Below are 57,671 nucleotides of genomic sequence, written 5' to 3' on the forward strand. Positions count from 1 at the left end.
CAAGGAAGTTTTCTCGCGAGCACCCTGACAGATGTGAATGGACAATACACCCTCTCAGGCTTGCCGGAAGGCACATTGTCCGTTCAGGCAAGTGCGCAGAATTTTACTTCTGAACTAACGGTTATTACCTTAACACCAGGTGAGACGGAGACAGTCAATTTCGTACTGGAATCAAACCCAGCTTCTCTAACGGGAAGAGTGACCGATGCGCAAACAGGGGCACCTCTTCCAGGCGCTCTCGTCCAAGTATTTATCGCCGGAACGGATGTGCTGGTGAAATCCACCTTGACAGACCAGAATGGCCTGTATGCCATATATGGATTGAATGCAGGAGAATACCGGGTGGTAATATCTCATGGATAAGTATGTAGCGGCTATCTTCCGAATTATCTTAGAACCAGGAGAAGAACGTGTGCTGGATGTGGCGCTTCAAGCCAATCCGGCTACAATCCAAGGACAGGTAACGGACGCACAAATCGGAACTCCAATTGCAGGAGCCAGAGTGGTCATGGTGATCCAAGGCAGCGGGATTATTGTCGCTTCAACTCAAACGGACCAAACCGGGAACTATTTGCTGACAGGTATTGCCCCTAGAAACTATGATGTGGTCTTTTCAGCAGAGAATTTTACGAGCCAAACGGTGTCGGTGAACCTAACAGCGGGCGAAACCGAGATTGTGAACGCAATGTTACTGCCGAATGCAGCAGTCATTCAAGGACAGGTAAACGATACGCAAACGGGAGCAGGAATTGAAGGCGCAATAGTTACCGTAACGGATAGCACTGGTAACATCATTGCAAGGGTGGAGACAGATTCGAATGGCCGATTTACTGTTTCGAATCTTCATCCGGGACAATACACTTTAGTAGCATCAGTATTGGGCTACATTACTGGTAGCGAAATTGTAATAGTTTCAGGGGGAGAAGTAGTAAATGTTGTGATCCCATTACAAAAGAAAAAAGCTCTAAAAAAGGGATTCATATTGATTACCAAACAAACCGGTTGCCCAATTTGTTTAACAAAATCAGACTGTCCAACTGTCTTTAATCTCGTAGGTAAGAGCTGTTCAAACTGTGCCACACTCGCTTATGAAATCGAAATTGGTAACAAAATCATTCAAGGTTCATTAATAGTCGATTTACGCTATTTTATACTTGTTAGAGTTTAGAAGGGTATAAACGTATTATCATCCGATAAGAAACTTTCTTCACCAGGCTGTGTTGATTAACTTAGAAAAAACAAAAATTGCACAACAAGGCTGATTGTCTGTGAACCCTTATTATCTCATTTATCAGTACGTTTCTTGGTAATATTTTGACTACAGACTGACAAATCATAGTTGTTTTTGTGTTCGGAGAGATTCAATATCTCTTAGATGATAGGACAGTGGAGATACATCTCACCTGTCCTTTTCGTTTACACTTTAAGAAAGTATAAATTTCTAGCTAGAAGACAATTCGACGTAGTTGGAGATTTTAGGAATAAAGTACAAGGGTGACTACGCCTCTGTCTTCGCAATTGACCCTATGGCTAGGAAATGATACGTTATGTTTATATTCTCCTATTAATCTTACTGAAACAGGAATTTAAAACTCGCTGTAGGAAAAGATGATATGTATCATACAAATAGTAATAAAGGAGATTGGGATGAACGTATACAATCATGTAACAGAATTAATTGGAAAAACACCGCTTGTTCGGTTAAATCGGCTTGTGCCACCTGAGGCAGCTGACGTGTATGTAAAGCTGGAAATGTTCAATCCGTCCCGCAGCGTAAAGGATCGGGCTGCATATAACTTAATTGCACAAGCGGAAGAACAAGGCCTGATTCGTCCAGGGGATACAATTATTGAGCCGACGAGTGGCAATACGGGTATTGGATTGGCAATGAATGCAGCGGCGAAAGGATATAAAGCTATTTTAGTCATGCCTGATAATATGTCAAAAGAGCGTATTAATATTTTAAAAGCCTACGGAGCAGAAGTTGTGTTAACACGGGCTGCTGACCGCATGCCTGGCGCTATTCGGAAGGCGCTGGAGCTTCGGGAGCAAATTCCGGGGAGCTTTATTCCGCAGCAGTTTGAAAACAAAGCGAATCCGGATATTCATCGCATTACGACCGCGCTTGAAATTTATGAGCAAATGGAAGGAAAGTTGGATGCGTTTGTCGCAACTGCCGGAACAGGCGGTACGATTACAGGAACAGGTGAAGTGCTGAAGGAAAAAATACAAGGGTTGTATGTAGCGGTTGTTGAACCGAAGGGATCTCCAGTGTTATCTGGTGGACAACCAGGGCCGCATAAGCTTGTTGGTACAAGCCCTGGCTTCGTCCCTCCTATTTTAAATACAAGTATATATGATGAAATTATCCAAATTGCTGATGAAGAAGCGTTAGAAACAACAAGAAACCTTGCGAGACTGGAAGGCATTTTAGTCGGTCCTTCGTCAGGGGCAGCGGTCTATGCAGCTATAATGATAGCGAAACGGTTAGGTACGGGTAAACGTGTGGTATGCATTGCTCCTGATACTGGTGAGAGATATCTAAGCATGAATATTTTCGATGAATAACACTCTTGAAGGGCTTCTAGCAGTTAGGAAAGTATCTTTAGTAGAGGGGGAGCAAAATTGACCCAAAGGGCATACCCTTTTGGGTCAATTTTGCTATATACTATGCGTTTTTTAAATATATACTTTAATTTATCAAATCATATCCTTTAAGGTGATACTTGTACACTCAAATATATACAAATTTCAATAATCATTTACATTGGGAAAAACGAATGAATCCGGCGATTGCACAGGCTATGAAACATGATATCCGGTTTTAATGGAGTTTCAAATTGTAGAAAAGGAGGATGTACATCTAATGAGTTTTCCTAATTGTAGCAACAATGAAGCGATTTTATCACGTTAAAGGAATAGGCAGGCTGCTTGAGCCTGCCTGTCCGCTAATTAGGAACGCTGTAGGTCTTTTTGCTCTACATGTAATTCAATCAAATTTCCATCCGGGTCAGCACAGAAGATTTGTGCAAAGCCGCTCATGCTATTTGGTTTCTCAAGCACTTCCACATGATTTTGCTGTAACCAACGTAAAGTTTGCTCATAATCTTTCACCCTCAGCGCAAAATGCCCTTCTCTGCTATTTAACCCTTTATCAGATCGGATCGTTTGTGAATCTGGACGGACAAGTAAATGAAGCTGCTGCTGCCCAATTGCATACCAGGCTCCTTCAAAGTCAAAATTTGGACGTTCAATTTCCTGTAAACAGAGAATTGTACTATAAAAATGCTTTGCTTTTTCTAAATCAGTCACATTGATTCCAACATGATGAAGCTCCTCGTAATGAATCAAAATGATAATCCCCTTTCCTATACTTAGTCAAATATACCTCTATCTCAGATGTTACCACAGCTTAGATCATAGTCGCTATTTTTGTAGTGTTGACTCAGCTGTCAATCTATTTGGAGTCTTTACATACTTTTATAAAAGGCCTAGAAATTTGTGATCTAAAGCGGGTGATATTGTGAGTGAGTTCTTTAAAAAGTTAAAAGGAACATTTAAAAGCGTAGCGGTGGATAAGGCTGTTTCTATTCCGATTACTGCAGATCGCTTATTATGGATGTTTCGCAAAGGAATAAAGGAACAAGAGGAGGAGATTCGGAATTTGGATGTATCCTTTCACGGCGAGACAATATGCATTAGCGGTTTGACGACAAAACTTCTACTGCAGGTATATTTTGAATTTGATTTGAAGCCGTTGAAGGCGGAGTATAGAACCTTATACTTTACGGTTCCGTATATGAAGCCGTTCAATCAAGAGTGGATGAAAAGAAAAGTTTTAAATAAACCGCCATACACTGTGTATGAGGATCGGATGCTGAAGATGGACTTAGATGGAATTGATACAATCAAGTCCATCCCAGTTGGAAGCATTAAGCATTTTGACATTCGGGATGGAAAGCTATGGGTGAAGATAGGGATGTAATCCGAGATGCTAACGGTCATTGATTGTAAGAGATATTTTCAACAAGCAAAAGTGATACATGCAATTCCGTGCATTTTTCTTGCTCTTAAAGCAAGAAAAATGCACGGAGTTTATGTTTTTGCTTTTTCTCTTTTTCTTAGTCTTGTACGAATTAATTCTATCACCATAAGCAAGAGAGGGATGTAGAGAATAAAGGGAGGGAAAATGTATTTTAAAGCAAATCTTCCTTGTGCAAAGTGAGATTGTGAATTTGGAGCAATTGCTAGTGACATAAATAAAATTATCCCCCCAATGGGAAGTGCGAGTTTATGTTTTTGAATAGGAAACATATCTGTAAAAGCTAGGATAGCAGCATAGGCAAAAATGGACACCTTAAAAAAGTCATTTACAATTAAACCAATAAGAACAAATGCATCCATCCGCTGTATAAAGTCCCCAATGTTAATGTATTGCATAAGCCTTAAAAAAGGAAACAAGGCCGTGCTAGTCTTGTTTGCCCCTAGCACTGAAATTTCCAGAAACACGGTCACTGCTAGTATCGTTCCGCTTATAAGAATGCAAATTGTTCCAATTTTAAATCCGGATTGTGGATGAAGTAAAGAAGGCAGTACCATTGTGAAGCAAATCAGCTCACCAAATGGAAACATAATGGTTTGCCCATAGGCGGCAGTGAGAACGGGCTTCCAACCTTTTTCTAATAGGGGCAATACTTTTGTTTGATCTATTACGTCCGAAAAATATAAACATAACAGCGCTAGCACTCCCAAAAATAGAGAGAGCATAAAGCATACTTCCCCTACACGTGACAGTACCTCGAGTCCTGTATATAAGGAATAACAGACTAAACTTATGATGATAAAACCGATAACCAATAAGGGAGTTTCATCATAGGTAGGATACAGCAGCTCCATTCCGTCCCTCAAGTCCCTTGCGGCTCCGTAAATAAAAAACAGAGTATATAGCAGAGCTATCACAAATCCTATATCTTTACCGACGATTTGTTTTACATAACTTGTTAATGGTTGACGGGGAAAGTGCCGATGCAGATAAGCATAAATAGAGAAAATTAACAGACCGCCAAGCATGCCAACTAAAACTGCAATCCAAGCATCTTGTTTTGCATCTGCACCTAATGGGACCATAACAGCTGTCCCTAGCTCAAATAGTATAATTAAACAGCAAAACTGAAAAGAGCTGATTCTCTCGACCCCGATCATTACCAATCTTCCTTTCAAGCTTAAATACCTTGCAACGATGTTCGTGAGCTAGACAGTAGGTTCATTTGGATATTGTACCCAAAATGGGCCGTTCTACAAGTTGTTTAGGAGAAAAGCTATGGAGACAGGGAGGGATGCTGCGGTAGAATAGGAAATAGATTAGTGTCTTGCGCATTTGGAATGAAGGGGGCAGGTATATGAATGAGATTCAGTTTTATCCATTAGGGGATGCCGCTATTACAGTGCGGCTTGGCACATCAGCTGATATAGCAGTACATAACAAGGTGAGGGGACTTGTCAAATACTTAGAAGATCATCCGCTTCCTGGTATGATAGAGCTTGTTCCTGGTTTTACAACAGTAACAGTGTTTTATGATCCTATGGAGCTGTTGTGCCTTGGACAAGCTACCCAGCCATATGAACAAATTCGTGCCGCATTGGAGAGGATTTTGGTTAATTCTTACATGGTTTCAGAAGAGCCAAGCGTGATTACGATTCCAGTCTGTTATGGGGGAGAGTTTGGTCCTGATTTACAGGAAGTTGCAGAGTTCACGGGAATGACTCCTGAAGAAGTTATTGGACTTCACGCAAGGCGAAGCTATACGGTGTATATGATTGGATTTGCACCTGGCTTTCCATACTTGGGAGGGATGTCCGAGAAACTTGCAGTTCCGCGCCGTTCTTCCCCTCGTCTCGTGATTGCGGCAGGGAGTGTCGGGATTGGGGGAAAGCAAACAGGCATTTACCCTCTAGAAAGTCCAGGTGGTTGGCAAATTATTGGACGTACACCGCTGCGACTATTTAATCCTCATAGAGAACAGCCAAGCTTGCTGCAGGCAGGAGATATCATCCGTTTTCAGCCTATTCCACAAGAAGAATATGAGGCTTGGGGGAGGAGAGCAGAGTGATAATACAGGTAATACGTCCGGGTTTGTGTACGAGCGTGCAGGATTTAGGAAGGTACGGCTATCGAAAGCAAGGGGTGGTTGTAAGCGGCGCGATGGATACGACAGCTCTTAGAATCGGTAACAGGCTTGTCGGTAACGAAGAAGCTGCCGCTGCACTTGAGGTAACACTAGTTGGTCCAAAGCTTTTATTTGAGAAGGACACATTGATTTCGATATGTGGCGGCGATTTATCTCCTCATATAGATGGATGTATAGTGCCGTTATGGCGCCCTGTACTTGTGAAGTCAGGCAGTATTCTGCAGTTTGGGGCTCCAAAGCTTGGCTGCCGATCATATATTGCAGTTGCAGGAGGCATTGATGTTCCAACGGTCATGGGAAGCAGCAGTACATATATACGAGGAGAATTTGGGGGCTTGGAAGGTCGTAACGTCAAAGAAGGAGATCGACTGTTCATCGGAAAAGCGTCAGAGCTCGCATGCTGTTTCGTGAGGCAGTTGTCTGACGGAGAAAAAAAGAGCTTCTCGGCAGCAAAATGGGGATTTTCCTCAACATTACTGCCTGCTTATTCATCAAGGGCAATCGTTCGTATGATTCGCGGTCCACAGTTTGAGTGGTTTACAGAACGAGCACAAGAGGAGCTTTTTGCCCGTTCGTTTCACATTACAACAAATTCAGATCGAATGGGATATCGCCTAGGAGGGGGAAAGCTTGAATTACAAGGGGCTGCTGAGCTGTTTTCTGAAGCGGTATCAATTGGCACAATTCAAGTGCCGCCAGAGGGAAACCCAATTGTACTGATGGCAGATTGCCAAACAACTGGCGGATATCCGAATATCGGATACGTAGTGAGTGTAGATATTCCAATATTGGCTCAATTAAAGCCAGGAGATTTTGTGAATTTTCAAGAAATTCCCTTGGGGCAGGCACATATGCTCATGCTTGCGCAAGAAAAACTCTTAAAATCGGCAGCACGCGGAATACTATGGAAAGGAAAGGGATAAATCATGTTTCGAATCGATATCAATTGTGATATGGGGGAAGGCTTTGGGGCTTATGAGCTGGGAGCAGATGAAGAAATCCTTGAATTTGTTACGTCAGCAAATATTGCGTGCGGCTACCATGCAGGTGATCCTTCAGTAATGAGAAGGACTGTGCGGCTTGCGCTTGATAAGGGAGTAGCGATAGGCGCTCATCCTGGTTTACCTGACCTAGCCGGGTTTGGCAGACGAAACATGGCGCTTTCCCCGCAGGAAGCGTACGATATAACGGTATACCAAATTGGTGCTTTATACGGATTTATCCGTGCAGAAGGAGCTATTATGCAGCATGTAAAGCCGCATGGGGCATTATATAATATGGCGGCGCAAAGCAAGGGGCTTGCAGAGGCAATTGCAGAGGCAGTATATAAGGTGAATCCGGAGTTGGTTTTATTCGGACTATCAGGAAGCGAGCTGATCGCTGCTGGAGAGAAGATTGGATTGCAAACAGCGAGCGAGGTATTTGCTGATCGCACCTATCAGCAGGATAGATCGCTTACACCGCGAAGGCATGCGAACGCAGTGATTACAGATACGGAGACGGCTATGCAACAGGTAATCCGAATGATTAAAGAAGGGAAGGTGCGATCTCTGCAAGGGAAAGATATACTTTTGAAGGCTGACACAATTTGTATTCACGGGGACGGTGCACATGCGTTAGCTTTTGCGCAAAGCATTCGACATGTATTGCAAGATGAAGCTGTTCAGGTTAAACCGTTCAAATTGGGTTAGTCTCTAATACATGCCCAAGAGATATTTTTTGTTAAGTAAGTGAATAATTATATAGGTAAGTAACTGGAAAAGCGAAGTGGATAGGTATACAATAGATTGTATCTAAAATGTGAACAAAATGGGCTATAGAGTGAATTGTCCATTTGTTGGGGAGGAGAATATGCATTGCAAGCAGCAGCACCTAAACAAAGCGCTTTAAACACATCGACGATCTACCGCATTATTTTTGCTATTAGCTTAGGTCATTTGATGAATGATTCTATGCAAGCTGTCGTGCCGGCTATATTTCCGATTTTGGAACAGTCTATGAATCTATCTTATACACAGGTTGGCTGGATTGCGTTCGCTTTGAATATGACATCCTCGATTATGCAGCCTGTGTTTGGATTCTATACGGATAAGAAGCCCTCGCCGTTTCTGCTTCCGCTGGGAATGCTATCGAGCATGTTCGGTATGATTGGAATAGCTTTTGCACCCAACTTTTATCTTGTGCTTCTTTCTGTTTTATTTATCGGTCTTGGTTCAGCTGTGTTTCATCCAGAAGGAGCACGCGTTGCTTTTATGGCAGCAGGAACAAAACGAGGATTGGCACAATCAATTTATCAGGTTGGCGGTAATACAGGAAATGCACTTGCACCGATTTTCACTGCTTTAATTTTCGTCCCGCTTGGTCAGCCCGGCGCCGCTTGGTTTACGATTTCGGCGGCAATCGGCGTATTGCTGCTTTGGTATGTGTCCAGATGGTACCGCACAGAGCTTATGAGCGGTACGATGCGCGTGAAGAAGCGCGCGGCGGCTGGAAGTACGGAAGGCAAGCTGAGCAGGCAGGTAAAGCTTGCGGTTGTATTCCTCATTTTCTTAACATTTGCGCGATCCTGGTATAACGCCGGTATCGGTAACTTTTATCAGTTTTATTTAATCGAGCATTATGGCTTGTCTATCCGGGCTGCACAGTATTATGTATTTATCTTTATGATTGCCGGGGTGGCGGGAACGTTTTTTGGAGGACCGTTATCCGATCGTTTTGGAAAGCGAAATCTTATCCTGTTTTCCATGCTCGGTTCCGCGCCGCTTGCTTTGTTACTGCCGCATATTCCGCTCGTTTGGGTAGCGCCTTTATTTGCTGTTCTTGGATTTATTTTATTCAGCAACTTTAGTGTTATTGTCGTGTACACACAGGAGCTTATGCCTGGAAAAGTAGGTATGGCGTCCGGTTTAATTGTCGGTCTTGCGTTCGGTATGGGGGCACTCGGTGCAGTTGTACTTGGAAAGCTAGCTGACATGTACGGTTTAACCTTTACTATGATGTTTTGTAGCTTCCTGCCTCTTCTCGGGGTTGTTTCCTGGCTACTGCCAAATGATCGAAAAGCATAATAGTAAAAAAGAGAGGCGGATCTTAAATTAAGCAGTTCAGCTAACGTGGAGAAAATCCGAATTCACAGTAAATTTGGCACATAAAAACGCTTGGAGATCTCTCTAAGCGTTTTTCATCGTGTTTAATTTTTGTTCTTCAATTCAAGCAACCCGTTCGTTTAAGTAAATTAATTTACAAATTATATTGGTTTTTACAAAAGGATCACTTGGTAGGTCCTGGTTCACAAAACTTACTAAAAGTTACAATTCAGCATTGAACTTACAAGCTTTGCATCTCCTTTCGGAAACGTGTGCCTCACAGGATTCGCACACTAGAGGACCGCTCTCGCTCAGTCAATAAGGGATATTCTTGTTCCTTATTATAGGTGTAACCTATCTCTATAAAGATAACCGCAACCTTCTTCACGATGTTTCAGTTAAACGGTAATCTTATTCTACATCCTGTATCCACAAGCTATCAATGTTTTTGTATAATTCTTCCACTTTTAGCGTTGTGTTGTAACCTCCTCAACCGAAAATAGGCTCTTTATTTAGTAACAGCGACCTAAATGAAATCATAATTTGTTGAAGAGAGTACACAGCGTATCTAATGTTTTCATACACAAAACGGATTATTTACTTTTCAACTCTCTATTCAGGTTTAATATGATTAAACGTAAAGGGGGAGAAAACATGTACAATCAATTGCAAGGGTTGGGAATCGACCCTTATCATGTAGGAGAGTTAGTTCCAATCGATGCTCAGGCCCAGGATTTGCGTGTGTTTGGGCGTTGTGGAGGTTGCTTCCGTTGTGGAGGTTGCTTCCGTTGTGGAGGTTGCTTCCGTTGTGGCGGCTGCTTCGGTTGTTTCGGCTTTGGATTTAGTTGTTTCGGCTTTGGATTTAGTTGTTTTGGTATCGGTTTCGGTTTTATTTAATTGGTTTTGTAAACTCACAAAAAACATTAATTAATTTACGAAAGAAAGTGCCCCTGCATGAATCTGTGCTGCAGGGGCACTACTTTACTGTTTAACATATTGGACAAAAAATCGTACATAAACTAATAGTGCGCAAGTAGTAACGATTAGGAATAAGGAGGAGCTAAAATGGAAAATATTAACTCGTCCTCACGTCTGAAGGTCAAAAGGGATACATTTTTTCTCCCGGATCAGAAGGGGGGGGTCTATTTTAGAAATAACTTACATTCATTTCGAATGGAAGGCCAAACGATCTATCAGTGGATTGAAACATTGCTCCCGATGTTCAATGGGGAGCAAACATTGGGAGCTCTGACTCAAGGGTTAACGCCACCGTATCGTGACAGGGTATACGAGATCGGAGAAACGTTATATAAGAATGGATTTGTTCGCGATGTCAGCAAAGATATTCCTCATCAATTAAGTCGTCAAGTTCTTGAAAAATATGCTTCACAAATTGAATTCATCGAGAATTTTGCCGAGTCAGGCGCTTACCAATTTCAAGTATACCGTCAGGCTAAGGTTCTGACTGTCGGCTCTGGTCCCTTCATGGTATCTTTGATTGCTGCTTTAATCGAATCGGGACTGCCAAAATTAAACGTTATGATAACAGATACGGTTCCAACCAATAGGTTACGGCTGAATGACTTGGTGGAAAATGCCAGAAAAAAAGATTCCGAGGTTGAGATGAAGGAAGTACCCTTTCATAAAGGGGCGGGGGCAAATTTTTGGAAGGAAGCAATTCAGCCCTATGATTGGATTCTGTATGTCTCGCAGGATAGAAATGTAGATGAATTACGAAATCTGAATCAAATTTGCAAAGAAGAAATGAAGGCATTTCTCCCAGCCGTCTATTTAGACAAAGTCGGGCTCACCGGACCGTTAACTCATTCAGAATCAGAGGGATGCTTCGAGTCTGCCTGGCGCAGAATTCATCAATCTGCCGTGCAAGCCGATGGAGAGCCGCAGGTCTTCTCTTCCACATCAGGAGCGATTTTGGCGAATATCTCTGCATTCGAATTTTTCAAGAAGGCTACAGGAATTGCAGGTTCCGATCAAAGTAATCAAATTTACATGCTTAATCTCGAAACGCTGGAAGGAGACTGGCATTCCTTCCTCACACATCCATCCGTAACGTCTAAAAGTGGTATTCCCGAACTGGTTGAAGACCTTGATCTAAGACTGAAACATGAATCCGACAGGAATGAACAACAGGATTTGCTTTTGGAATATTTCAGTCGATTAACTTCAAAAGAAATAGGTATTTTCCATACCTGGGAAGAACGGGATTTGCCACAGCTTCCTCTTTCCCAGTGCTATGTTCAGGCTGTTTCCCCTTTGTCAGAGGGACCGGCAGAACTGCTGCCGGAAGTTGTCTGTTCGGAACTGACACATGAAGAAGCAAGCAGAGCTGCCGGTTTGAAGGGTATTGAAATGTATGTGTCAAAAATGATAGATCTTAGAGTCAAGAATCAGACAGATAGGGCTGGTGCGAATCTTCCAGAGGGTTTTATAGGCATTGGTTCAGGGGAAACAACCGCAGAGGCTGTTTGTCGAGGACTGCAAGCCTATCTGGATGAAGAATTGAAAAAAAGAAAGTCGGATCAGCTAAATACGGTTTATTGTGTGCCGATGGGAGCTATAGAAGATAAAAAATGCAGATTTTATTTAAATGCCCTTACTACCTTGAAGGGTTCACCGGCTATTGGTTTAGAAGAGGATGTAGCAGGCTTCCCAGTTGTATGGGTAAGGTCAAATGACCGTTTGTATACAGGGGTAGGTTTAAATGCAATATTGGCGTTGCGAAACACACTGCAGCAAGCACTTTTCGATGCTCAAAACGAGATAAATTCCTTAGAGAGGCAAGAGAAGGATTCTATGATTTATCTGGAAAAAAAGAATATCAAACTTGAAATCCCCTCTTGTGAGGAAATGACACAATTGGAACTATTACAATCTGCCATTGAGGTCTTGAACCGAAACAACAAACAGTTATTCGTCTATGATCTATCGATTGAGCCCTTTTTAAAACAAGGGCTGGCAGGGGTATATGGTGTGCAGGTACGAGAGGGGGATTCCAAATGACTGCACATATCCTCATTGACGGAGACGGTTTATTAGCAGAATATGTCTGTGATCAATTGTCCACTAGGTATCTAGTAAGACGTCAAAGCATTTTGGAAGAGATTCCCGAAAATACGGAATTAGGTCTGGTCCTCGACGATGCTTGGCATCCATCCCTTCATCAAAAAGCGGAACAGAGATTCAGGAACGCCGGTATCCCTTGGCTTCGAGGTTTCGTTTCATTTGGTGATGGTATCATTGGTCCATTGATACGCCACAACAAACCTGGATGTTCCCTCTGTGCCGATAAACGGCGCTTGATAGCCGGACCCGATCGCCGTGAAATGTGGGAGATTCAGATGAGGTTGACTGAAGGAGCGGGTGTGCCCCGTGATGCATGGGTTTCCCGAACGGGGTTAATGCAAATGGCAATCTTGATCAGTAACGAAGTGCAAAAAATTCTTCAGGGAGAACCCTCCTCCTTGGAAGAAAGGATGTTCATTACCAATCTGAGAATGTTAACGACCTCCAGTCACTTTTTCTTGCCTGATCCATTGTGCCCGATTTGCAGTCCAATACCTGACGACACGCCGGAGTTAGCACAAATTAACTTAGAAGCTAGTCCTAAATTAAATGGTGCCGGTTACCGCTGCCGTTCGATGGGTGAATTGAAAACAGTGTTAGTCGAAGACTATCTGGATGATCGTACTGGAATCATGAATGGAGAAATGGCGGATTTCAGGCTCCCATTTGCCGATGTTTTGGTTAACATGCCGTTGTTTGGAGTGGACGAGGGAGTAGCTGGCCGTTCTAATTCTTATGAAATGAGTAGGCTTACGGCCATTTTGGAGGGATTGGAGCGATATTGCGGAATCGAGCCTCAAGGCAAAAGGAAGAAAGTTCATGATAGTTATCATAATTTAAAGCATATCGCATTAAATCCTGCAACAGTAGGTTTACATGATCAGGAACAATATGCAAAGCCTCATTTTCCGTTTAAACCGTTTCACCCTGAGGTGCCAATGAATTGGGTTTGGGGTTATTCGTTTTTACAAGAACGTCCTATACTGGTTCCGGAGTTACTTGCCTATTACAGTTTGGGCAATGGGGAGGGCTTTGTTTATGAAACCTCCAACGGGTGTGCATTGGGAGGAAGCTTGGAGGAGGCCATTTTCCATGGGATTATGGAGGTCGTCGAGCGAGATTCCTTCTTGTTAACATGGTATGCCAAGCTGCCCCTTCCTCGTCTTGACCTTCGTTCTGCTAACGATAAAGAATTAGAACTGATGGTCGACCGTTTACGTGAGGTGGCGGGATATGACGTTTATTTTTACAATTCGACGATGGAACAGGAGATTCCCAGCGTATTTGCATTGGCAAAAAACAGAAGATCAAAGGGTGTAAACCTCATTTGTGCAGCAGGGGCTAGTCCTGATCCTGTTAGAGCTGTAAAAAGTTCGATTTACGAGCTTGCTGGAATGATGGTTAGGCATGACAAAATATTGGAGAAAAACCGGCAGAAGTATGAAAAAATGCTAAAAGATCCATTTGCAGTTCGTTCGATGGAGGACCATGGCCTGCTCTACGGTCTGCGGGAAGCAGAGGACCGGCTGAGCTTTTTATTGGATAATCATCGTCCATTACGAACATTTGCTGAGGAATTTAAACAGCCTCCCACGAATACCGATTTGAAGGATGATCTACAGGATATTCTTCAGAGGTTCCGCCAGTTGGAACTCGAGGTCATTGTGGTGGATCAGACGACACCTATAACCAAACGGAACGGATTATTCTGTGTAAAGGTATTGATTCCTGGCATGTTACCGATGACTTTCGGACATCACCTTACCCGTGTTAAAGGGCTGGAAAGGGTCCTCCAAGTACCGATGAAACTTGGATTTACCAAACAGCCGTTATCGTATGAGCAGCTTAATCCATATCCACACCCGTTCCCATAATTGAAAAGTAGGAGGTGTCTAAGATTGAAACTGGAAACATTTTTACACCACCTTCACTTTGACACGGAAAAACTCTATCCCCCAGATTGGCAAGTGGATTGGGACGATGCGCCACTACCATATAAACTGTACCGCGGCTTACCAGTGATTCCACTGACCGGAGATGTACCGTTAACTCTCGATAGACGAGAAGCCCATGGAGAGCCCGGACTAGAAGAACTTGGTCATTTCTTATGGTATGTATACGGCATAACACAATACGCTCAATCAGCTTTCCTTGAGGACCCCGAGGAAAGAACTGCTGTAAGCTATTCCCAGCTATTACGAAGGTTTGTTCCCTCTGGTGGGGCCTTGTATCCCAATGAATTATATGTGTATATAAAGCTGGAGGACGTACCAAAGGGAATCTACCATTACGATGTGGCCCATCATCGACTCCAATTGCTCAGAGAAGGAAATTACGATTCCTACTTGTCTAGAGGTCTTGGGAATTTTGATGTTTCTGATTGCTTCTGCACTGTTTTTGTCTCGACAGTTTTTTGGAAAAACTTCTACAAATATAATAATTTCTCCTACAGGCTTCAAGGGTTAGATGCCGGTGTGATAATTGGGCAAGCGATAGAAGTGGCTGATCGGATGGGATTCTCATCACGGGTATGTTACCAATTTCTTGATCGGTCTATTAATCATTTGCTTGGACTATCCGAACAGGACGAAAGTGTCTATGCAATGATCCCATTATCTATTTATCCATCTGCCCAATGGGTTGACAACATTAATAGAGAAGAACATGTTTCTGCCGCTGAATTGTCGAAGGAAGTGCCATTGCTAAAAGCTGAAACCTATAACCGTTCAAAGAGAATCCTTGATTACCCCATGCTCAAAGAGATGAATGAAGCATCGATGTTTGAAACAACGCAGTCATTTGTGAAGATAAAAAAAGATGATCGTGTTAAAAGGTCCCTTGGTACGGAATCCATCTTGCTCCCATTTACGGGGTCCTTTTCGTACGATCTTGCTTCCGTTTGCAGAGAGAGACATTCTCCTGATATTGATTTTATGATGGGGAAAGTCAGTCAAACCCAGCTAGCGACTTTGTTTAAAGAGTCTTTCTCCGTGATTTATCATAATGATCTTGACGGCACACATGGAAAATCTCATACTCGTGTTTCTTTGTACGGCTGTTTTTATAATGTGGAGGGAGTTCCAAATGGTGCTTACTTTTATGACAAAAGCGCTCATGGACTTTGCAGGATAACGCAAGGGGATTATCGGGAGTTTCTACAATATGGATTAACGATGCCCAATGTAAATCTGTTTCAAGTGCCGCTCTGCCTGCATGTTGTTGGTGACAAAGACCACCTTAAGGAGGAATTGGGATATAGAGGATACCGAATTCAACAGATGGAAGCGGGTATACTCGTGCAACGGCTGCTCTTGATATCGTGTGCCTTAGGTATGGGAGGGCACCCACTATTAGGTTTTAATACGAAGCAATGTGATGACCTTTACAGAGCCGATTCGAAACAAATAACGAGCCTCATCCAAATCCCTGTAGGTCCATACCGTCCTCGGGCCTGGTTAAAAGGAATTTTGAATAGTTAGGATAGACAAGAGTAAAGAATTGATGCAAGTGAATTTGAAGACTCCAATGATTGGACTAGTGATATAAGGGAATTACCATTCTTTATCTAAACAATAACATAAAAAAGTCCTGCAGTTGGTCGGTCTCTGCAGGACTTTTTTATGTTAAAGCTTTTAAACAACTATTTAGTACATGAAAATACTCGATAGTCCAAAACGCCTTGATACTTAATCATTAGATGAAAATGTTGAGTTATTATCTGATAAAGTTGAGGATCGATATGCGCTGAGTACGTAAATTCAGGTAGTGGATTGTTCTGGAAGTTAGGATGCTCTTGCACTCGAGTTTTTATATGTTTAAAACCGGTATGTTCAAATAAAGTGACCCAGTCCTTCTCCATAAGGACGGAATCTAATCCATAAAATTGCTTTATTTCCTCCTCGTTAGTTGTCTCAAGCTGTTTATTCATGGTAAGTTCATTTGCAATAAACCGACCGCCATTCTTCAATAATCGAAATATTTCTTTAAGTGCTCTAGGCTTATTTACAAAAGAAAGAACAGATTCGGAAATAATAAAATTAAATCTCCCATCCGCTAAAGGAAAGTTCTCTATTGAGCCTTGAATAATTTCAACTGGTAATTGGTATTTAGTCATTCTATTTTTGGCCTTTTCTATCATTATTGGATTGATGTCCATTGCTGTTACTTTTGCTCCGTATCGGGAAGCTAAATAGGCAGCTGTTTGACCTGTTCCGCACCCTACATCTAAAATGTAAGAGGTTTCGTTAATTTCCTCAGTCTTGAATATTTTTTTTGTTAGATTGATACCACCGGGGTGTGCGCCGCCAACCCCAAATTTGGACAAAGCATCCAAATAAATTGAATTTCTAATTAGAACCACCTCCCCTTCGCCTATCTTTTTTACATAATATGAAACTAAAAAAAGATGGTTCCTTCTTAAGGCGTATCTTATGATGATATAGCTAAGGGAATTAACGTTAGTAAACCAGCCCTAATTAAATGGAGGAGGGAATTGGAATCCGAAATCAGTAACCAATCGGCAAGTTTTCTTTATCGGGAAAAAAGATGGTACAATGAGGAAATCAAGAGAGATAATGAAAGAAAGTGGGCAAGAGATATGTGGCAGGAATTTAAGAAGTTTGCATTCAAAGGAAATGTTATGGATCTGGCTGTCGGGGTTATTATTGGTGCCGCATTCGGGAAAATCGTAACCTCCTTGGTCGCAGATATTATTACACCGCTCGTAGGGTTGTTGCTAGGCGGTATTAATATTACGCATTTGCAAATCCAAGTCGGCAACGCGGTTGTGAAATACGGCAGTTTTCTGCAAACTATTGTCGACTTTTTAATTGTTGCGTTCTCTATTTTTATGTTTATTCGCTTTTTTAACAAGTTAAAGAGGAAGCAGGAAACAGAGGAGAAGCAGGAGGAACCAAAGCCAAGCAGAGAAGAAGAATTGTTAACAGAAATTCGTGATGTTTTAAAGCAAGGTATACAAAGGGAAACCGATAAATAAGTTCTAAAGGAAAAGATGAAGCCGCCCAAAAGGCGGCTTTTTAGCTCTGCAAACCCGGGACTGTGACTGGTGTAAAGTCAAGGGAGGGCTCTGACGTATCGAGGTTGCTCATGGTACAAACGAAATAGTTTGGACTGTTGTTGCGGCTTGTGCTATTACCGCCGCATCCGGTAACAAGATAAGGAACTTGGTGAGTACCGCTGGGTGTTTGAAATGAAGCGGTGTACTCATATGAAAAATGCCGATGGTGGTTGAAAATGCCTTTAACGCTTGCGCTTATATGTTGAAAAAATGCTTGTGTTTCATTCGCTGATAAAGCGTAATGGTCATTGGCTGAATTTTGTTTAAAGGCCCCTACGCGTAAGTCGGCGTGAAAGTCGATTAGGTAATGATCGGATGGATGTGTAACGAGCTTCCTCTTCAGCCACTCTAGGTCTTCTTCATAAAAATAAGGTGAGCCTTTTAAGTCTTCGAAGTATGTTGGAAGATAGATGTAGGCTATATTTGAATCTGGAATCAATATCTCACCTTTAACAGGTCCAATATATGCTTCAAACAGTCGGGGAGATAGTTCATCATCTTCAAGGATGAAATCATGATTACCGATTGTGACGAAAATCGGCAGCTCCTTCGGAAATAATATTTCTTTTGTAATATCTACAAAGGCGCGAAAGTTTGCTTCCTTTTGTTTCGCTTTGCTAATGCCTTTAATTACACCGTCACCAATGGCGTCCCCTCCATGAATGACAAAAGCCGCGGAAGAACCGTGATGTTTTACAATATGCTGCAGAATCTTTTTGTAGCGTTCTCCATTTTTGTCTAGGTCATGCTGCATTGTATGACCGTTCCAACCATAAGAGTTTATATGGCTGTCACCAAGAATAATAAACTGTATTTCATCATCTGGAAATGACCTTTTTTGTAATAGATTTAACGACTCCTGATTTAACGTTGTCATGCGGTTATACTCCTTACAAAGTGATACCTTATCGTATGCATAAAGCAAGAGGGAGTTTCGTTTAGTGGGAAGAAAACCAATTATGATATAGTGAAGAAAAGCATGCTTTGGAAGGAAAGTGATAAACATGTGTTTAATTCTTTTTGCTTATAAAATGGATAATATCGACCTGATTGTAGCTGCAAATCGTGATGAGTTTTATCATAGACCGACAGCTCCCGCACATTTTTGGGACGACGCTCCAAATGTACTCGGGGGGCGGGATTTAGAGAAAATGGGGACTTGGATGGGGATTACGAGGCAGGGACGCTTTGCTGCTCTTACAAACTATCGAAATCCGGCAGAAAGCACAGAACATAAGCGTTCTCGCGGCGAGGTTGTGAGTCAGTTTTTAACGGGGCAGGATTCACCAGAATGCTATATGCGGTATATGCAGCAGCAACGTGATGCATACCCGGGTTATAACCTAATTGTCGGGGATATGCATTCATTATATTACTACTCTAATGTAGAAAATGAAATTCGGTTGCTGCCTCCAGGATTGTACGGATTAAGTAATCATTTGCTCGACACGCCATGGCCGAAGGTTCAAAAAGGGAAGGAAGGGCTGAAGAGCTGCCTAGAAGTTGCCAAGGGTAATCTATTTGATTGTTTATTTGCAACATTGCAGCAGGCAGAGCAAGCGCCAGATGAAGAGCTTCCGAGTACAGGGGTTTCGCTTGATTGGGAGCGGAAGCTGTCTCCGTTGTTCATTCAAACGCCAGATTACGGGACAAGATCATCTGCGGTACTGCTTCGAAAAAAGGAGGATATTTGCTTTACAGAGCGTGTGTATGCAGATGGAGTAGTGAAGGAAAGGGAATTTTCATTTTTTGTTACAGAAGGAAATTAGCGTGCTGGAAGAAGGCTCTACAGGAAAATGAGTATTAAACTTCCTCACATACAACGAATGAAAGCGGGACGAAAAATCCCGCTTTCATGTACCTTGTGAAGCTTATGCATTTTTATGGAGATATGCATACCGGACTCTTAGCATAGGTTATTGCCGAATTTGTCCAGTGCCATGCACGATATATTTTGTAGATGTAAGAGCAGGAAGCCCCATTGGTCCGCGTGCGTGCAGCTTTTGTGTACTAATGCCGATTTCAGCGCCAAAGCCGAATTCAAAGCCGTCTGTAAAGCGAGTGGAGGCATTATGATATAAGGCCGCTGCATCAACGGATGTAAAGAACTTTGCAATACTTTCATCGTTATTTGTTACAATTGCTTCTGAATGCTTTGTACCATATTGATTAATATGAGCAATCGCTTCTTCTGTGGTTGCGACAATTTTGATAGCTAGAATTAAGTCATTGTATTCTGTTTCCCAATCCTCTTCTGTTGCAGCATGCACGGCAGGAATGAGCTGACGTGTTGCTTCATCGCCGCGAAGCTCTACGCCTTTTTCTTGCAATGCTGCAGCAAGCTTAGCTAAATGACGGCTTGCCCAAGCTTCGTGAACGAGAATGGTTTCAATAGAGTTGCAGACAGAAGGACGTTGAACCTTCGCATTTACTACAATATCAGTTGCCATTTGCTCGTCCGCTGATTGATCGATAAAGACGTGGCAGTTACCGGCGCCAGTCTCCAATACAGGAACAGACGATTGCGCTACAACTGTTTGGATGAGCTGTTTGCCGCCGCGTGGGATTAGCACATCTAAGTAATCATTTAGTGTAAAGAGCTGGGAAGCTGTTTCACGGCTCGTATCTTCAATCAGCTGAACAGCATCGACTGGAATGTCCGTTTTCTCTAAAGCATGATGAATCACACGCACAAGAGCTTTGTTGGAGTGAGCTGCTGAGGAGCTTCCTCGTAAAATGACAGCATTTCCTGTTTTTAAACAAAGGGTTGCGGCATCGACAGTTACGTTTGGACGCGCTTCATAAATCATACCAACAACACCGAGGGGAACACGTACCTTTTCAATTTGCAAGCCGTTTGGACGCTCCCATGCTTCTAAACGTTCTCCAACAGGATCTGGCAGCTCAACAAGCTGTTTCATCGCATCGGCCATATCATGGATGCGTGCCTCATTTAAAGTAAGGCGGTCGATTAAAGATGTAGATGTTCCTTTTGCCTTCGCCTCTTCAATGTCTTTTTTATTTTCTGCAAGCAGATAATCCATCTCTTCTACAAGCTGTTTTCCAATTGCCGCTAAGGCTGCGTTTTTCTGCTCTGTTGATTTTGTTACGAGCTCGCTTGCTGCTTGCTTTGCCAACTTTGCTTTTGTCAATAATTCACTCATTGATAAAATCCCCCTTTTTAGTTGGTTAGGATAAGTATGGCCTAGAGCTAAGTGATTGTCTAGTACATGCCACCTGCTCACTTCTAGTGACAAATGCTTTAAACCAGCAACCAATCAGGCTTAAGGCTGATTTTCTTACATTTTAAAAAAAGTATAAATTTCCAGCTGGAGTAGTCGCGAATTTTCGAAATACAGAAATACAGTATAAGAACTATGCTTCTGCCCTTGCCAATCACGCAATCTTCTTTAGACAGTTACCCAGTTGTCCCGATGGATGACTTCATAATGCTTAGATGCGATTTCGTTGCTTTGCTTTCCTTTGATCCGCTCCAGCTCAGGTGCATCATAGTTAATTTGACCTTTTCCGATGACAATTCCTTTTTCATTTATAACTTCAACAACTTCACCTGCGTGGAAGCTGCCGCGCACTGATGTAACGCCTGCTGGCAGCAAGCTTTTTCCTTGCTGAAGGATAGCTGCTGCTGCACCTTGATCGATAATGACTTGTCCGCTTACAAACGAATGCAGCGCAATCCATTGCTTATTATTTTTTAAAAGACGCTGCGGTGCGTTGCCAATATAGGTTCCGTCGCCTTTTCCTTCTAAAATGTCTGTTAGCTTCTCCGCACCGGATCCTGTTCCGATAAAGACGCTGACGCCAAGCGATAAGGCAGTTCGTGCCGCATCAATTTTAGATTTCATGCCGCCTGTACCGACCTTGGAACCAGATGAGCCTGCAAATGCAGCAATTTCATCGGTAATAGCAGGAAGGAAAGCATATTTCTTAGCGGATGCATCTTGCCGTGGGTTTTTATCATATAGCCCATTGATATCTGTAAGAATAATAAGCGTATCTGCCTGAACGAGCCCGCTTACAAGAGCTGATAACATATCATTGTCTCCAAATGTTAACTCCTCGATAGAAACAGAATCATTTTCGTTAATAATCGGGAGCACAGAGCGGTCAAGCAGCTCCGATAAGGCTGCGAAGGCGTTGCTATATTGCTCTTTCCTTGAAAAATCGCCGCGTGTTAACAGAAGCTGTGCAGCTACAATGTGATGCTTCCGGAAGGCTTCTGTGTAGGCCTGCATTAACAGACCTTGTCCGACAGCAGCAGCTGCTTGCTTTCCGGTAATTGTTACGGGGCGCGATGGATAGCCAAGCTCTGTAAATCCAGCAGCAACCGCACCGGATGAGATAAGTACAACCTCGTGCCCAGCTTGCTTCAGCTTTGCTAAAGCGTCTACATGATCTGTTAGTTTTTCTATACAAATACCGCCGCCGTCAGACGTAAGCGAGCTGCTCCCGATTTTCACGACAATACGTTGCTTTTTCACATTTTCCCCTCCAATATAAAAAGACCCTTCCATCCTTTATAAAAAGGACGGAAGGGTCATGATTCCGCGGTACCACCTTTTTTGATATGCATAAAGCATATCCGCTCAACACCTGTAACGCAGGCGAACGTTCAGTTTATCACCGAAAGCTCCAGGGCAGGTTCAATAGCTTCTTCTCGAGGAATCTTCCAGCCTGTGGATTCCACTCTCTATCGAAAGAAGGGATATTTACTAGTCCCTTTCAATGCTCTTTGTATTTTAATTTTTAAAATATTATGCCGTAAATCATCGTCTGATGTCAAGCGGAAAGAGGTATTTCTTTCTAATTCGGAATTGTAATTTAGATATTCTAACAGCTGCATAGTCTTTTTCATTGTCTATCCATATTCAAACAGGATCTTTAACAAAAGTGCTAATCTGCCGAGGGAAGCATGCTCGTTTGGAAGAAAGAATGAACATGATATAATCACAACAGTACCATATTTTTCATAACGAGGTGAAAAGAATGAATGAACATACAAATGCGCAGCTGGCAACCTTTGCTGGAGGTTGTTTTTGGTGTATGGTTACACCGTTTGAAGAGATAGATGGTGTGCTTGGCATTGTATCAGGCTATACAGGAGGGCATACAGAAAACCCGACCTACAAAGAGGTTTGCTCAGAAACGACCGGGCATTACGAAGCTGTGCAAATTACATTTGATCCGAATCGTATGCCGTATGAAAGGCTGCTTGAACTATATTGGCAGCAAATCGACCCGACGGATCCCGGCGGGCAATTTTACGACCGTGGGCAATCCTATCAAACAGTCATTTTCTATCATACAGAGGAGCAGCGGCAGCAAGCGGAGGCATCCAAACGTGCATTAGCGGAAAGCGGCCATTTTCAAAAACCGATTGCGACCGCCATTTTACCGGCATCTACCTTCTACCCAGCGGAGGAATATCATCAGGATTATCACAAGAAAAACCCGTTCCGCTACAAAATGTATCGGCAAGGCTCAGGACGTGACGCTTTCATTAAGAAGCACTGGCCCTAAGGACACGTCTTATTTACAAGCCAAGCTAACAGCAATGCAATATTACGTTACGCAGGAAAATGGCATGGAACCTCCATTTCAAAATGAGTATTGGGATTGTGAGCTGGAAGGGTTATATGTAGACATCGTTTCTGGAGAGCCGCTATTCAGTTCCAAGGACAAAATTAACTCTGGCTACGGCAGACCCGTTTTTCGAAAACCGGTTATGTTCGCAAGTGTAAAGGAGCAGGAGAATGACGGCGAGATAGAGGTGCGTAGCAGGGAAGGAGACTCTTATCTAGGCCGCCGCCTTTCCTCCTACTATGAGGTGAATTCTGCAGCGCTGCGATTCATCCGAAAAGAGGATTTGGAAAGAGAAGGATATGGAGATTTTCTTATTTTGTTTCAAATGAAACGATAAAAGGTCTTGCCGATGAATTGGCAAGACCTTTTATCTTACACTGTAAGAACGTATAAATTTCCAGCTAGAAGCGAATTCGACGTAGAAGGAAATTTTAGGAACACAGTATAAGTAGGGCTACGCCTCTGTCTTCGCCCAAGGGCGGGGCTCGCCAATCGGCGAGTTTCCTTTAAGACGCATGATTTGTTTTGTGCGTAGATTGCTGTGAGCCAAAGCGGCTGATTATGCTTCCGACAATTGCCCCGACAATTGCTGGAACGACCCAGCCTAATCCGGCTGCGGAAAACGGAAGTGAATTTGTTACATTGTTTAGGATTGACGATTCTAAGCCGAACATTTTAAGTCCATCGTACAACGAAAACATCCCTGTAAATAGCATAGCACTCGCATATACCGCTCGTGAGCCTGCAAAGAAACGGTGCAAAAAGGCAAGAGCTACGAGCACGATAGTTAATGGATATGCCATAACAAGAAACGGCACAGAGACTGTAAGGATTTGATTTAAACCTAAATTTGCAAGTCCAAAGCTTACGAGCGTAACTATCAATGCCATTGTTTTATAGCTTGCCTTTGGCACAAGCTTTGCAAAATATTGTCCGCAGGCAGTTGTTAAGCCAACACATGTTGTAAAACATGCTAATGTAAAAATAAAACCAAGAAGCATATTGCCGCCCTGTCCGAACAACAGGCTTGCTGCGCTAGAAAGGATGGTTGTTCCATTCTCAAACGAACCTTGCGGCGCCATCTTTGCACCTAGTAGACCGAGCGCAATATAAACGGCTGCTAGAGCGATACCGGCAATGAAACCTGCTTTGGCTGTATAGCGCGTTAGCTTCTGTGAATCTGTGATTCCGCGCTGCTGCAACGCTGTTAAAATAACGATACCAAAGGCAAGAGAAGCTAGTGCATCCATCGTAGAATAGCCGTCAATAAAGCCTGCAAAGAAAGCAGATGCTTCATATTTTGCTTTTGGAGCTTGAAGCGGCTCATGGAGCTGCGTAAAGGCAGCGATGCATAGCACAGCCATCGCCAAAAGCAAAATAGGTGTAATCCATTTGCCCATATAGTCTACCATTTTTGATGGATTTAGACTTATCGCGTAGACGAGGGCGAAGAAAATAGCCGTAAAGATAAATAGCGTAAGCGGCGAGCTGTCGATAAATGGTTTGAATCCCATTTCATATGCGACATTTGCATTGCGCGGAATTGCTAGAAACGGTCCGATAGATAAGTATACGATAACGGTAAAGGCAGAGCTGAAGCGAGGATGGACACGATTGCCTAGCTCTTGCGCCCCTCCTTTTACAAGCGAAATTGCAATCAGTACAAATAAAGGCAGACCAACTGCAGTTACGATAAAGCCGAACAGAGCCAGCCAAAGGGATGTACCAGCTTGAGCTCCTAATAGCGGAGGAAACATCAGGTTTCCCGCTCCAAAAAACATAGAAAATAGCATTAGTCCAATAAGTAAAATGTCTCTCTGTTTCATAGATGTAGCTCCTTTCTCTTGATGAACAGCATAAAAAGCCCGCCCCATTTAAATAGGTACGAGCGTGCTCGCAATGAATCTTATTTCTGCAGAAAAACAGTACGATACGTCTCTTTTATACCCCGTTTAAATGATAGATGAACCATCATAGGCTTTTATGCATTTTGGAGATGACTTGCAGCAATGTCCTTCGTCTCACGCCGATTCCCTGTTATACAGGAAGCAACTATGATTCGTCTTGTCATCATTTTTTATTCTAAAATAAAGATTAGCAAGAGGAAAATGTTATGTCAATATTTTTGGGGTTTTGAATTTTAAGACTATTCTTCTCTTTGGATATTTGGAGAAGATAGCTTGATATAATCGTTTACAGCAAAAAACCTGCACCAAATATGAGGCTTGGTGCAGGTTTTCTTATATTATATTGTTTATTTGCGCATAGCTCATTTTTATTATATTTGAATATAGTTTTACTTGAAAGCTGGCAGCCAATCTCCATGAGCCTCAATTAGATCGTCACATAGTGAAACAATATCATCCATAGATAGCTCAGCTGCCGTATGTGGGTCAAGCATTGCTGCGTGGTAAATATGCTCTTTTTTACCAGTGATGGCAGCTTCAATTGTGAGCAGCTGTGTATTGATGTTTGTGCGGTTTAAAGCCGCCAATTGCTCCGGAAGCTCACCAACATACGTAGGAGTGATACCGCTCCGGTCAACAAGACAAGGCACTTCTACGACTGCTTTTTCAGGAAGGTTGCTGATGAGTCCGCCTGTATTCAAAACGTTGCCGCCAATTTTGAATGGTACATCTGTTTCCATCGCATCTAAAATATAGGAAGCATATTCATGTGTGCGCGTATGTGTTAAGTTTTTGTTATGAACAAGCTCTTCTCGCATTGTTTTCCAATCCTCAATTTGCTTCACGCAGCGGCGCGGGTATTCATCCAACGGGATATTGAAGCGCTCGATGAGCTCTGGATAGTTGCTTTTAATGAAATATGGATGATATTCAGCGTTATGCTCGGATGATTCCGTAACGTAACAGCCGAAGCGTTGCATAAGTTCAAAACGTACCATATCGTCATGCTTCGTTTTTTGTTTTTCTAAAGCGCGGCGCTTAATTTCTGGATACAAGTCCTCACCGTCACGTGTGATTTCAAGCAGCCATGCCATATGGTTAATCCCTGCGATTTTCCACTGAACGTTATCAAGCGGCATGCTGAGTGCTTGAAATAGATGAGGAACGCATACTTGCACACTATGGCATAATCCAACTGTTTTCACACCGCCGTAGCGAAGCATAGCGCCTGTTAACGCAGCCATCGGGTTCGTGTAGTTTAAAAACCAAGCGTCAGGACAAACCTCTTGCATATCACGGGCGAAATCAAGCATCACCGGTATGGTACGAAGATTTCGGAAAATGCCGCCGATTCCGACTGTATCAGCAATCGTTTGACGGAGACCGTATCGTTTTGGAATTTCAAAATCTGTAATTGTGCAAGGGTTATAGCCGCCAACTTGAATGGCGTTAATAACATATTTAGCATTGCGCAGTGCTTCTTTTCTATCTGTATACGCTTTCACTCGAACTGTACTGTTTGTGCTTTCTTTTAGGTTATTTAGCATATTTTCTGAGTCTCTCAGACGTTCTAAATCAATATCATATAAAGCAAATTCAAATCCTTGCAGACTTGGTGTTAGCATACAATCCCCTAGTACGTTTTTTGCAAAAACTGTGCTGCCTGCTCCAAGAAATGTGATTTTTCCCATTTTAACTCCCCCTAAAAGGTAAAATATTTCTGATACTTATTTGTAGCTTTTGAATCTTTTTTTGTAATGGGTCTGCTATAATATATGTTAAACCCACGAGCATATGGGAATCAACGGTAATAAAGTGTGATAGGAGGGTAAAATATTGTTATACCAAAAGGTGGGGTTTGGATCATATGGCCCTCGATTTCATGAGCAGAGTCAGGAGCATGTTGCAGGGATATGGTCCATCGGATGGGAGGAGCGAACGTCGAAGGAATACCGCTGGGACGGGATGGAGCGAGATGAACAGGGGATCTATATTCTTCAATACACACTGTCGGGTAAAGGGATGATTGAAATAGATGGAAAATCTATTTCACTAGAGCCAGGTCAAGCCTTTTTTGTTGATGTTCCGAGTGAACATTGCTATTTTTTACCGGACAACTCAGACCGTTGGGAATTTATTCATATTACGCTGTACGGTGATGAGGCAGCGAAATGCTGGGAGTACATACGGCGTACTTGCGGGACTGTAGTTACAATCTCAATTGAGGCAAGAATTATCCAATGCTTAATTGAGCTATATAAGCAAGTGGCGGAACAAAAGCTGTTAGATGCTTACTCTGCTTCAGCTAAAGCATACGAATGTGTGATGGAATGCTATAGGTTCGCTAAACAAATGGATAACTTAGACAGAGGAATTTCATCAGATGTGTCCAAAGCGCTTTATTATATGCAGATGCACTATCAGCAGCCCATTGTGGCTGAAGATATTGCTAGCGCTGCTAACCTGTCCAAATATTACTTTATCAATAAATTCCGGGAGCAAATGAGTATAACTCCTATGCAATATTTAACAAAAATCAGAATAGAAAAGGCTGTTCAGCTGCTGAGGCAGACGAATTTTCCGATTGGAGAGATTGCAGCCAAAACAGGATACGCAAACGCAAATTATTTCAACAAGGTATTTAAACGCATTGTCGGAGTATCTGCAGGGAGGTTTCGGGAAGGGAAAGGGACTCTTCCGATCGATCATATTATCATCCGATGAAATCAGCATGGAAAAGTATTGCTTTTATTAAAGAAAACTCGCCGATTGGCGAGCCCTGCTCTTGGGCGAAGACAGAGGCGTATTCCTACTTATACTGTATTCCTAAAATTTCCGACTACGTCGAATTCGCGCCTAACTGGAAATTTATAATTTCTTACAGGGCAAGGAACTCGCCGATTGGCGAGCCTTGCCCTTGGGCGAAGACAGAGGCATAGTTAGTTACCCTTCTGTATTCCTAAAATTTCCCGTTGCGTCGAGTTTGCTTCTAGCTGGAAATTTATAATTTCTTACAAGTGTAATAAAAGGGATTGCAACAAATAAAAAATAGAGAGATAATAAAACTTAATTTCAATATAATAAGCACGATGTTTATTCGTGGATGTAATGATGGGGGTTCAAAATGAAAGTTGTAAAGTTTGGCGGTACATCTGTTGCTTCTGGTGAACAGATTCAAAAGATTTTCAATATTGTGACGAGTGACCCTGAGAGAAAAGTTGTTGTTGTATCTGCACCAGGGAAACGATTTAAAGAAGACATTAAAGTAACAGATTTGCTTCTTTCCTGTGTAGAGCAATACCTAAGCTCAGGCGAAGGGAAGGAAGCTTTTGAAGCGGTAGTAGCCCGCTATAAGGAAATTGCTGATTATTTAGGAGTATCTGCTGAGGTAGTTGACCGCATTTCTATGGATTTGCTTGAGATCCTGCATGGTGACCGCAGTGATGCAGCGAGATTCCGTGATGCGGTAGTTGCGAGCGGAGAGGATAACTGCGCAAAAATCGTTGCGGCGTATTTTAATGTTCAAGGGGTAGAAGCTCATTATGTAAATCCGAAGGAAGCGGGTCTGTTTGTTACGGACGAGCCGGGCAATGCACAGGTGCTTCCAGAATCTTATGAAAACCTATATGCACTGCGCGACCGTTCTGGTATCATCATTTTCCCAGGTTTCTTTGGCTATTCCAAAGAAGGGGCAGTTGTTACATTCTCGCGCGGCGGCTCTGACATTACAGGTTCTATTTTGGCAAACGGCGTCAAGGCAGCGGTTTATGAAAACTTTACCGATGTTGACTCCGTGTATTCAGTGAACCCAAATATTGTTTCTAATCCAAAGGCGATTCAAGAGTTAACATATCGTGAAATGCGCGAGCTTTCCTATGCGGGATTTGCTGTATTCCATGATGAAGCATTAATTCCTGCGTTCCGTGCACAAATTCCGGTTGTAATTAAAAATACAAACAATCCATCTGCGCCTGGGACAAAGATTGCGCATGAGCGCGAGCATCAGAATGGCCCTGTCACAGGAATTGCAAGTGATAACGGTTTTGCCAGCATTTATGTAAGTAAATATTTAATGAACAGAGAAGTCGGTTTCGGACGGAAATTGCTCCATATTTTGGAGGATTACGATGTATCGTATGAGCATACACCATCTGGCATTGATGACATTTCTGTTATTGTGCGTCAAAAGCAACTTGACGGAGGTACGGAAGAACAAATCGTTCAACGTATTAAAGATGAGCTGCAAGCAGATAGCGTTACAGTGAAGCGTGATTTAGCTATGGTTATGATTGTGGGCGAGGGCATGCAACAAAACATAGGAACAACAGCAAAAGCAGCAACAGCTCTTTCAAAGGCTGGCGTAAACATCGATATGATCAACCAAGGTTCTTCTGAGGTGAGCATGATGTATGGTGTGCAGGGAGTAGATGAACAAAAAGCGGTTCGTGCACTTTACGATGCATTTTTTAATAATAACTAATAGAGAAAATATGGGAAAAGATGCTTCCTTTTGGGGAGGCATCTTTTTTGTGCTGTAAGAAAATATGAATTTCCAGCTGGAAGACTATTCGGCGTAGTCGGAAATTTTAGGAATACAGTATAAGGGCAACTGCACCTCTGTCTTCGCCCAAAAGCAGGGCCCACCAATCGGTGAGTTTTCTTTACATTTTCATAACGGATAAGCCCCCATCTGAACATTTATACCTTCCTGCAGTGAAACATAAAGCATATAACTATATCTTGTTTCCCTCTGCTAGCTCACCAAAATAAACTCGGTATTGTCTTACGAACGTCAATTCCATTTTCTCTCCCCCTTGTTTATATAAATTTCCAAAAATGCTGTTTGTTTGTGGGAATACAAACTAAGTATGTTCGCTTTTCTTACGTAGCTACGAAAGCGTATGCAGAGGGGATTTAAGGGAAATGTCAGGAAAAGCAACGTTATATGTCGTTTTTTGTCGAAAGTTGATAGCGTTTTCATTAGCTATTTGTGAAAAATAGATGAATTATCCAGTTGAAATGTTCAGAAAACTCCGGTACATTTAATTCATGTTAGCAAACATAACATCATAAGTTATAAATAGTTACGAAATGGAGTGTGGCGGGAATGAAAAAGAAATTAGTTCTCATTGGTAACGGAATGGCGGGAATTTGGTGTATTGAGCAACTTCTAAAGCTGAATCCAAACCAATATGACATTACAGTGTTTGGGGAAGAACCTCATCCAAACTATAATCGTATCCTGCTTTCCAAGGTGTTAGCCGGCGATTCTGACATGAATGACATTATTTTAAATAGCTGGGAATGGTATAGAGAAAACAATATTACACTTCATACAGGACACTGTGTAAGAAAAGTTGACACAGAACAAAAAACGGTTACTTCTGACGGTGGTATTACAGTTTCGTATGATGAGTTGATTTTTGCTACAGGTTCTTTACCGATCATGCTTCCTCTTCCAGGAGCAGACAAGGAAGGCGTAATCGCGTTCCGTGACATTAAGGATTGCGAAGCGATGTTGGCTGCTGCAAAGGAATACAAGAAGGCGATCGTTATTGGCGGCGGCTTGCTTGGATTGGAAGCAGCGCGAGGCTTGTTAAACTTAAACATGGAAGTATCAGTTGTCCACCTTGCTCCATACTTGATGGAGAGACAGCTTGATGCAACAGCATCTCGTATGCTTCAGCAAGAATTAGAAAATCAAGGCATGAAGTTTTTGATGGAGAAAAACTCAGCAGAAATTTTAGGTGACAAGCGAGTAAGCGGCTTACGCTTCACTGACGATACAGAGGTTGAAGGCAGCCTGATTGTAATGGCAGTTGGAATTCGCCCGAACGTACAGCTTGGCCGTGAAAGTGGTTTAGAAGTTAACCGCGGTATCATTGTAAACGACTATTTAGAAACGAGCATCCCGAACGTATATGCAGTCGGCGAATGTGCTGAGCACCGCGGCATTGCATACGGACTTGTAGCACCGTTATATGAACAAGGAAATATTTTAGCGAAGAAGCTTGCGGGTGTTGAAGGAGAAGGCTATCAAGGTTCTGTCGTGTCAACAAAGCTTAAAGTATCTGGTGTAGATGTATTCTCAGCAGGAGAATTTATGGATGGTCCGGATACGCGTTCTGTTCGCGTTCAAGATGACTTTGAAGGCGTGTATAAGAAGGTTGTAATTAGAGACGGCAAAGTAATCGGTTCTGTATTGTTTGGAGATACAAGTGACGGCTCCCGCATCTTCTCAATGATTCGAAAAGGCGAGGACGTTACAGGCAAAGAAAAAGAAGTTCTTCTTGGAGAGAGTGCAGGCGGAGCGAAGTCTGGGGCTGAACTCATTGCAGCTATGGCGGATGACGAGATTGTTTGTGGCTGTAACGGCGTTTCCAAAGGTGCGATTGTAAGTGCTATTAAAGAGAAGGGCTGTGCAAGCGTAAGTGATGTTAAAGCATGTACGAAAGCGTCTGGATCATGCGGCGGCTGTAAACCGCTTGTAGAGGACGTGCTAACATACGTACTTGGAGCTGACGGCGTGCAAGCAGGAGCAGAAGGAATGTGCGGCTGTACAAAGCTTGGCCGTGAGGAAGTTGTTGAAGCGATTCGTACGATGAAGCTGACAACAACAAAAGAAGTAATGAACGTACTTGAGTGGGAGAACGAGGAAGGCTGCTCGAAATGTCGTCCGGCGCTTAACTACTATTTAGGTATGGTATGGCCAGAAGAGCATGAGGACGAAAGAGAGTCCCGCTTTGTAAATGAGCGTAATCATGCAAACATCCAAAAGGATGGAACGTATTCAGTTGTTCCAAGAATTTACGGCGGTGTTACAACACCAAGTGACTTAAAGAAAATCGCTGACGTAGCAGTAAAATACAACGTCCCAATGGTGAAATTCACAGGCGGACAACGACTTGACTTATTAGGAGTAACGAAGGAAGATCTTCCGAAGGTATGGGCTGACTTGGATATGCCATCTGGATATGCGTACGGAAAAGCGTTGCGTACGGTTAAGACATGTGTTGGTTCCACGTTCTGCCGTTTTGGTACACAAGATTCAATCCAAATGGGTATTGATTTAGAGAAGAAATTTGAGCGTCTTAATACGCCAGCGAAGGTGAAATTAGCTGTTTCTGGTTGTCCGCGTAACTGTGCGGAATCTGGCATTAAAGACCTTGGCGTTGTTGCGATTGACGGCGGTTGGGAATTGTATGCCGGCGGAAATGGCGGTACGAAGCTTAGAGCGGGTGACTTACTCTGCAAGGTGAAAACATCAGAGGACGTATTGGAATGGACGGGTGCTTACCTTCAATACTACCGCGAAACAGGAAACTACGGTGAGCGTACATCTGAATGGGTAGAGCGTCTTGGTCTAGCGACAATTCAACAGGCGTTAGAGAAGAAGGAAGATCGTCTTGCTTTAGTTGGACGCATTGACAAGACATTGGGCTTAATGAAAGATCCTTGGAAGGAAATTATCGAAACAGGAAAGCTTAGCTCGACATTTGAGCCACTGGCTACATTGTAAGGTGTGGCAGGTTTTAAAAATATGAAAGTAGTTGTCTAGCTGCCGTCTGCAGAAGAATCTCCGGCAAATATTGTTTTCGTTGCCGGAGAACATTCTCCTGAAGGAGCAAAACTAGGCCGATTCCGATTTTTGTATATAAATCAGGGGGGACTGGAAATGAAAAAGGTTGTTGTCGGCAAATTGTCTGATATTGCGGAGAAAAGCGCAAGAACGATTCAAATTGGAGAATTAGAAATCGCATTATTTAGGCTTTCTACTGGTGAAATTAAGGCGATTGAAAACAAATGTCCTCATAAGGCAGGAAAATTGTCAGAAGGTATCATTTGCGACCACCACGTGTACTGTCCGCTTCATGACCAAAAGATTAACTTACTTGACGGTCTTGTGCAAGAGCCAGACGAAGGCTGCGTAGAGACGTTTAAGGTAGAAATTGACGAAAAGACTGAAGAGATTGTACTGCATGTAGAGGAGAAGAAGATTCTCGCTTCTTAATCCGGGTCATGACAAAGAAATAAGAATAGAAGAACCCTTTCAGGCAGGGGAACGCTTGAAGGGGTTCTTTTCATACAGTGAGGATTGCAAGCGAAAATCAGTAGAAAGGATGGACACACGATGAAGAAGGGAACAGTATTTTTAGTAGGAGCCGGCCCCGGAGATAACGGCTTAATTACAGTAAAAGGGATGCAAGCAATTGAAAAAGCGGATGTAATTTTATATGACCGTCTTATTAACGCGAAGCTGCTTGATCATGCTCCTGCAGGCTGTGAGTTCATCTATTGCGGCAAGGAGCCAAAATGTCACACGTTAAAACAAGAGGAAATTAATCAATTGCTTGTAGAGAAAGCTCTTGAAGGAAAAACAGTTGTACGTTTAAAAGGAGGAGACCCAGGAATATTTGGCAGAGTTGGCGAGGAAGCCGCAGCGCTCACGGAGTATGGTATTTCGTTTGAGATGGTTCCGGGCATTACATCTGGAATTGCAGCCCCTTTATATGCCGGCATTCCTGTTACGCATCGCGAATATGGAGGTTCATTCGCTGTTGTTACTGCACATGGAAAAGGAGAAGGCGGGAAGCCATCCGTGAACTGGGAAGGGTTAGCTAAAGGTGTTGATACGATTGCTTTTTACATGGGTATCGCAAATCTATCTTGGATCTGTGAAAATCTAGTGCGGTATGGAAAGCGGCCGGAAACTCCAGTTATCTTAATTCAATGGGGAACAATGGGGCGTCAAAAAGTGCTGGAAGGAACGCTTGAGACGATTTATGAAAAAGCGAAAGCTGAGCAATTTGGAAATCCAGCTATTACATTAGTCGGAGAGATTGTAGCTATCCGCAAGCAGTTAAGCTGGTTTGAGAAAAAGCCTTTATTTGGACGACAAATATTGTTGGCACGTACAAGCGCTGAACCAAGTAAGCTTGCAAGGGAGCTAACTGAACAAGGTGCGGATGTAATAGAGTTTCCGAAATGGCGTGCTGTTCCTGCGCCGATTGATGTCACCATTCTTAACAAGATTGCTTCCTATGACAACATCTTGTTTCACGCCCCGGAAAGTGTACATGATTTCTTCCAAGCGTTAATTGGACAAGGAATTGATGTGCGTCAAGTGAGAGCGAAGTTCTTCGGTGGCTCTATTAAATCTGTACGCGCATTAAGGGAACGTGGATTTGCCGCAGATGTGTGTCAAAATATGCAGGAGGGCAAATTATTAATCGTGGGTGATAGTGAGCTTCGCAAGCGCAGCTCCCACTATACAGCAAAATACGGAGTGCATGATCGGTTTGTGACAAGCCGTAAGCAGATCGATGAACGGTTTATTCCTGTATTTCAAAGAATGCTGCAGGATATGACGCTTGATACGATTATTTTTCCGAGTGCTGCCTCTGTTTCTACATTCGTCGACGAGGCACATCAGTGCGGATTGGACTTGGAGAAAGTTATGCAGGAAGCAGCTATCATTTGCATGGGCTCTGAAACATGGCAAGCAGCAGAGGCTTACGGGTTTAAGCCTGTCGGTATGCCGTATGTACCGGAAAGAGGAGCACTTATTGAATGTCTTCAGCAAAGCGGAATGTAATGTAAAATAAGGAAATCAGAGTATGATTTCTTGAAGAAATCATGTAATATGGTAAACAGAACGTTTGCAAACGATTGACTTCCTGGCTAGAGATTCTACATTTTTAGCTAGGAAGTTATTCGGCGTAGCAGGAAGTTTTAAACATAAAGTATAAATGTAACTCGGCCAGCGCCAAGCTTTCCAAAGGTTGGTGCGGCCAAGTTCTGCTTATTTGAAGGGGGATTGCAGATGAAAAAGCTTGAAGGAAAACGAATCGCCCTCGTCGGTCCACGCCGTTCGGAGGAAATGAGTGTTCTTGTGCAAAATTTAGGAGGAATTCCTCTTATCCGACCTGCGCAAGGAACAGTATTTTTAGACGATTCACGTGTAGAAGAGGATATCCACCGTCTTATTCAAGGTGGTTTTGATTGGGCGCTATTTACAACAGGTGTTGGACTGGAAACTTTGTATAAGATCGCAACGAAAATGGGAGAAGAAGCGGCATTTCTTGGTGCGCTGCAGCGTACCAGCATTGCTGCAAGGGGCTATAAAACAGTGAATATGCTGAAAAAGCTTGGTTTACAGCCGCTTGTGCGTGATGATGACGGCAGTACGGCAGGTCTTGTACGAGAGCTGGAGTCCTTTTCTTTTGAAGGAAAGAGGGTTGCTCTTCAGCTTCATGGCGACCCGGCACCAAAGCTTGTTGAGTTTTTGAAAGAACGTGGTGCGTCCTTCCATGAGCTTTTACCGTACCACCATGTTCCGCCTGAGGGGCACGTAATGGAGCAATTGCTTTCTGAAATGCTCGGCGGAGAAATTGATGCTGTGAATTTTACAAGCACACCACAGGCTCGGTTCCTTATGGAGTTTGCAAGAAACAAAGGGGTGGAGCAGCAGGTGCTTGACGCATTTGCAAGCAATATTGTAGCTGTCGCGGTGGGAAAGGTAACAGCTGCGGCTTTACGGGAAGTAGGAATTGAGAGAATGGTTGTGCCGGAGGAAGAGAGAATGGGCAGCGCGATTATGAAACTGGCGCAGTACTATACACAGGAAAAGTCCCAAGCCTAAAAAACAAGTGGACAAACTATTCTGAAAAAAATAATTGACATGTTATCTTGTCGATCATATAATGAAAAGCATAAGAATCCAAACAAAATGAACTTTCATATAATTGAGCAATGAAGGGAACAAAGTAGCGTTTATCTTCCTATAACAGAGAGCTGATGGTTGGTGCAAATCAGTATACAGATAAATGCGAATTACAATCCCAGAGCATCTTTTTCGTAGTAAAGGCATTTGCTTTTATGAAGGGAAAGACGGTCTAATGATCGTTAACAAGGAAGAGAGGCAGACTTTTTGTCTGCAATCAGGGTGGTACCGCGATAATCATCGTCCCTGCTGATATATTCAGCAGGGACTTTTTGTTTTTTAGATAGTAGTATTATCGTGTTCGCTTTTGTAAACAAACAACTTTATAATAGTGTGAAGATGGGAAGCTAGTAGTGTATATCTCCCTGCTGCAGAGAGCTGATGGTTGGTGCGAATCAGTGCATAGATAAACACGAATTACAATCCCGGAGCATCTTTTTCGTAGTAAGGGCATTTGCTTTTATGAAGGGAAAGACGGTCTAATGATCGTTAACAAGGAAGAGAGGCAGACTTTTTGTCTGCAACTAGGGTGGTACCGCGATATTTTATCGTCCCTATCGTTTTGAACGATAGGGGCGATTTTTTATAAAGTTTTTTAAGCTATTATCCCATTTTGCTAATCATAAGGAGGAAGTTTGATATGACAGTTAATGAATTAGAAGTATTGCGTAATAAGGTGGATGAAATTAACTTGCAAATTTTACGTTTGTTAAACGAACGTGCAGTAGTAGTAAAGGCGATTGGTCAACAAAAGAATTTACAAGGTACGAAACGTTTTGACCCAGTACGTGAACGCCAAGCTCTTGATATGATTGCTGCGAACAACGAAGGTCCTTTCGAAACATCTACACTGCAGCATATTTTTAAAACGATTTTCCAAGCAAGCTTAGAGCTGCAAGAAGATGACAATCGTAAAGCATTGCTTGTATCTCGTAAGAAGAAGCAAGAAAACACAATTGTTGATGTGAAGGGCGAATTGCTTGGAAACGGAACACAAACATTCGTAATGGGACCATGCGCAGTAGAAAGCTACGAGCAAGTGCGCGCTGTAGCGCAAGCAATGAAGGAGCAAGGCTTGAAATTAATGCGTGGCGGAGCATTCAAACCGCGTACTTCTCCGTACGATTTCCAAGGCTTAGGAATAGAAGGATTGAAAATTTTACGTCAAGTTGCAGATGAGTTCGATTTAGCGATCATCAGTGAAATTTTAAATCCAAACGACATTGAAATGTCTCTTGAGTACGTTGATGTAATCCAAATCGGAGCACGTAACTCTCAAAACTTTGATTTACTAAGAGAAGCAGGAAAAGTGAATAAGCCAGTATTACTTAAACGCGGTCTTGCTGGAACAATTGAAGAGTTCATCAATTCAGCTGAGTACATCATTTCACAAGGAAACGATCAAATCATCCTATGTGAACGCGGAATCCGCACATACGAGAAAGCGACTCGTAACACATTAGATATTTCTGCAGTACCAATCTTAAAGAAAGAAACACACTTACCAGTTGTAGTAGACGTAACACATTCTACTGGAAGAAAGGATCTATTGCTTCCAACAGCAAAAGCAGCATTGGCAATCGGTGCAGATGCAGTTATGGCTGAGGTTCACCCAGATCCTGCTGTGGCGCTTTCTGATGCTGCGCAGCAAATGAATATTCCTGAATTCCACAAATTCATGGCTGAGGTAAAAGGCTTCCGTGATGCGTTGGCAGGAGCACAGTTAGTACGATAAAATATCCCTTTTATAAGGTAGAAAAAAGGATAGAAGCAAGCAGGGAATTCTGCATGCTCTATCCTTTTTTACATTTCCACAGAAAAGTTATGCTTTAAATGACTCTTCTGTCCTTATGGATGCGGGTGTTTGTTTTTTAATTACAATTACAAATAAACTCGCCAGCAAGCAAAAAATTCCGGCAAGAAGAAATGCCCATTTATAAGAATTGAGTATTTCATAAATAATCCCTCCACCAAAAGCAGCTACTGCCGCACCTGCCTGATGGGATGCGAAAATCCATCCATAAACAATGCCGCTTTTTTTCACACCAAAGATTTGTCTGGAAATACCGATAGTTGGCGGTACAGTTGCAATCCAATCAAGTCCATAAAACACAGAAAAGATAATGAGCAAAGTAAAGGAACCTTCAAATAAAGCATAAGGAAGTAATAGGAGGGAAGCTCCCCTTAGACTATAATACCAAAATAATAGCCAACGGTTGTCGAAACGATCTGACAACCAACCTGAAACAGTGGTACCTACAAGGTCAAAAATCCCCATGAATGAAAGCAGCAAGGCAGATGTAACTAAAGGAACTCCGAAGCTCATACAGTAAGAAACAAAATGTGTACCGATTAATCCACTCGTTGAAAGGCCACAAACAAAGAAGCTCCCCGCTAATAACCAGAATTCCTTAACCTTCACTGCCTCGAATAAGCCATTAAAAGCAATCATAATCGGATTTTTCTTTTCAAATTCATTGCTCTCTTGTCTTTCTTTCTCCAGTCCATATGGGAGTATCCCCATATCTTTTGGTGTATTCTTCATAAACAATAAGATGATAACAAGCATGATAAAACTAAGAATCATAATCAATCCAACCGCCCATCGCCACGAATAATGATCAATAAGCAGGGCTAAGACGGGAAGCAGTATTAACTGACCTGTGGCTGTACTTGCAGTTAATATCCCTACTGCAAGTCCCCTTTTTTTCTCAAACCAATGATTTGCAATATATGGACTTAGGACCGTTAAAAATAATCCGGACCCTAACCCGATAATAACACCCCAAATCATAATCAGCTGCCAAGGCTGCTGCATCACAAAGGTTAGCAAGATTCCTGTCAACAGTATTGCCATAGAGGTGACCATCATTTTCTTTAATCCAAGCACTTCAATTAATGCTGCCATAAATGGACCAGATATGCCATATAAAAACAGGCCAACTGCAAAAGCTAATGAAATGGTAGATCGGTCCCAGCCGAATTCTTTCTCGAAAGGATCTATGAAAACCCCCGATGATGACCGGACAATTCCAGCGACAATAATAGAGAAGAAAGAAATAATTAAAATAATCCAACTATAATGAATCCGCTTCAAAGCTTCACCCACATTTCCTAGATAATAATGTAGTTATTTTATATCGAAACTATATATAACACTCAATACGTTTGTATAACACTGAAAGCGCATACCTTGATTTTACTTTATTATTGTTTAAGCAGGGTTTAGATTGATTGAATACGAAAGAAAAAGGCAACTTTCGATTTTTTGCCGAAAGCTGCCCTTTTATTAGAATCTAATTGCACCTTGCTAGATAAAAACTTTATATTAGTTCTTTGCTTGAAGTCTTACGAGACCAAACAACTACAGGAATAAGCAGAAGTGATAGGATAGCTCCAGAAAGTGATAGTACTGCATAACTAGAATGAGCGACTACTATTCCCGATAACGCACCGCCCGAGGCACCTGATAATGCAAGCAAGACATCAACCGACCCCTGTGTTTTGGCGCGAACAGATGGATGTGTTGCATCTACAATGAGAGCAGTTCCACTTATTAATCCAAAGTTCCAGCCAACACCAAGCAGGACTAGCGCGCAGATAAGCAGTGCCATTGAATCTGCTGGCGCAAAAGCTGCCAGCAGACCAGAGGCCAGAAGTGTGGCACCCGCAGCAACAGCCATTGCAGTACGACCGACTTTATCTACAAGCAGGCCGGTAACAAGTGAAGGAAAATACATAGCGCCTACATGAAAGCCTATGACCAAGCCCACTTCCCTCAAACCATGGCCATGATGTCCCATGTGGATCGGTGTCATTGTCATAATGGCTGCCATGACAAATTGAGTCAAAACCATAATGGTAGCACCTACGACAATTCCTCTTTTATTGATTGTAGAATTTTCCGCATTCAGTTTTTCCTGCACCATATGCTCTTCCTCCTGGGCATTCGCTAGGGCTGTAGACACAACCAAAGGGTCTGGACGAAGAAAAAGCAAGAGAACCAATCCGGCAAGGATAAAAGCAGCGGCTGCTAAGATAAAGGGACCAGCCAAAGTTGGAACACCAATAGAATTCGCAAATTGTCCCATCACATCGACCAAGTTAGGACCCGCTACAGCACCAAAGGTAGTAGAAACCATGGCCATGCTCACAGCAGTTGCCCGCTGTTTAGCTGTCGCCAGGTCTGTACCTGCGTAGCGTGCTTGCAGATTTGCGGCAGTACCCGCCCCATAAATAAGCAGGGAAGCGAATAAAAGCAAGATACTGTTGATTAAGGCGGCGATTATAATACCGATCGCACCTAATCCACCAGCAAGAAAGCCGGCTGCCAGTCCGGCTCTGCGCCCAAAACGCTGTGAAAGCCGGCCTACCAGCAGTGCGGACCCTGCAGATCCTAAAGTGAGTAAGGCAACGGGAATCCCCGCTGCACTTTCCGTTCCCAGCATATCTTGGGCGAGAAGTGCACCTACCGTTATACCAGCTGCCAGTCCTGCCCCTCCAAAGATTTGCGAAAGGATCACAATTCTTAATGTTTTTTTATAGAGCCGTTGTTGTTTTTCTGGTGAATCAATATAATCCTGTAACCAAACAGGCTGCTGTTTTGGTCTGCTGATATCTTCTGTTTCAGCTATCATAAACTGCACCTCCTAATAAAATAGTTTTTTAATTAAAAGCTTTGGCAGACTATTGAGCAATACTTAAATAAATAAGAAGAAGCTCATGATTATTAACAACATAATCACGAGCCCCTTGTATTTCTCCAGTGCAAATGAATGCTTCAAAACTGTGCAAAATAAAAATTAAAATTCACAATTAAACGTAACATAAAAATGTCTATCTGTCCGTTTTTAGCTTAAAATGTGTGTGATTCGCCGTCATCTGGCACTAAAAGATTAGCGGAGATTCCTTTTTCATAAGCAAAGCTTTTTAGTTCTTCTCTGGATAATGTCCAATGGTTGACAGCTTCCATATGAACCGAAATAATTTTTGCGTTAGGGGCAGCTTTAGACATTTCATAGATATCATGTTTGCCCATGACAAGAGAGCCGCCTTGAAGGAATTGATTATCACCGCCATTTACCACAATGACTTCTGGTTGATGTGTATCAATCACTTCTTGAATCGCTTCATACCAGACCGTATCTCCAGCTACATATAACGTCTTTTCAGTTGGGTGTTTGAAGACAACGCCACACACTAAACCAGCAAGCTTTAATATTTCTCCTCTTCCGTGCTCTCCCTTTGTTTTCATTAATTGGATGTCCCCAAAGACTGTCTCTTCTTGTAACACTTCTACATTTTGAAATCCAGCATTTCGAACTTCTGTCGCATCCTCTTCATTTTGTACAAACATTTTGATATCTTTTGGCAATACTTCTTTGGCAGTATCATCCCAGTGATCTAAATGCAGATGAGTGACAATCACAGCATCTACGTTAATAATATTTTCAATTGATATAGGTAAGCTAACTAAAGGATTAAATTGATCTTGCCTTAACGAATTAGGAAAAGGAGGGTATGTACCCTTCTCTGCTAAAAATGGGTCAATTAAAAACTTTTTCCCAGCATATTGGACAACGAGCGTAGCATTTCTGATTTGTTGGATATTCATATCGATAACTCCTTTTCTTTTTATTTGCGTTTGCTGCTTGTGCTTAGTTTATAATATGGGCAGGTACTATTTACATAGATAAAATCAAGTGTTTTTACCGTTTGACTTGAATTTTGAAAGGAGTTGATTTCATGTTGGATCAAACAGACATGCGAATATTAGAAGAATTATCTAAAAATAGTCGTATTACTATGAAGGAATTAGGAGAGAAAGTTCATTTGACTGGGCAAGCTACTTCGGCTAGAGTTACGAAGTTAGAAGATAATGGAGTAATTGAGGGTTACACAATTAAAGTGAATCAGGTTAAATTAGGGTGTTTTATACATGCTTTTATTACTATCTTTACACAAAGCATTTATCATCAACCTTATCTCTCATTTATAGAAACACAAGAGAAATATATAATAAATAACTATAAAATTAGCGGAGATGGTTGTTATCTTCTTGAATGTAAATTTCCATCTCATGAACTATTAGATCAATTTTTGGTAGACTTAAACAAGCATGCAAACTATAAATTATCGATTGTTATTAGTAAATAGTGCAGCAATAAAAATGGGATGTTTGTGAATAAACATACTCAGGTTATAGGAGACAAAAGTTTAAGATTATGCTCCAACAACCCGATTAGCGGCTTTCTTAATAGGGCTAATAGAGCAAACCATTCAATATTCAAGGAAAAGACAGGAGATCCAAGAAGGTATATTCATTCCTTCTTGGATCTCCTGTCTTTCTGTACCCACCTTATTTTCTTTGTTAATTTTCATGATTTTTATGTATCTTTTCATCTTAATTATTTATGAAGTCATGAAGTATATAAGCTTAATTTAATAAATGCTCATGTTAGCAGTACAAGTTTGACAATTACAGGCTTGCATTCCTTGAGGAGAAGTTTCTCAGCTGTTTTTTGATAAAAGCAAACGAAGCAGGCAACATACATTCCTACTCCGCCTGCTTCGGATTGCTAATTGTTAAGTTTTGTAAAAAAAGAGTGGCGGACACGTAGCGCTTTGCAAGCATTTGGAAATGGGCAGTATGTACCGACAGGGCTGCAATTACAATGACATTTCGAACCGCTTCCCGTTGATCCGCGTGAAGATTAGGAAATGAGTTGGCCCAATCAGCTGCCCTTGCTTCAATTTCCTGCTCAATCGCTATAATGGCGTCTCCTCCAGAGGCAGCAGTCGCTTCCCTGAAATTCAATTTCTCAAATAGAGAGGAGTATGCCGAATATAAACGGATCGGGCTAATTAAGTCATCATCTCTATCTGACGGATCATTTACAATTAAACTAAGCAGCTTGCGAATGGAATCAAAGTCCAGCGCTGTTTTTAAATCTTCTACGATAAATAAAAGAGCGGCTTGCTCAATGGAATATTTCTTCCCTCTTTGCGGGGGACCGACCATATCCTTCAAATCCCGCTTTACCCAGTTTTGCAAGGCGGTTACAGAGAAGCTTGTATGCTGAATCTGATTGCCAAGCGCACCGATTTCATTAAGGGAAAAGCCAATATCGAGCTCTTCTGTTTTTACGAGCTTTTCAAAAATAGGCGGCAAGGCGGTTGTGATGAATGCATTCATTGGTATCTCGTACGTTGTTTCTGTTTTGCGAGACTTGATCCAAGCATCCTGCAAAACCGTTAGTGCTTTTTTCTCGTTCCATCCCTTAAGGGAAAGAAGCAGGTCCGCCATCTCTTTTCTTGTTAGCTGAAGGATATTCATGTTTCCCACCTCGAGCAATATGGAGTTCTTATGACCTTATCTTATTAGTTATTCGTTAGAAAGTCAAACTATGAAACTATTTAACACTTGACGTTCTTTATAATAGTTCATATAATAGGTTCATAAGAACTTGATAAAATCTAGCAAAGAAAAGAGGAGTATTCTACGTATGATGAAAAAGTTCATCGGATTTCTAACAGCGCTTATGCTTATGTTCGCAGCTATCAGCTTTATTTCTCCTGATTCGGCAGAAGCAAAAGGATACAAGTCAGGAAGAAAATCGTATAGTCCAACTCAGAACGAAACGGTTGTCCAAAAGAAAGATTCAACTGTAAATTCATCTAAGTTACAACAGGATTCCAAAGCGCCGGTAACAGCTAAAAAGAGCGGCGGATTTCTAAAGGGAATGCTTCTTGGCGGAATTGGCGGATTACTTCTTGGCAGCTTGTTTGCTGGTCTTGGTCCAATTGGTGCTATACTCGCGTTTTTTGTTAACATGATGCTGCTGGCTGGAATTGTTATGATAGGAGTCAAACTATTTAAGTATTGGAAGAAGAAGAAGCGACAACAGGAGATGGAAGCATGGCGTCGCTAAAAATTTCCGAACAGCAAATTATTAATGCCCTTTGCTTATACATCGCTCAGAAACGACAGGTACAGCCTCAGGAGGTAGTTGTAGAGCTTATGTATGATGATGATTATGGTTACTCTGCTGAAGTAGAAGTAAACAATCGTCAGCAAATTTTAATCCAAGCCAATATGATTGAAGCGCTTCGCTTTTGGCTGGATACTCAGCAGAATATTGACCCATTCTCTGCAAGGCTGCGCTTTGAACTTCATGATGAAGAAGGCATCATCGCGTTTGCGACAGTTGGAGAATAAACATGATAATGAGTCTGCCACAGTTCCGCTGCTGTGTTCAGATATAGCAATTAGCAATTCCCCCTACCCTTTATATATAGGTACAGGAGGCTCTATGCTTCTTGTATGTGTTCAGGCTATGAAGAAGCTTTTCTTCATAGCCTATTTTTTCCTCCGTCTGGAAATTTATACTTTCCTACAGTGTGAAAAAAGAGAAGCAGCTATCACTACTTGTATGAGACAAGGTCACCTCGGTGACTTTGTCACGTACAGGAAAGTGTGAGCTCTCCCTATTTGCTCTATGAGAAGCTTGTTGAACGGCTCTGTATTTCGCTTCCTAGGAAAAGGATATGGAATCTCCCACCTCAAGGAGCGTTAGCGAGTAGGTGGGAGTAGTTCAATTGCTATAGTAGAGTTAATACAAATGACTGAGTGTTGCCAATGTACATAAAAGCAGTGTCACGCCAAGACCGTTGGAAATAATTTTGGCAAACAGTTCCCAGCTGCATTTTGAGTAGATTTTTATATGTAGGGCGATGATGAAACTAATGCTAACACCGAAGAAGATAAATCCAAGCATAGAGTATGGGCTAAGTATATCCAGCATGTCAAGTTCCTCCTTCGCATATATGTAAAAGATGAATTATTTACATTCTATTATTCACAAAATTGTCAAAAAATCAAAATATAATTTCAACATGCTTGTTGAATAAGAAGAAAGCTTTTCTAGAGCAGTCATTTCAACTATAACGTTTGACTGTACAGTTTTACGTAAAGTATAATACTGATAACATATAGAATAAGGTAGGAGAAACGGGAGGTGAACACCTTAGTTCATTGAACTGAGGGGCGTTCTTGGACATATTTAATTTAGTCATGATTGCAATTTTAATTGCTCTTACAGGCTTTTTTGTTGCAGCAGAGTTTGCGATTGTAAGAATACGGAGCAGCCGTATCGATCAGCTTGTTTTAGAAGGAAAACGCGGGGCTTTATCCGGGAAGCATGTTATTACACATCTAGATGAGTACTTATCGGCATGTCAGCTCGGAATTACTGTAACAGCACTTGCGCTTGGTTGGCTAGGAGAACCAACCGTGCATCATATGTTGGAGCCAGTGTTAGAACATTTGAGCTTTTCTGATTCGGTTGCTGGAACCATTTCCTTTATCGCTGCTTTTTCTATTGTGACGTTTTTACACGTTGTAATAGGGGAATTAGCGCCAAAGACAATGGCGATTCAAAAGGCAGAGCGCATTACACTATTATTCTCTCGGCCTTTAATTCTTTTTTACAAAGTCGCATATCCATTCATCTGGACACTTAACACTTCAGCTCGTGTTATAACAGGAATATTTGGATTAAAACCAGCTTCGGAACATGAAGCTGCCCACTCTGAAGAAGAGCTGCGTCTTATTTTGTCAGAGAGCTATGAGAGCGGAGAAATCAATCAGGCTGAGTATAAGTACGTAAATAATATTTTTGATTTCGATAATCGGATTGCTAAGGAAATCATGGTTCCGCGTACAGAAATTGTTGGTTTGTATGCAGAGGATCCAGCTTCTGAGCATATGAGCATTATTCGAACTGAAAAGTATACGCGTTACCCTATCTTTGGGGAAGATAAGGATCATATTATAGGTATGGTGAATGTAAAGGATTTCTTTATTCATTACATGGATGGGGGACAGGCAGAACCGCGGTCCATTAGGCAGTTTATGCGACCAGTTATTGAGGTCATGGAAACGATCCCGATTCATGATTTACTGCTTGAGATGCAAAAAAAGCGTGTTCCAATGGCCATTTTATATGATGAGTATGGTGGAACCGCAGGACTTGTTACGCTCGAGGATATTTTAGAGGAAATCGTCGGAGAGATTCGTGATGAATATGATGAGGATGAAAAGCCGCCTGTGCAGCATATTACCGATTATCATAAAATTGTTGACGGCAAGGTGCTAATTAGCGATGTAAATGATTTATTTGGTTTGCACATTGATGATGAAGATGTAGACACAATCGGCGGTTGGGTGATGACCCAAAATCATGAAATTCAACCAGGTCAAATTCTTGAAGAGGGTGGCTATGAATTTAAGGTGCTAGCTAAAGATGCCCATCAAATCAAACGAATAGAGATTCGTAGGCAGGATATAGAGGAGCAGGCAGTAACCGTATAGCATAGGGTTGCTGCCTGCTTTTTTATACTTTATACCAGAAAGTATAAATTTCCAGCTAGAAGCAAACTCGACGTAGCGGGAAATTTCAGGAACAAAGTGTAAGTGCAACTACACCTCTGTTTTCGCCAATCGGCGAGTTTTCTTTATCTGTTTGTAACCGTAAAGTAATCCGTAATAAATTGCTGAAACCGTTTGGCTGTAGGTGATAAGTATCTCCCTTCAACCGAGGCAAGTCCAATTACACGCTTACATTTTGGAGAATGTAGACGTAATCGTGAGACATTCGACCAATCGAAGCCTTTAAAGTCAGGGATAATTGTTACTCCGAGACCAGCTGCAACGAAAGCCGCTATCGTATGGACCTCTTCCCCTTCAAATGTAATATTTGGACTAAGACCCGCTTCGTGAAATAGCTGAGTTGTAATACTCCGAAGCCCGCTCCCCCTCTTTAAAAGGATGAAGGATTCTTTTGCAATTTCCTTCAATGTAACTACTTTGCTGCCAGCTAAACGATGATTGCTCGGAACAATTACAAATAATTCTTCACTCCATAAAGGAGTCCAATGGATTTGTTTGTCCGTTTCAATTGCAGAAACAAGACAAAAATCAATTTCACCTGACTTTAATTGTTTAATGAGTAAATCGTTGCCGCTTTCCTTAAGTTGAAAATGAACATGCGGGTAATCAGCATGAAATGCTCCTACTAGAGTAGGGATGAGATATGTGCCAAGTGTGGGCATAAAACCGAACGATACCTCTCCATAATCTGGATTCAATAAGTCTTGAATTTCCTGTTTTCCATCCTGAAATTCCTTCAAAATACGATCTGTCCGTTTTAAAAAAAGCTGCCCGTAATGATTTAGCCGAATCGTTCGCCCTTGCCGTTCAAATAGCGGAACGCCTAGCTCTTCTTCTAATCTAGCAATGGAACGGCTTAAGGCTGGTTGAGAAATCGACAAAGCTGCGGCTGCCCGAGTAATATGCTGTATACGAGCAACTACTTGAAAGTATTCAATGTGCTGCCATTCCATAGAGCTTTCATCCCCTTTTTTACCAATATCCGAATAATACCTATTATGCATGAAAACGATGCAAATAATAAATTAGACATTATGCTTTGTCAATATTATTATATGTTACATAACAAAGCAATACATATTTTGTAAGAGTAAGGTAGACAGTATGGCAAAGAATGTATTGTTAATGGAAAGCAGCTCAGTATGTCTGTTGTAGAACAATAGGATAGGTATCAGATGAGGGAGTATAGTGAGAATCTTTATATCAAATTGCTGTAGATGAAACAAGCAGAAAAGGGGATATTGTATGTTAACTTTACGCGAGGAAGCATTGCAAATGCATAAGGAAAAGCAAGGAAAACTAGGCGTGCACTCCAAGGTTGAGGTGCGTGATGCAAAAGATTTAAGTTTGGCTTATTCTCCAGGAGTGGCAGAGCCGTGCTTAGAAATTCACAAGGATGAAAGTAAAGTGTATGACTACACGATGAAAGGAAATCTTGTGGCGGTTGTATCGGATGGAACTGCGGTGCTTGGACTTGGAAATATTGGTCCTGAGGCAGCTATGCCGGTTATGGAAGGAAAGGCTCTTCTTTTCAAGTCATTTGCTGATGTTGATGCATTCCCAATCTGTTTGGACACTACAGATGCTGATAAAATTGTCGAGATGGTACAATTGCTTCAACCGACATTCGGCGGTGTAAACTTAGAAGATATTGCAGCTCCAAAATGCTTTGAAATTGAGGAACGCCTGCGTGAAAGCTGTAACATCCCAATTTTCCATGATGACCAACACGGAACGGCGATTGTTACTGCTGCTGGACTTATCAATGCTTTAAAGCTAGCTGATAAAAAAATGGAAGATATTCGCGTTGCGGTAAATGGTGCTGGTGCGGCTGGCGTGGCCATTGTGAAGCTATTGCTTCGTATGGGAGTACAGGACGTTATTCTTTGTGATACAAAGGGAATTATTTATGAAGGACGCCCAGTTGGTATGAATCCATTTAAAGAAGCAATGGCACTTATTACAAATAAAGAGAAAAAACAAGGCACACTTGCAGATGCGCTTGTTGGGGCTGATGTATTTGTCGGTGTATCAGCTGCAGGAGCGGTTACAAAGGACATGGTTCGAACAATGAACCGTCAACCAATTATCTTTGCTATGGCAAATCCGGTACCGGAAATCATGCCGGACGAGGCAAAGGAGGCTGGAGCGCTTGTTGTCGGGACAGGACGCTCTGATTTACCAAATCAAGTGAACAACGTCTTAGCCTTCCCAGGCATTTTCCGAGGCGCGTTAGATGTACAAGCGAGCGAAATTAATGAGGAAATGAAACTGGCAGCTGTTCACGCAATTGCCGGATTAATTTCAACGGAAGATCTTCACGCTAATTATGTTATTCCTGATCCATTTGATTACCGCGTTGCCGCTGAGGTAGCAGCAGCTGTTGCGAACGCGGCCATGGAGACGGGTGTTGCACAAAGAACAGCTAACGCGGAAGCAATCAAACAACGCTTATTGGCAGCGGCTGATAAGAAAGCGGTTCTTGTATAAAGATACTACCCTGACGAAAGAAAAAATCTGTGCATCTGAGGGTAAGCATGGTACCCATATAGAAGAAACAAATATCACAACAAAGCTAAAAGCAGTGGATTTCAGAGAAGAAATCACACTGCTTTTAGCTTTTTGATTGGGAAAATACTTTAATTGACATGAAGAGGTAGTGAATTACAATAGAACAAAGTAGAAGCTACGGGTACTCTGAAAAAGAACTGCTTAATCTGATGGTAGACGTTTTCTTTTCATAAACAAGTATGCTGAGAGCCCGTACTCTGATTATGTGGCATTTCCTGAGTCAGGTTTTCCCTGCTGTATTGTGGAGATACGTTCCTGCTCTGGTTCTATATGAATTAATACTTTCGGATTGTGCAGAACTTGTTGTAAATCCTTCTCAATATCATTACAAATTTCGTGTGCCATTTCGACCTTCATGTTGCTTGGTACAACAAGATGGAGGTCAATATGTTCTTCTGAACCTGCGCGGCGTGTACGAAGATCATGGTATTCAAGATAGCGGTTTTGGTACTTATCCAAAATGCTGCGGATCGTCGCATTTTCTTTGTCAGACAGCCCGGTATCTACTAAAGGGTGGAATGCCTCTTTTACAAGATGAAGTGCTTCTTTCATAATATATAGCGCGATGGCAATTCCGATAATCGGGTCTAGAATTGTCCAGTTCGTTAGGCTGACTAACACTAAGCTTGCAGCAACGCCGAGTGAGGAATACACATCTGTTAATAAGTGCAAAGCATTCGAGCGCATTGCAACGGAACGGGCCTTCTCTCCTGCCCTTTGCACTGTTTTTCCTACAATAAAATTAATAACGGCACCGAGAAGCATTGCTCCTACACCAAGCCAAGGAAGCCGGATGGGAGCAGGATGCAGGATTTTTTCTACTGACTCGTAAATAATCCATATGCCGGCTACAAAAATTAACAGTGTCTCAACGGTTCCCGATACATTCTCAAATTTCCCGTGACCATAGGGATGCTTTGGATCAGGTGGTCTGCTTGCAACGCGTACCGCAAAAAAAGCAATAAGAGAAGCAGCGAGATCTAGAGATGAATGAATTGCTTCAGAAACAATAGCAACGGATCCTGTGACAAATCCAATGACAAGCTTTAGAGCTACTATAAACGCATTGCTGGCTACGGAAAGAGAGGCAATTGTGCTTGTTTTCAAATTGGTCACCTCCTATAGTGTGTAATGATGTAGGCTATTTTTTCTTACACTGTAAGAAAGGATTAATCTCCAGTTGGAAGCAAATTCGACGTAGCCGGAAATTATAGGAATACAGTGTAAGGGCAACTACGCCTCTGTCTTCACCTAATGACTCTCCAATCAGCAAGTTTCCTTTATACTTTTATAACATGTATACACATTACCTGTTGTGACAAATAAAAAGAAACGTATCGTACTGAGAAATAGCAAAGCGTTAGAAATTAAAGATTTGTTTGTTTTTGTCTCTGCCATTTAGCCTCGTTTTGTTTCTGTATTGTATCCTTTCCTTCCTGTTCATTGTTCATTCAGATGCACGATAGTTTTACTTTGAATACGATGTGTCGTTTGTGAAATAAAAGCATATAAATTGATGCATATTAAACAGGAAAGATAGGAGAAAGGAATAAAAAGATGGACACAGCATTACTTATAGAGATGACGTGTTATAATAAACGTATATTTCACAAAAAGGGAGATATATGATATAGAACATAATTGTCATCTAAACAGATTACCTACTTACATATAAGGAGAGCCGATTTGATTGGACATGAGTGACAGGAGAAGCCTCGTCATACGTCATATATTTGCCCATCTTTTTATTAATGAGGTTATTTTTTATGGCTGTAACGACACTCGACGTAAAGAACCCGCCGAGACTTCAAATAAACAGTACAGCTTTATATATTTATAGTGACTCAGAATGATTAAATCTCCCCCTGAATGTGTTCATTCAGGGGGTTAATTTGCCTATACGAATGTTTTGCACTGTAAGAAAGTATAAATTTCTAGCTAGAGGGCGAGTTTTCTTTATTTAGAAAGTAACCCGTTTCATACGGCTCATTGAAACAGGAATTCACCATTCTGAAGCGAATACAGCACTTGAAAGAAGTCGAGAAGCAGGAGGAAAAAGAGGGGGAAAAAAAGTGAAAACACGCGTAACAGAAATGTTCGGTATTCAATATCCAATTGTACAGGGCGGCTTAGCTCATCTGGCTTACGCAGAACTGGCGGCGGCTGTTTCAAATGCAGGCGGTCTCGGACAAATTACCGCTATGACACTTGGCACACCAGAAAAGCTGCGGGACGAAATTCGTAAGGTTCGAACGCTTACTAGTCAGCCATTTGGCGTTAATTTTGCTATTGGTGCACATCATGGACAATATAAGGATTTGCTGGAGGTTGCTATTGAGGAGCAGGTGCCGGTACTTTCTATCACTGGCGCAAACCCAACACCTATTTTTGAACGGCTGCAGGGAGAAAATATTCGAACGCTCGTACTTGTCGCAGGTGTTAGACAAGCGCAAAAAGCCGAGGCACTTGGTGCAGATGCAGTGATGGCTGTTGGTCAGGAAGGCGGTGGCCATATAGGCCGTGATGATATCGGGACAATGGTACTCATTCCGCGTGTTGTTGCCTCTGTATCCATACCCGTATTAGCTAGCGGCGGGATTGGAACTGGCAGTGGCTTATTAGCTGCGCTTGCACTTGGAGCAGAAGGGATTGAGATGGGTACACGCTTTATTGCAACAAAGGAATGTATTCATGCGAATGAAGTATATAAACAAGCGATTGTGAATGCAAAGGAAACAGATACAGTTATTATTAAAAGAACATTAGGAGCACCGGGGCGTGTGTTAAAAACAGAATATACGCAACAGATTATCGCCCGGGAACAAGAAGGTGCAACGTATGAAGACTTAAAGGATGCGATTAGCGGCAAGGCTAACTGCCGTTATATTTATGAGGGAAAGGAAACAGATGGGTTCGGCTGGGCCGGGCAGGTTGTTGGTCTTATTGATACTATCCCTACAGTACAAGAGCTATTGAATGAGATGATTTCCGAAGCTGAAGAAGGACGATTGCGTCTTGGCAGAATATTTAGAAGCGTAGAGTAGGTACATAGAGAGGTAAAAGAGCCGATATTCTTCATAGGATCGGTGATGTTTGCCCCTTACAAGGAAGTGTGAGCTCTCCCTATTTGCTCTATGAGAAGCCTGTTGGACGGCTCTGTATTTCGCTTCCTAGGAAGAGGATACGGAATCTCCCACCTCAAGGAGCGTTAGCGAGTAGATGGGGGTAGTTCAATTAATCGTATAGGGCCCCAAAGAAAACGTTATCATTTTCTGATTGACAGGCGTAAGCCATCTAGTTATGATGGTAATAATTAACTCCAAGATAGCACTTGTCCAAATGTTCTTGAAAAGGAGGTTGCTAAATTTGTCACTTATTATCTAAGTATAGAATGAATTGTATGCATCTCTATTAAATTGCCACTTAAGTTCCTCCAAAGACATCGTTTTACGTATCTATTTTCGCCTTACACCACTTGATTCTATCAAACTAGTTTTCTATTTTCCTATTGTTATCCCAATATGTGTATGAATCACGAAAGGAGTTGTGATCATGACGTTAAAACCGTATGTTAAGCAGTTTCTTCAAGCAGCTCGAAAGGAAACGCCGCACAGCCCTATTGATATGGTAAGATTGCGTGGTACAATGACTACCTTGCTTCCGCCAGTGGGGCCGCGTCCTTCGGCAGAAAAAGCAGAAGACCGCCTCATTCCTGGACCAAACGGAGCTGTTCCCGTTCGGATGTATACCCCCTCTGGAAAAGGACCTTTTCCTCTATTTGTCTATATACATGGCGGGGGATGGACGATAGGGAGTATCGAAGAATATGACACCACATGCAGACTGCTCGCTAACGAGACAGGAGCCAAGGTGATCTCTGTGGAGTATCGCTTGGCACCGGAACATCCATTTCCAGCGGGGCTGGAGGATTGCTATGCAGCGGCAGAATGGATTTTTGAGCATGCTGCTGAATTAAATGGAGACCCAACCAATCTCACAATTGGCGGTGATAATGCGGGAGGGAATTTATCGGCAGCAGTTGCGCTTATGGCGCGAGATCGGAATAAATCGTTCATCTCTAGACAGGTCCTCATGTATCCTGCAACAGATTACTATCATTACCGTGTTTATTCGGAGTATGACTCCATTATTGAAAATGGCGATGGCTACGTTTTAACAAATGTAGATATGTCCTATTTTTGGACACTTTATTTAGGCGATGAGATGCATGCAGCTAACTCTTACGCATCTCCTATCCGTGCACGTGATTTTAACAATCTGCCGCCAACACTTCTCATCACTGCTGAATATGACCCGCTGCGCGACGAAGGGGAGTTATATGGAGTAAAGCTTCGACAGGCTGGTACGCATGTACAAGCAAAACGCTTTGATGGCATGATTCACGGTTTTGTTTCGCTATTTCCAGATCAGAAAGAAGGAAGAGAAGCACTGGAGCTTATTAGGGATTTTGTAAATACGCCGTTTGTGATGCAAAAATAAGGAGTTTATGTGTAAAACCTGACTCGATTTCTCCCTAGAGAGAACGAGTTAGGTTTTTGTGTTTATAAAGAAAGGAATATAATGTGTATGGATATGATGAATGGAGTATCATATAATGATGTATGATAGAGCCTTTTTATAAGGTTAGACAGAAAGATACTTCACCAGCTAGGGGAAAATCGATTTTGAAAACAGTTGCTATTCCTCTTCTTCAATGATAAATTAAATTTATTCTTTCATGAAGGATTGTTACTGGTAGAGCAGGCAAAACCTTAACCGTTATTCTTTATATAATATACTTATATTCATAAAGGTGATCTCAATGAAAATCGCAAAAGTAATCAACAATAACGTTATTAGTGTTTTCAATGATCAAAACGAGGAATTGGTCATAATGGGCAGGGGGCTTGCATTTCAGAAAAAACCAGGCGATCCAGTAGATGAGGAACGGATTGAGAAGGTGTTCTCATTAAAAAATAAGGACATCTCAGAAAAATTTAAAACGCTTTTATACGAAATTCCTATGGAGTATATGGAGGTTTCTGAAGAAATTATCCAGTCTGCCAAAATGAGGCTTAGCAGAGAATTAAATGACAGCATCTATGTATCTTTAACAGATCATATTCATTTTGCCATTGAACGAAATAAAAAGGGAATGGACATTAAAAATGCGCTGCTTTGGGAAATTAAGCGCTTATATAAGGATGAATTTTCCATTGGTAAAGAGGCTTTAACTAAAATTGAGGCCAAGCTTGGCATAGTCCTTCCAGAGGATGAAGCTGGCTTTATTGCAATGCATATTGTGAATGCCGAATTGAATGAAGAAATGCCAAACATCGTAAATATCACGAAGGTGATGCAGGATATTTTAAATATTGTAAAGTATCACTTTAAAATTCAGTTTGACGAGGAATCATTGAATTATTATCGCTTCGTAACACATTTGAAATTCTTTGCCCAACGATTATTTGGCAAAACATATATGGAAGATCAGGATGATTTTCTATTTGAAGCGGTAAAGAATAAGCATAAAGAAGCATTCGAATGTACACAAAAGATAAACGAATATATTAAGAAGCAGCATGCATACGAGTTAACGAATGAAGAAATGCTGTATTTAACAATTCATATTGAACGAGTTGTAAATCGAAAGTAAAGAGCTTGCTTAGCATGTATTTTCTACTAAAAAAAGAAAGCGTTGACATCTGGTTTTTACCTTGTTACAGTGCACTGATAAATTAAGTATCTGATTCATTTTAGGATTGTTACTGGTTAAGCAGGCAAAACCTAAATCGCTGACAGAGAAGGGATGTACTCTCTTATACTGTAGTGATTTAGGTTTTTTTACATTGTAAGAAAGTATAAATTTCTAGCTAGGAGACCATTGTGGACAAGACAACATGTTCTCACAGCAAATGAGGAGACGTTACTTTTATAAAAATATCAAGTAGAAAGAGCATGAAATGAAGAAGCATATACAACGCTTTACTAAATCATTATTGTAAAGTATCTATCAGGAAGAAGACGCTGCTGTATTAAGAGCAGGCGTCTTTTTTTATTTTTTTGAGTTCATAAAACCCTGCCAAAAAACCTAAACGTTTGACTGTACGGTATTTATTGTGTTATGCTGAATTCAACAGCTACAAAGGGGGTTGTCTAGTTGGGAATGTGTATCGAATTGGAGAGTTAGCGCAGTTGGCCCATGTTTCAAGACGAACTATCGATTATTATACAAATTTAGGGTTGCTGAAGGCTGAACGTTCGGATTCTAACTATCGATATTATGATGAGACAGCACTTGACACATTGAAGTATATTGAGAGCTACAAAAAGATACATGTACCTCTTTGTGAGATTAAGGAATTACTGCAGCAACGACAGTCGGAACGTCAGAATAAAGATGTTGTGATGGAACAGCTGAGCGGAATTTCAAAGCAGATGCATGAACTTGAACATGAATTGCTGCAGATTCGTCCATTGTTGGACTCCTTGACAGATGAACAAAAGCAGCGACTGAAACAGCATTTATCCACACAAACATCAGCCTTGGTGCACACACTTTCAGTACTGCTTGCATAGAGGGTGGTAAACTAAGCAGATTCGTATTTTAAAAATTGTAATTATTAAACATAACTAGATTTTCTTCAGAGGGAACAACGAAGAATAATCAAGAAAGATACAATAGGAGAAAACAGGGAGGTGAACCTCTTAGCTGTTATAGCTAAGGGATGTTCTTGGAGATATTTAATTTAATCATGATTGCAGTTTTAATCGCTCTTACAGGCTTTTTCGTGGCAGCAGAGTTTGCCGTGGTAAAAGTACGCAGCAGCCGAATTGATCAGCTAGTCGCTGAAGGAAAACGAGGCGCTTTATCTGCTAAACGTGTTATAACCCATTTGGATGAGTATTTATCTGCTTGTCAGCTTGGCATCACTGTAACAGCGCTCGGTCTCGGATGGTTAGGGGAACCAACCGTACACCATATGCTGGAGCCGCTATTTCACAAGTTAAATGTATCTGATGCAGTTGCCAGCACGAGTGCTTTTATTGTAGCTTTTTCGCTCGTTACATTCCTGCACGTTGTGGTTGGCGAGCTGGCACCAAAGACAGTGGCAATTCAGAAGGCAGAGCAGGTTACCTTGCTGTTTGCTCGTCCGCTTATTATTTTCTATAAGATTGCTTACCCATTCATTTGGGTTTTGAATAGTTCTGCACGTATTCTTGTTGGATGGTTTGGATTAAAGCCGGCCTCCGAGCATGAAGCGGTACACTCAGAAGAGGAATTGCGTCTTATTTTATCAGAAAGCTATGAGAGTGGAGAAATCAATCAGGTTGAGTATAAATATGTAAACAATATTTTTGAGTTTGACAATCGCATTGCAAAAGAAATTATGGTTCCACGCACAGAAATTGTTGGTTTATATGCGGATGACCCGATAGAAGAGCATATGAATCTTATTAAAACTGAAAAATATACACGTTATCCTGTTTTTGGTGAAGATAAGGACGATATCATTGGGATGATCAATGTGAAGGACTTCTTCATCCATTATACAGACAGCTTAAAAATAAAACCGAAGTCTATCCGTGGCTTTATGCGACCAGTTATTGAAGTAATGGAAACTGTTCCAATCCATGATTTGCTGCTTGAGATGCAGAAAAGACGGGTTGCTCTGGCGATTTTGTATGATGAATATGGTGGAACAGCGGGATTGGTTACACTTGAAGACATCTTAGAAGAAATTGTTGGTGAAATTCGCGATGAGTATGATGAAGATGAAAAACCGCCCGTACAGCATATTGATGACCATCATAAAATTGTCGATGGCAAAGTGCTTATTAGCGATGTAAATGATTTGTTCGGTATTCATATTACTGATGAAGATGTCGATACAATTGGCGGTTGGGTGATGACGCAAAATCATGAGATCGGGCAAGGACAGTCTATTAGAATGGATGATTATGAGTTTAAGGTGTTAGAGAAGGATGCTCACCAAGTCAAGCTTGTAGAAATTCGTCGTCAAGAGAAACAAGAACAGCAGGCAGCCACTGTATAGGGCTATTGCCTGCTTTCCCTACATATTAGCTTTACAATTATTAAAAGGAGAGATGGAGATGTTCAAGAAATTTTTAGCACGTTTGGGAAAAGGAGCAGCAACGGTTGATTTGCGTTTTGAAGGTCGTCCGTATCGTGCAAATGAAACGGTGCAAGGAGAAGTTTTGATCCAAGGCGGGGAAGTGGAACAAAAAATTAATCATCTGGCAGCCAAGCTGATAATGAATGTTAATACGAAGCAAGGAACTGTTGCACGCGAAGTTACAACGATTCCGCTTAGCAGCGCATTTACGATTTTTCCAAAGGAACAAAAGGCGATTCCGTTCACTTATACGATTCCAGCTAACCTGCCTGTTTCTAGAGGAACTGTTTCCTATTACTTTGATACGCACCTAGATATTGACGGCGGTGTAGATCGTACGGACCTTGATCGTCTTATTGTTGAAGCACCAAAGGATGTACAAGCTGTGTTTCAGGCACTCCAGCAGCTTGGGTTCCATGAAAAGCCAAGCTCTGGTAAGCTGGACACTTACGGTCAAGAGTTCGCATTTTTCCCGACAACATTGTTTGTGGGACAAGTAAGCGAGATAGAACTTCGCTTTGCTTCTGAAGCGATGGGCGGCTTACGAATCTGGATGGAAGTGGACTGTCGCGGTGCTTATCACGAAGTCGAGGCGAAACGGGAATTATTTTTAGATCAAGATACTCTGCAGGATGCTGAGGAATTGGTAGATATATTGAGACAAACTATTATTGAAGCTACGGAACAGCCGCATAGCTTTATGCATCCATTTTCCTATGAGAAATACGGACATCATGGTCATCACAGCCATGGTCATCATGGCAGTTCAGTAGCTGGCATGGTTGGTGGTCTGGCCATGGGAATTCTAGGGGCTATGCTGTTAGAGGAAATGATGGGTGAAGCGCT

At 41.9% G+C, this 57,671-nt stretch carries 47 protein-coding genes, 1 pseudogene and 3 other annotated features (1 of these 51 running past the window's edge); of the genes and pseudogenes, 33 read left to right on the forward strand and 15 right to left on the reverse strand.

The genetic code is table 11. The features are described 5' to 3' along the window. The 3 genes from EP737_RS17195 to cysK all read left to right on the forward strand — a co-directional run. On the forward strand, positions 1–363 hold a 363-nt coding region (locus EP737_RS17195; protein ID WP_165350845.1), incomplete at its 5' end, for a carboxypeptidase-like regulatory domain-containing protein. After that, a complete protein-coding gene (locus tag EP737_RS17200; RefSeq protein ID WP_129729200.1) occupies positions 356–1,168 on the forward strand; it encodes an MSCRAMM family protein in 813 nt (270 codons plus the stop codon). The genes EP737_RS17195 and EP737_RS17200, both read left to right, overlap by 8 nt. A gap of 479 nt (positions 1,169–1,647) precedes the next feature. Next, positions 1,648–2,568: a cysteine synthase A gene (cysK, locus tag EP737_RS17205; protein WP_129729201.1), complete on the forward strand. Its 921-nt coding sequence runs from the start codon at positions 1,648–1,650 to the stop codon at positions 2,566–2,568. A 384-nt stretch (positions 2,569–2,952) separates the two neighbouring features. Here the strand turns inward: cysK and EP737_RS17210 are convergent, their stop codons facing one another. Next, positions 2,953–3,351: a VOC family protein gene (locus EP737_RS17210; protein ID WP_129729202.1), complete on the reverse strand. Its 399-nt coding sequence runs from the start codon at positions 3,349–3,351 to the stop codon at positions 2,953–2,955. 172 nt (positions 3,352–3,523) lie between these two features. Here EP737_RS17210 and EP737_RS17215 point away from each other — a divergent pair, with 172 nt between their 5' ends. Then, entirely contained in the window at positions 3,524–3,985 is a 462-nt protein-coding gene (locus EP737_RS17215; protein ID WP_129729204.1) for a hypothetical protein, read from the forward strand. 110 nt (positions 3,986–4,095) lie between these two features. On the opposite strand, the gene EP737_RS17220 is transcribed toward EP737_RS17215, so the two are convergent. Further along, a complete protein-coding gene (locus tag EP737_RS17220; RefSeq protein WP_129729206.1) occupies positions 4,096–5,202 on the reverse strand; it encodes a GerAB/ArcD/ProY family transporter in 1,107 nt (368 codons plus the stop codon). 197 nt (positions 5,203–5,399) lie between these two features. Here EP737_RS17220 and pxpB point away from each other — a divergent pair, with 197 nt between their 5' ends. The 8 genes from pxpB (at position 5,400) to EP737_RS17260 (ending at position 15,834) form a co-directional block, all read left to right on the forward strand. After that, entirely contained in the window at positions 5,400–6,110 is a 711-nt protein-coding gene (pxpB, locus tag EP737_RS17225; protein WP_129729208.1) for a 5-oxoprolinase subunit PxpB, read from the forward strand. Then, positions 6,107–7,111: a 5-oxoprolinase subunit C family protein gene (locus tag EP737_RS17230; RefSeq protein ID WP_129729210.1), complete on the forward strand. Its 1,005-nt coding sequence runs from the start codon at positions 6,107–6,109 to the stop codon at positions 7,109–7,111. Before pxpB ends, EP737_RS17230 begins: the two co-directional genes overlap by 4 nt. Positions 7,112–7,114: 3 nt before the next feature. Continuing rightward, positions 7,115–7,879 carry a LamB/YcsF family protein gene (locus EP737_RS17235; RefSeq protein WP_129729212.1) on the forward strand — a complete coding sequence of 255 codons (765 nt, stop codon included), beginning with the start codon at positions 7,115–7,117 and terminating at the stop codon, positions 7,877–7,879. A 165-nt stretch (positions 7,880–8,044) separates the two neighbouring features. Continuing rightward, a complete protein-coding gene (locus EP737_RS17240) occupies positions 8,045–9,253 on the forward strand; it encodes an MFS transporter (RefSeq protein WP_129729214.1) in 1,209 nt (402 codons plus the stop codon). 672 nt (positions 9,254–9,925) lie between these two features. Next, positions 9,926–10,168 (forward strand): heterocycloanthracin/sonorensin family bacteriocin, encoded by a 243-nt coding sequence (locus EP737_RS26950; RefSeq protein ID WP_129729216.1) that lies wholly within the window; start codon positions 9,926–9,928, stop codon positions 10,166–10,168. A 168-nt stretch (positions 10,169–10,336) separates the two neighbouring features. Continuing rightward, complete coding sequence (locus EP737_RS17250) at positions 10,337–12,292, forward strand: putative thiazole-containing bacteriocin maturation protein (protein ID WP_129729218.1); 1,956 nt, start codon at positions 10,337–10,339, stop codon at positions 12,290–12,292. Further along, positions 12,289–14,229, forward strand: a complete 1,941-nt coding sequence (locus EP737_RS17255) for a TOMM precursor leader peptide-binding protein (RefSeq protein WP_129729220.1) — start codon at positions 12,289–12,291, stop codon at positions 14,227–14,229. The genes EP737_RS17250 and EP737_RS17255 overlap by 4 nt, the downstream gene beginning before the upstream one ends. A gap of 24 nt (positions 14,230–14,253) precedes the next feature. Beyond that, a complete protein-coding gene (locus tag EP737_RS17260) occupies positions 14,254–15,834 on the forward strand; it encodes a SagB family peptide dehydrogenase (protein WP_129729222.1) in 1,581 nt (526 codons plus the stop codon). Between the two features lie 161 nt (positions 15,835–15,995). On the opposite strand, the gene EP737_RS17265 is transcribed toward EP737_RS17260, so the two are convergent. After that, positions 15,996–16,715 (reverse strand): class I SAM-dependent methyltransferase, encoded by a 720-nt coding sequence (locus tag EP737_RS17265; protein ID WP_129729225.1) that lies wholly within the window; start codon positions 16,713–16,715, stop codon positions 15,996–15,998. A gap of 237 nt (positions 16,716–16,952) precedes the next feature. Between EP737_RS17265 and mscL the strand changes: the two genes are divergently transcribed. Continuing rightward, on the forward strand, positions 16,953–17,351 hold the full coding sequence (gene mscL / locus EP737_RS17270) for a large conductance mechanosensitive channel protein MscL (protein WP_129729344.1): 399 nt from the start codon (positions 16,953–16,955) through the stop codon (positions 17,349–17,351). A gap of 40 nt (positions 17,352–17,391) precedes the next feature. Here the strand turns inward: mscL and EP737_RS17275 are convergent, their stop codons facing one another. Beyond that, positions 17,392–18,309 carry a metallophosphoesterase family protein gene (locus EP737_RS17275; RefSeq protein ID WP_165350846.1) on the reverse strand — a complete coding sequence of 306 codons (918 nt, stop codon included), beginning with the start codon at positions 18,307–18,309 and terminating at the stop codon, positions 17,392–17,394. Positions 18,310–18,436: 127 nt separating this feature from the next. Here EP737_RS17275 and EP737_RS17280 point away from each other — a divergent pair, with 127 nt between their 5' ends. Continuing rightward, a complete protein-coding gene (locus EP737_RS17280; protein ID WP_129729229.1) occupies positions 18,437–19,201 on the forward strand; it encodes an NRDE family protein in 765 nt (254 codons plus the stop codon). Positions 19,202–19,348: 147 nt separating this feature from the next. On the opposite strand, the gene EP737_RS17285 is transcribed toward EP737_RS17280, so the two are convergent. Both EP737_RS17285 and proB read right to left on the reverse strand, forming a co-directional pair. Then, the gene (locus EP737_RS17285) at positions 19,349–20,596 is read right to left on the reverse strand and encodes a glutamate-5-semialdehyde dehydrogenase (protein WP_129729231.1); all 1,248 of its coding nucleotides are present in this window, start codon (positions 20,594–20,596) and stop codon (positions 19,349–19,351) included. A 246-nt stretch (positions 20,597–20,842) separates the two neighbouring features. Then, positions 20,843–21,934: a glutamate 5-kinase gene (gene proB, locus EP737_RS17290; protein WP_129729233.1), complete on the reverse strand. Its 1,092-nt coding sequence runs from the start codon at positions 21,932–21,934 to the stop codon at positions 20,843–20,845. Positions 21,935–21,974: 40 nt separating this feature from the next. Beyond that, positions 21,975–22,188: a binding site (T-box leader), on the reverse strand. 251 nt (positions 22,189–22,439) lie between these two features. On the opposite strand from proB, the pseudogene msrA reads away from it, so the two are divergent. Beyond that, positions 22,440–23,373: pseudogene (msrA, locus tag EP737_RS17295) on the forward strand (peptide-methionine (S)-S-oxide reductase MsrA). Positions 23,374–23,542: 169 nt separating this feature from the next. Here msrA and brnQ read toward each other — a convergent pair. Continuing rightward, positions 23,543–24,862: a branched-chain amino acid transport system II carrier protein gene (gene brnQ / locus EP737_RS17300; protein WP_129729235.1), complete on the reverse strand. Its 1,320-nt coding sequence runs from the start codon at positions 24,860–24,862 to the stop codon at positions 23,543–23,545. A gap of 470 nt (positions 24,863–25,332) precedes the next feature. After that, the gene (gene melA, locus EP737_RS17305) at positions 25,333–26,634 is read right to left on the reverse strand and encodes an alpha-glucosidase/alpha-galactosidase (RefSeq protein WP_129729237.1); all 1,302 of its coding nucleotides are present in this window, start codon (positions 26,632–26,634) and stop codon (positions 25,333–25,335) included. Between the two features lie 145 nt (positions 26,635–26,779). Here melA and EP737_RS17310 point away from each other — a divergent pair, with 145 nt between their 5' ends. The 7 genes from EP737_RS17310 to EP737_RS17340 all read left to right on the forward strand — a co-directional run bounded on the left by EP737_RS17310 (position 26,780) and on the right by EP737_RS17340 (position 37,401). Further along, a complete protein-coding gene (locus tag EP737_RS17310; protein WP_129729239.1) occupies positions 26,780–27,667 on the forward strand; it encodes an AraC family transcriptional regulator in 888 nt (295 codons plus the stop codon). A gap of 400 nt (positions 27,668–28,067) precedes the next feature. Then, positions 28,068–29,423 carry an aspartate kinase gene (locus EP737_RS17315; RefSeq protein ID WP_129729241.1) on the forward strand — a complete coding sequence of 452 codons (1,356 nt, stop codon included), beginning with the start codon at positions 28,068–28,070 and terminating at the stop codon, positions 29,421–29,423. A gap of 627 nt (positions 29,424–30,050) precedes the next feature. Further along, complete coding sequence (nirB, locus tag EP737_RS17320) at positions 30,051–32,462, forward strand: nitrite reductase large subunit NirB (RefSeq protein WP_129729243.1); 2,412 nt, start codon at positions 30,051–30,053, stop codon at positions 32,460–32,462. A 156-nt stretch (positions 32,463–32,618) separates the two neighbouring features. Next, positions 32,619–32,954, forward strand: a complete 336-nt coding sequence (gene nirD / locus EP737_RS17325; RefSeq protein WP_129729245.1) for a nitrite reductase small subunit NirD — start codon at positions 32,619–32,621, stop codon at positions 32,952–32,954. A 120-nt stretch (positions 32,955–33,074) separates the two neighbouring features. Further along, the gene (cobA, locus tag EP737_RS17330; protein WP_129729247.1) at positions 33,075–34,538 is read left to right on the forward strand and encodes a uroporphyrinogen-III C-methyltransferase; all 1,464 of its coding nucleotides are present in this window, start codon (positions 33,075–33,077) and stop codon (positions 34,536–34,538) included. 228 nt (positions 34,539–34,766) lie between these two features. Then, a complete protein-coding gene (locus EP737_RS17335) occupies positions 34,767–35,585 on the forward strand; it encodes a uroporphyrinogen-III synthase (protein WP_129729249.1) in 819 nt (272 codons plus the stop codon). 101 nt (positions 35,586–35,686) lie between these two features. Further along, positions 35,687–35,917: a binding site (T-box leader), on the forward strand. 76 nt (positions 35,918–35,993) lie between these two features. Further along, positions 35,994–36,225 (forward strand) — a binding site (T-box leader). An 81-nt stretch (positions 36,226–36,306) separates the two neighbouring features. Next, the gene (locus EP737_RS17340; RefSeq protein WP_129729251.1) at positions 36,307–37,401 is read left to right on the forward strand and encodes a bifunctional 3-deoxy-7-phosphoheptulonate synthase/chorismate mutase; all 1,095 of its coding nucleotides are present in this window, start codon (positions 36,307–36,309) and stop codon (positions 37,399–37,401) included. A gap of 87 nt (positions 37,402–37,488) precedes the next feature. Here EP737_RS17340 and EP737_RS17345 read toward each other — a convergent pair whose 3' ends face one another. The 3 genes from EP737_RS17345 to EP737_RS17355 all read right to left on the reverse strand — a co-directional run bounded on the left by EP737_RS17345 (position 37,489) and on the right by EP737_RS17355 (position 41,280). Beyond that, the gene (locus EP737_RS17345; RefSeq protein ID WP_129729253.1) at positions 37,489–38,763 is read right to left on the reverse strand and encodes an MFS transporter; all 1,275 of its coding nucleotides are present in this window, start codon (positions 38,761–38,763) and stop codon (positions 37,489–37,491) included. 226 nt (positions 38,764–38,989) lie between these two features. Beyond that, entirely contained in the window at positions 38,990–40,303 is a 1,314-nt protein-coding gene (locus EP737_RS17350) for an MFS transporter (RefSeq protein ID WP_129729255.1), read from the reverse strand. A gap of 218 nt (positions 40,304–40,521) precedes the next feature. Further along, the gene (locus EP737_RS17355; protein ID WP_129729257.1) at positions 40,522–41,280 is read right to left on the reverse strand and encodes an MBL fold metallo-hydrolase; all 759 of its coding nucleotides are present in this window, start codon (positions 41,278–41,280) and stop codon (positions 40,522–40,524) included. A gap of 131 nt (positions 41,281–41,411) precedes the next feature. Between EP737_RS17355 and EP737_RS17360 the strand changes: the two genes are divergently transcribed. After that, complete coding sequence (locus EP737_RS17360) at positions 41,412–41,822, forward strand: Lrp/AsnC family transcriptional regulator (protein ID WP_129729259.1); 411 nt, start codon at positions 41,412–41,414, stop codon at positions 41,820–41,822. 400 nt (positions 41,823–42,222) lie between these two features. Here the strand turns inward: EP737_RS17360 and EP737_RS17365 are convergent, their stop codons facing one another. Continuing rightward, the gene (locus EP737_RS17365) at positions 42,223–43,002 is read right to left on the reverse strand and encodes a DUF1836 domain-containing protein (RefSeq protein ID WP_165350847.1); all 780 of its coding nucleotides are present in this window, start codon (positions 43,000–43,002) and stop codon (positions 42,223–42,225) included. A gap of 169 nt (positions 43,003–43,171) precedes the next feature. On the opposite strand from EP737_RS17365, the gene EP737_RS17370 reads away from it, so the two are divergent. Continuing rightward, positions 43,172–43,597, forward strand: coding sequence for a hypothetical protein (locus EP737_RS17370; RefSeq protein ID WP_129729261.1), 426 nt, complete (start codon positions 43,172–43,174; stop codon positions 43,595–43,597). After that, on the forward strand, positions 43,585–43,884 hold the full coding sequence (locus tag EP737_RS17375) for a YxcD family protein (protein ID WP_129729263.1): 300 nt from the start codon (positions 43,585–43,587) through the stop codon (positions 43,882–43,884). The genes EP737_RS17370 and EP737_RS17375 overlap by 13 nt, the downstream gene beginning before the upstream one ends. A gap of 394 nt (positions 43,885–44,278) precedes the next feature. Here EP737_RS17375 and EP737_RS17380 read toward each other — a convergent pair whose 3' ends face one another. After that, positions 44,279–44,470 carry a hypothetical protein gene (locus EP737_RS17380; protein WP_129729265.1) on the reverse strand — a complete coding sequence of 64 codons (192 nt, stop codon included), beginning with the start codon at positions 44,468–44,470 and terminating at the stop codon, positions 44,279–44,281. Between the two features lie 269 nt (positions 44,471–44,739). Between EP737_RS17380 and EP737_RS17385 the strand changes: the two genes are divergently transcribed. Then, positions 44,740–46,038 (forward strand): hemolysin family protein, encoded by a 1,299-nt coding sequence (locus tag EP737_RS17385; RefSeq protein WP_425455928.1) that lies wholly within the window; start codon positions 44,740–44,742, stop codon positions 46,036–46,038. Positions 46,039–46,181: 143 nt separating this feature from the next. Here the strand turns inward: EP737_RS17385 and EP737_RS17390 are convergent, their stop codons facing one another. Beyond that, entirely contained in the window at positions 46,182–47,069 is an 888-nt protein-coding gene (locus EP737_RS17390) for a LysR family transcriptional regulator (protein ID WP_129729269.1), read from the reverse strand. 292 nt (positions 47,070–47,361) lie between these two features. Here EP737_RS17390 and ystJ point away from each other — a divergent pair, with 292 nt between their 5' ends. Beyond that, a complete protein-coding gene (ystJ, locus tag EP737_RS17395) occupies positions 47,362–48,606 on the forward strand; it encodes an NADP-dependent malic enzyme (RefSeq protein ID WP_129729271.1) in 1,245 nt (414 codons plus the stop codon). 282 nt (positions 48,607–48,888) lie between these two features. On the opposite strand, the gene EP737_RS17400 is transcribed toward ystJ, so the two are convergent. Further along, positions 48,889–49,794, reverse strand: a complete 906-nt coding sequence (locus tag EP737_RS17400; RefSeq protein WP_129729273.1) for a cation diffusion facilitator family transporter — start codon at positions 49,792–49,794, stop codon at positions 48,889–48,891. Positions 49,795–50,759: 965 nt separating this feature from the next. Here EP737_RS17400 and EP737_RS17405 point away from each other — a divergent pair. From EP737_RS17405 to EP737_RS17430, 6 genes are all read left to right on the forward strand, one after another. Beyond that, positions 50,760–51,731, forward strand: a complete 972-nt coding sequence (locus EP737_RS17405) for an NAD(P)H-dependent flavin oxidoreductase (RefSeq protein WP_129729275.1) — start codon at positions 50,760–50,762, stop codon at positions 51,729–51,731. Positions 51,732–52,239: 508 nt separating this feature from the next. After that, a complete protein-coding gene (locus EP737_RS17410; RefSeq protein ID WP_129729277.1) occupies positions 52,240–53,187 on the forward strand; it encodes an alpha/beta hydrolase in 948 nt (315 codons plus the stop codon). A gap of 322 nt (positions 53,188–53,509) precedes the next feature. Continuing rightward, positions 53,510–54,343: a BglG family transcription antiterminator LicT gene (gene licT / locus EP737_RS17415; protein WP_129729279.1), complete on the forward strand. Its 834-nt coding sequence runs from the start codon at positions 53,510–53,512 to the stop codon at positions 54,341–54,343. 512 nt (positions 54,344–54,855) lie between these two features. Beyond that, the gene (locus tag EP737_RS17420; RefSeq protein ID WP_129729281.1) at positions 54,856–55,266 is read left to right on the forward strand and encodes a MerR family transcriptional regulator; all 411 of its coding nucleotides are present in this window, start codon (positions 54,856–54,858) and stop codon (positions 55,264–55,266) included. Between the two features lie 155 nt (positions 55,267–55,421). Continuing rightward, entirely contained in the window at positions 55,422–56,744 is a 1,323-nt protein-coding gene (locus EP737_RS17425) for a hemolysin family protein (protein WP_129729283.1), read from the forward strand. 58 nt (positions 56,745–56,802) lie between these two features. After that, positions 56,803–57,671, forward strand: partial view of a sporulation protein gene (locus EP737_RS17430; RefSeq protein ID WP_129729285.1) — the 5' portion only. The gene runs 97 nt beyond the window's last position; only the first 869 of its 966 coding nucleotides appear in the window; the start codon lies at positions 56,803–56,805; the stop codon falls past the right edge of the window.

The organism is Ectobacillus funiculus (assembly GCF_004138295.1).
Lineage (GTDB): Bacteria > Bacillota > Bacilli > Bacillales > Bacillaceae_G > Ectobacillus > Ectobacillus funiculus.

Excerpts from the sequence above, each read along its gene's own strand:
- cobA (WP_129729247.1), top strand. The coding sequence starts at position 33,075 with ATGAAGAAGGGAACAGTATTTTTAGTAGGAGCCGGCCCCGGAGATAAC.
- EP737_RS17335 (WP_129729249.1), top strand. The coding sequence starts at position 34,767 with ATGAAAAAGCTTGAAGGAAAACGAATCGCCCTCGTCGGTCCACGCCGT.
- EP737_RS17255 (WP_129729220.1), top strand. The coding sequence starts at position 12,289 with ATGACTGCACATATCCTCATTGACGGAGACGGTTTATTAGCAGAATAT.
- EP737_RS17370 (WP_129729261.1), top strand. The coding sequence starts at position 43,172 with ATGATGAAAAAGTTCATCGGATTTCTAACAGCGCTTATGCTTATGTTC.
- EP737_RS17235 (WP_129729212.1), top strand. The coding sequence starts at position 7,115 with ATGTTTCGAATCGATATCAATTGTGATATGGGGGAAGGCTTTGGGGCT.
- EP737_RS17350 (WP_129729255.1), bottom strand. The coding sequence starts at position 40,303 with ATGATAGCTGAAACAGAAGATATCAGCAGACCAAAACAGCAGCCTGTT.
- mscL (WP_129729344.1), top strand. The coding sequence starts at position 16,953 with ATGTGGCAGGAATTTAAGAAGTTTGCATTCAAAGGAAATGTTATGGAT.
- ystJ (WP_129729271.1), top strand. The coding sequence starts at position 47,362 with ATGTTAACTTTACGCGAGGAAGCATTGCAAATGCATAAGGAAAAGCAA.
- EP737_RS17315 (WP_129729241.1), top strand. The coding sequence starts at position 28,068 with ATGAAAGTTGTAAAGTTTGGCGGTACATCTGTTGCTTCTGGTGAACAG.
- EP737_RS17285 (WP_129729231.1), bottom strand. The coding sequence starts at position 20,596 with ATGAGTGAATTATTGACAAAAGCAAAGTTGGCAAAGCAAGCAGCAAGC.
- EP737_RS17355 (WP_129729257.1), bottom strand. The coding sequence starts at position 41,280 with ATGAATATCCAACAAATCAGAAATGCTACGCTCGTTGTCCAATATGCT.
- EP737_RS17250 (WP_129729218.1), top strand. The coding sequence starts at position 10,337 with ATGGAAAATATTAACTCGTCCTCACGTCTGAAGGTCAAAAGGGATACA.
- nirD (WP_129729245.1), top strand. The coding sequence starts at position 32,619 with ATGAAAAAGGTTGTTGTCGGCAAATTGTCTGATATTGCGGAGAAAAGC.
- EP737_RS17385 (WP_425455928.1), top strand. The coding sequence starts at position 44,740 with ATGATTGCAATTTTAATTGCTCTTACAGGCTTTTTTGTTGCAGCAGAG.
- nirB (WP_129729243.1), top strand. The coding sequence starts at position 30,051 with ATGAAAAAGAAATTAGTTCTCATTGGTAACGGAATGGCGGGAATTTGG.
- EP737_RS17340 (WP_129729251.1), top strand. The coding sequence starts at position 36,307 with ATGACAGTTAATGAATTAGAAGTATTGCGTAATAAGGTGGATGAAATT.
- licT (WP_129729279.1), top strand. The coding sequence starts at position 53,510 with ATGAAAATCGCAAAAGTAATCAACAATAACGTTATTAGTGTTTTCAAT.
- EP737_RS17275 (WP_165350846.1), bottom strand. The coding sequence starts at position 18,309 with ATGACAACGTTAAATCAGGAGTCGTTAAATCTATTACAAAAAAGGTCA.
- cysK (WP_129729201.1), top strand. The coding sequence starts at position 1,648 with ATGAACGTATACAATCATGTAACAGAATTAATTGGAAAAACACCGCTT.
- EP737_RS17365 (WP_165350847.1), bottom strand. The coding sequence starts at position 43,002 with ATGAATATCCTTCAGCTAACAAGAAAAGAGATGGCGGACCTGCTTCTT.
- EP737_RS17375 (WP_129729263.1), top strand. The coding sequence starts at position 43,585 with ATGGCGTCGCTAAAAATTTCCGAACAGCAAATTATTAATGCCCTTTGC.
- EP737_RS17380 (WP_129729265.1), bottom strand. The coding sequence starts at position 44,470 with ATGCTGGATATACTTAGCCCATACTCTATGCTTGGATTTATCTTCTTC.
- EP737_RS17280 (WP_129729229.1), top strand. The coding sequence starts at position 18,437 with ATGTGTTTAATTCTTTTTGCTTATAAAATGGATAATATCGACCTGATT.
- melA (WP_129729237.1), bottom strand. The coding sequence starts at position 26,634 with ATGGGAAAAATCACATTTCTTGGAGCAGGCAGCACAGTTTTTGCAAAA.
- EP737_RS17410 (WP_129729277.1), top strand. The coding sequence starts at position 52,240 with ATGACGTTAAAACCGTATGTTAAGCAGTTTCTTCAAGCAGCTCGAAAG.
- EP737_RS17390 (WP_129729269.1), bottom strand. The coding sequence starts at position 47,069 with ATGGAATGGCAGCACATTGAATACTTTCAAGTAGTTGCTCGTATACAG.
- EP737_RS17220 (WP_129729206.1), bottom strand. The coding sequence starts at position 5,202 with ATGATCGGGGTCGAGAGAATCAGCTCTTTTCAGTTTTGCTGTTTAATT.
- pxpB (WP_129729208.1), top strand. The coding sequence starts at position 5,400 with ATGAATGAGATTCAGTTTTATCCATTAGGGGATGCCGCTATTACAGTG.
- EP737_RS17200 (WP_129729200.1), top strand. The coding sequence starts at position 356 with ATGGATAAGTATGTAGCGGCTATCTTCCGAATTATCTTAGAACCAGGA.
- EP737_RS17360 (WP_129729259.1), top strand. The coding sequence starts at position 41,412 with ATGTTGGATCAAACAGACATGCGAATATTAGAAGAATTATCTAAAAAT.
- brnQ (WP_129729235.1), bottom strand. The coding sequence starts at position 24,862 with ATGAAACAGAGAGACATTTTACTTATTGGACTAATGCTATTTTCTATG.
- EP737_RS26950 (WP_129729216.1), top strand. The coding sequence starts at position 9,926 with ATGTACAATCAATTGCAAGGGTTGGGAATCGACCCTTATCATGTAGGA.